This window comes from Colwellia sp. BRX10-1 (assembly GCF_014077545.1).
GTDB lineage: Bacteria > Pseudomonadota > Gammaproteobacteria > Enterobacterales > Alteromonadaceae > Colwellia_A.
This window is the reverse complement of the sequence record NZ_JACGWC010000004.1, coordinates 1-57,671: the sequence shown is the minus strand read 5'-3', so window position 1 is coordinate 57,671 and position 57,671 is coordinate 1. Positions and strand designations below refer to the sequence as shown.

47 protein-coding genes are annotated in these 57,671 nt (G+C 37.9%); 23 read left to right on the top strand and 24 right to left on the bottom strand.

The window, feature by feature from the left end:
• Window positions 1–169: 169 nt before the first annotated feature.
• From H4J75_RS05405 to pabB, 3 genes are all read right to left on the bottom strand, one after another.
• Window positions 170–1,561 carry an L-serine ammonia-lyase gene (locus H4J75_RS05405; protein WP_182215672.1) on the bottom strand — a complete coding sequence of 464 codons (1,392 nt, stop codon included), beginning with the start codon at window positions 1,559–1,561 and terminating at the stop codon, window positions 170–172.
• 132 nt (window positions 1,562–1,693) lie between these two features.
• Window positions 1,694–2,263, bottom strand: a complete 570-nt coding sequence (locus tag H4J75_RS05400) for a CoA pyrophosphatase (protein WP_182215674.1) — start codon at window positions 2,261–2,263, stop codon at window positions 1,694–1,696.
• A gap of 39 nt (window positions 2,264–2,302) precedes the next feature.
• Window positions 2,303–3,724, bottom strand: coding sequence for an aminodeoxychorismate synthase component I (pabB, locus tag H4J75_RS05395; RefSeq protein ID WP_182221565.1), 1,422 nt, complete (start codon window positions 3,722–3,724; stop codon window positions 2,303–2,305).
• Window positions 3,725–3,893: 169 nt separating this feature from the next.
• Here pabB and H4J75_RS05390 point away from each other — a divergent pair, with 169 nt between their 5' ends.
• The 4 genes from H4J75_RS05390 (at window position 3,894) to H4J75_RS05375 (ending at window position 8,593) form a co-directional block, all read left to right on the top strand.
• The gene (locus tag H4J75_RS05390) at window positions 3,894–5,417 is read left to right on the top strand and encodes a fumarate hydratase (RefSeq protein WP_182215677.1); all 1,524 of its coding nucleotides are present in this window, start codon (window positions 3,894–3,896) and stop codon (window positions 5,415–5,417) included.
• A 129-nt stretch (window positions 5,418–5,546) separates the two neighbouring features.
• On the top strand, window positions 5,547–5,765 hold the full coding sequence (locus H4J75_RS05385) for a TIGR02922 family protein (protein WP_070374026.1): 219 nt from the start codon (window positions 5,547–5,549) through the stop codon (window positions 5,763–5,765).
• Between the two features lie 225 nt (window positions 5,766–5,990).
• Complete coding sequence (locus tag H4J75_RS05380; protein ID WP_259366327.1) at window positions 5,991–7,343, top strand: DNA recombination protein RmuC; 1,353 nt, start codon at window positions 5,991–5,993, stop codon at window positions 7,341–7,343.
• Window positions 7,344–7,393: 50 nt separating this feature from the next.
• Window positions 7,394–8,593: a diguanylate cyclase gene (locus H4J75_RS05375; RefSeq protein WP_259366326.1), complete on the top strand. Its 1,200-nt coding sequence runs from the start codon at window positions 7,394–7,396 to the stop codon at window positions 8,591–8,593.
• A 248-nt stretch (window positions 8,594–8,841) separates the two neighbouring features.
• Here H4J75_RS05375 and H4J75_RS05370 read toward each other — a convergent pair whose 3' ends face one another.
• A complete protein-coding gene (locus tag H4J75_RS05370; protein ID WP_182215680.1) occupies window positions 8,842–10,179 on the bottom strand; it encodes a sodium-dependent transporter in 1,338 nt (445 codons plus the stop codon).
• Between the two features lie 338 nt (window positions 10,180–10,517).
• Here H4J75_RS05370 and H4J75_RS05365 point away from each other — a divergent pair, with 338 nt between their 5' ends.
• Together H4J75_RS05365 and H4J75_RS05360 are read left to right on the top strand one after the other, a co-directional pair.
• Window positions 10,518–11,351, top strand: a complete 834-nt coding sequence (locus tag H4J75_RS05365; protein WP_182215682.1) for an ion transporter — start codon at window positions 10,518–10,520, stop codon at window positions 11,349–11,351.
• A gap of 99 nt (window positions 11,352–11,450) precedes the next feature.
• Window positions 11,451–14,318: a response regulator gene (locus H4J75_RS05360; protein WP_182221564.1), complete on the top strand. Its 2,868-nt coding sequence runs from the start codon at window positions 11,451–11,453 to the stop codon at window positions 14,316–14,318.
• A 25-nt stretch (window positions 14,319–14,343) separates the two neighbouring features.
• Here the strand turns inward: H4J75_RS05360 and H4J75_RS05355 are convergent, their stop codons facing one another.
• From H4J75_RS05355 to H4J75_RS05335, 5 genes are all read right to left on the bottom strand, one after another.
• Entirely contained in the window at window positions 14,344–14,559 is a 216-nt protein-coding gene (locus H4J75_RS05355; RefSeq protein ID WP_182221563.1) for a helix-turn-helix transcriptional regulator, read from the bottom strand.
• Between the two features lies 1 nt (window position 14,560).
• A complete protein-coding gene (locus H4J75_RS05350) occupies window positions 14,561–15,019 on the bottom strand; it encodes a hypothetical protein (protein WP_182221562.1) in 459 nt (152 codons plus the stop codon).
• Window positions 15,020–15,426: 407 nt separating this feature from the next.
• Window positions 15,427–15,735 (bottom strand): DUF962 domain-containing protein, encoded by a 309-nt coding sequence (locus tag H4J75_RS05345; RefSeq protein WP_182221561.1) that lies wholly within the window; start codon window positions 15,733–15,735, stop codon window positions 15,427–15,429.
• A 24-nt stretch (window positions 15,736–15,759) separates the two neighbouring features.
• Window positions 15,760–16,395: a LysE family translocator gene (locus H4J75_RS05340; protein ID WP_182221560.1), complete on the bottom strand. Its 636-nt coding sequence runs from the start codon at window positions 16,393–16,395 to the stop codon at window positions 15,760–15,762.
• A 174-nt stretch (window positions 16,396–16,569) separates the two neighbouring features.
• The gene (locus H4J75_RS05335) at window positions 16,570–17,040 is read right to left on the bottom strand and encodes an SCP2 domain-containing protein (RefSeq protein ID WP_182221559.1); all 471 of its coding nucleotides are present in this window, start codon (window positions 17,038–17,040) and stop codon (window positions 16,570–16,572) included.
• 289 nt (window positions 17,041–17,329) lie between these two features.
• On the opposite strand from H4J75_RS05335, the gene H4J75_RS05330 reads away from it, so the two are divergent.
• The 3 genes from H4J75_RS05330 (at window position 17,330) to H4J75_RS05320 (ending at window position 20,280) form a co-directional block, all read left to right on the top strand.
• The gene (locus H4J75_RS05330) at window positions 17,330–18,325 is read left to right on the top strand and encodes a peptidase U32 family protein (RefSeq protein WP_182215694.1); all 996 of its coding nucleotides are present in this window, start codon (window positions 17,330–17,332) and stop codon (window positions 18,323–18,325) included.
• A 134-nt stretch (window positions 18,326–18,459) separates the two neighbouring features.
• Window positions 18,460–19,341 carry a U32 family peptidase gene (locus tag H4J75_RS05325; protein ID WP_182221558.1) on the top strand — a complete coding sequence of 294 codons (882 nt, stop codon included), beginning with the start codon at window positions 18,460–18,462 and terminating at the stop codon, window positions 19,339–19,341.
• A 243-nt stretch (window positions 19,342–19,584) separates the two neighbouring features.
• The gene (locus H4J75_RS05320; RefSeq protein ID WP_182215698.1) at window positions 19,585–20,280 is read left to right on the top strand and encodes a pseudouridine synthase; all 696 of its coding nucleotides are present in this window, start codon (window positions 19,585–19,587) and stop codon (window positions 20,278–20,280) included.
• 369 nt (window positions 20,281–20,649) lie between these two features.
• Here the strand turns inward: H4J75_RS05320 and H4J75_RS05315 are convergent, their stop codons facing one another.
• Window positions 20,650–24,351, bottom strand: a complete 3,702-nt coding sequence (locus tag H4J75_RS05315; RefSeq protein WP_182221557.1) for a response regulator — start codon at window positions 24,349–24,351, stop codon at window positions 20,650–20,652.
• A 524-nt stretch (window positions 24,352–24,875) separates the two neighbouring features.
• Window positions 24,876–25,625: a DUF2189 domain-containing protein gene (locus H4J75_RS05310; RefSeq protein WP_182215702.1), complete on the bottom strand. Its 750-nt coding sequence runs from the start codon at window positions 25,623–25,625 to the stop codon at window positions 24,876–24,878.
• A 180-nt stretch (window positions 25,626–25,805) separates the two neighbouring features.
• On the opposite strand from H4J75_RS05310, the gene H4J75_RS05305 reads away from it, so the two are divergent.
• Entirely contained in the window at window positions 25,806–26,141 is a 336-nt protein-coding gene (locus H4J75_RS05305; protein WP_182215703.1) for a hypothetical protein, read from the top strand.
• Window positions 26,142–26,155: 14 nt separating this feature from the next.
• Here H4J75_RS05305 and H4J75_RS05300 read toward each other — a convergent pair whose 3' ends face one another.
• The 3 genes from H4J75_RS05300 to mfd form a co-directional block, all read right to left on the bottom strand.
• Window positions 26,156–26,443, bottom strand: coding sequence for a DUF1244 domain-containing protein (locus tag H4J75_RS05300; protein WP_182244405.1), 288 nt, complete (start codon window positions 26,441–26,443; stop codon window positions 26,156–26,158).
• 14 nt (window positions 26,444–26,457) lie between these two features.
• Window positions 26,458–27,981 (bottom strand): CsiV family protein, encoded by a 1,524-nt coding sequence (locus H4J75_RS05295; protein ID WP_182221556.1) that lies wholly within the window; start codon window positions 27,979–27,981, stop codon window positions 26,458–26,460.
• Between the two features lie 73 nt (window positions 27,982–28,054).
• Window positions 28,055–31,594 (bottom strand): transcription-repair coupling factor, encoded by a 3,540-nt coding sequence (mfd, locus tag H4J75_RS05290; RefSeq protein WP_182215708.1) that lies wholly within the window; start codon window positions 31,592–31,594, stop codon window positions 28,055–28,057.
• Window positions 31,595–31,771: 177 nt separating this feature from the next.
• Here mfd and H4J75_RS05285 point away from each other — a divergent pair, with 177 nt between their 5' ends.
• The 3 genes from H4J75_RS05285 to glnS all read left to right on the top strand — a co-directional run bounded on the left by H4J75_RS05285 (window position 31,772) and on the right by glnS (window position 36,537).
• Entirely contained in the window at window positions 31,772–32,428 is a 657-nt protein-coding gene (locus H4J75_RS05285; RefSeq protein WP_182215710.1) for a DUF1456 family protein, read from the top strand.
• A gap of 296 nt (window positions 32,429–32,724) precedes the next feature.
• Window positions 32,725–34,575, top strand: a complete 1,851-nt coding sequence (locus H4J75_RS05280; RefSeq protein WP_182221555.1) for a DUF885 family protein — start codon at window positions 32,725–32,727, stop codon at window positions 34,573–34,575.
• A gap of 291 nt (window positions 34,576–34,866) precedes the next feature.
• Window positions 34,867–36,537 (top strand): glutamine--tRNA ligase, encoded by a 1,671-nt coding sequence (glnS, locus tag H4J75_RS05275; protein ID WP_182215714.1) that lies wholly within the window; start codon window positions 34,867–34,869, stop codon window positions 36,535–36,537.
• Window positions 36,538–36,906: 369 nt separating this feature from the next.
• On the opposite strand, the gene trpA is transcribed toward glnS, so the two are convergent.
• From trpA to H4J75_RS05245, 6 genes are all read right to left on the bottom strand, one after another.
• Window positions 36,907–37,761 carry a tryptophan synthase subunit alpha gene (gene trpA / locus H4J75_RS05270; RefSeq protein ID WP_404842392.1) on the bottom strand — a complete coding sequence of 285 codons (855 nt, stop codon included), beginning with the start codon at window positions 37,759–37,761 and terminating at the stop codon, window positions 36,907–36,909.
• A complete protein-coding gene (gene trpB, locus H4J75_RS05265) occupies window positions 37,758–39,005 on the bottom strand; it encodes a tryptophan synthase subunit beta (protein WP_182215716.1) in 1,248 nt (415 codons plus the stop codon). Before trpB ends, trpA begins: the two co-directional genes overlap by 4 nt.
• 93 nt (window positions 39,006–39,098) lie before the next feature.
• The gene (trpCF, locus tag H4J75_RS05260) at window positions 39,099–40,487 is read right to left on the bottom strand and encodes a bifunctional indole-3-glycerol-phosphate synthase TrpC/phosphoribosylanthranilate isomerase TrpF (protein WP_182221554.1); all 1,389 of its coding nucleotides are present in this window, start codon (window positions 40,485–40,487) and stop codon (window positions 39,099–39,101) included.
• Between the two features lies 1 nt (window position 40,488).
• Window positions 40,489–41,520, bottom strand: a complete 1,032-nt coding sequence (gene trpD, locus H4J75_RS05255) for an anthranilate phosphoribosyltransferase (protein ID WP_182215719.1) — start codon at window positions 41,518–41,520, stop codon at window positions 40,489–40,491.
• Window positions 41,513–42,175 carry an aminodeoxychorismate/anthranilate synthase component II gene (locus H4J75_RS05250; protein ID WP_182221553.1) on the bottom strand — a complete coding sequence of 221 codons (663 nt, stop codon included), beginning with the start codon at window positions 42,173–42,175 and terminating at the stop codon, window positions 41,513–41,515. The genes trpD and H4J75_RS05250 overlap by 8 nt, the downstream gene beginning before the upstream one ends.
• Window positions 42,168–43,832, bottom strand: a complete 1,665-nt coding sequence (locus H4J75_RS05245) for an anthranilate synthase component 1 (protein WP_182221552.1) — start codon at window positions 43,830–43,832, stop codon at window positions 42,168–42,170. The genes H4J75_RS05250 and H4J75_RS05245 overlap by 8 nt, the downstream gene beginning before the upstream one ends.
• 328 nt (window positions 43,833–44,160) lie before the next feature.
• Between H4J75_RS05245 and rnm the strand changes: the two genes are divergently transcribed.
• The 10 genes from rnm (at window position 44,161) to folD (ending at window position 52,373) form a co-directional block, all read left to right on the top strand.
• Window positions 44,161–45,045, top strand: a complete 885-nt coding sequence (gene rnm, locus H4J75_RS05240; protein WP_182221551.1) for an RNase RNM — start codon at window positions 44,161–44,163, stop codon at window positions 45,043–45,045.
• Window positions 45,046–45,178: 133 nt separating this feature from the next.
• Complete coding sequence (locus H4J75_RS05235) at window positions 45,179–45,799, top strand: L-threonylcarbamoyladenylate synthase (protein ID WP_070374004.1); 621 nt, start codon at window positions 45,179–45,181, stop codon at window positions 45,797–45,799.
• A gap of 60 nt (window positions 45,800–45,859) precedes the next feature.
• Window positions 45,860–46,669 carry a ScpA family protein gene (locus tag H4J75_RS05230; RefSeq protein WP_182174866.1) on the top strand — a complete coding sequence of 270 codons (810 nt, stop codon included), beginning with the start codon at window positions 45,860–45,862 and terminating at the stop codon, window positions 46,667–46,669.
• On the top strand, window positions 46,666–47,247 hold the full coding sequence (scpB, locus tag H4J75_RS05225; RefSeq protein WP_182221550.1) for an SMC-Scp complex subunit ScpB: 582 nt from the start codon (window positions 46,666–46,668) through the stop codon (window positions 47,245–47,247). Before H4J75_RS05230 ends, scpB begins: the two co-directional genes overlap by 4 nt.
• A 110-nt stretch (window positions 47,248–47,357) precedes the next feature.
• Complete coding sequence (gene rluB, locus H4J75_RS05220) at window positions 47,358–48,218, top strand: 23S rRNA pseudouridine(2605) synthase RluB (protein ID WP_070374002.1); 861 nt, start codon at window positions 47,358–47,360, stop codon at window positions 48,216–48,218.
• 52 nt (window positions 48,219–48,270) lie between these two features.
• Window positions 48,271–49,410 carry a ribonuclease D gene (gene rnd, locus H4J75_RS05215; RefSeq protein ID WP_182221549.1) on the top strand — a complete coding sequence of 380 codons (1,140 nt, stop codon included), beginning with the start codon at window positions 48,271–48,273 and terminating at the stop codon, window positions 49,408–49,410.
• A gap of 52 nt (window positions 49,411–49,462) precedes the next feature.
• Window positions 49,463–49,753: a YcgL domain-containing protein gene (locus H4J75_RS05210; protein WP_182215728.1), complete on the top strand. Its 291-nt coding sequence runs from the start codon at window positions 49,463–49,465 to the stop codon at window positions 49,751–49,753.
• 10 nt (window positions 49,754–49,763) lie between these two features.
• Window positions 49,764–50,819, top strand: a complete 1,056-nt coding sequence (locus tag H4J75_RS05205; protein WP_182221548.1) for a lytic transglycosylase domain-containing protein — start codon at window positions 49,764–49,766, stop codon at window positions 50,817–50,819.
• 42 nt (window positions 50,820–50,861) lie between these two features.
• Entirely contained in the window at window positions 50,862–51,371 is a 510-nt protein-coding gene (locus H4J75_RS05200; RefSeq protein WP_070373998.1) for a YcgN family cysteine cluster protein, read from the top strand.
• Window positions 51,372–51,512: 141 nt separating this feature from the next.
• Window positions 51,513–52,373 (top strand): bifunctional methylenetetrahydrofolate dehydrogenase/methenyltetrahydrofolate cyclohydrolase FolD, encoded by an 861-nt coding sequence (gene folD, locus H4J75_RS05195; protein ID WP_182221547.1) that lies wholly within the window; start codon window positions 51,513–51,515, stop codon window positions 52,371–52,373.
• A 4-nt stretch (window positions 52,374–52,377) separates the two neighbouring features.
• Here folD and H4J75_RS05190 read toward each other — a convergent pair whose 3' ends face one another.
• The 4 genes from H4J75_RS05190 to H4J75_RS05175 all read right to left on the bottom strand — a co-directional run bounded on the left by H4J75_RS05190 (window position 52,378) and on the right by H4J75_RS05175 (window position 57,083).
• On the bottom strand, window positions 52,378–52,818 hold the full coding sequence (locus H4J75_RS05190) for a GNAT family N-acetyltransferase (protein ID WP_182221546.1): 441 nt from the start codon (window positions 52,816–52,818) through the stop codon (window positions 52,378–52,380).
• An 80-nt stretch (window positions 52,819–52,898) separates the two neighbouring features.
• Window positions 52,899–53,396 (bottom strand): acetolactate synthase small subunit, encoded by a 498-nt coding sequence (gene ilvN, locus H4J75_RS05185; RefSeq protein WP_070373995.1) that lies wholly within the window; start codon window positions 53,394–53,396, stop codon window positions 52,899–52,901.
• Window positions 53,396–55,120 carry an acetolactate synthase 3 large subunit gene (locus H4J75_RS05180; RefSeq protein WP_070373994.1) on the bottom strand — a complete coding sequence of 575 codons (1,725 nt, stop codon included), beginning with the start codon at window positions 55,118–55,120 and terminating at the stop codon, window positions 53,396–53,398. The genes ilvN and H4J75_RS05180 overlap by 1 nt, the downstream gene beginning before the upstream one ends.
• Before the next feature lie 682 nt (window positions 55,121–55,802).
• Window positions 55,803–57,083 carry a GGDEF domain-containing protein gene (locus tag H4J75_RS05175; protein ID WP_182221545.1) on the bottom strand — a complete coding sequence of 427 codons (1,281 nt, stop codon included), beginning with the start codon at window positions 57,081–57,083 and terminating at the stop codon, window positions 55,803–55,805.
• Between the last annotated feature and the right edge of the window lie 588 nt (window positions 57,084–57,671).

The window sequence follows — 57,671 nt, the reverse complement described above, 5'->3', positions numbered from 1 at the left end:
TGATGCCAATTATGTAAAGTATGGCAAGGAACAACGAATGTTCAGGATGGCCTTTCTCAGACATCCTGTATTTCAAAGCATAAGTGTTTCGCTGCACGGCGATAGCAAGGAACGACAAATGTTCAGCCATTAACCCTTTGTCCGTTGCAGCTTTGGGATTAAAAACGTCTTAACATTCAGTTATGTTGACCGCTAAGCCGCCACGAGAAGTTTCTTTATATTTGGTTTTCATATCGTTGCCGGTTTCCCACATGGTTTTAATCACTTTATCCAGCGGGACTTTTTGATTACCGGTGCCGCGCAAAGCTAAACGCGATGCGTTGATCGCTTTTACCGAGCCCATAGCGTTACGTTCGATACAAGGAACTTGAACTAAGCCACCAACAGGATCACAGGTTAACCCTAAATTGTGCTCCATACCGATTTCTGCCGCGTTTTCTACTTTACTTGGCGAACCACCCATAATTTCAGTTAATGCGCCAGCTGCCATAGAACAAGCTACGCCAACCTCACCTTGACAGCCCACTTCAGCACCAGAAATTGACGCGTTAGTTTTATATAAAATACCAATGGCTGCGGCAGTTAATAAATAGCGTACACAGGTATCTTCATCAACAGGTCTAACAAACTTATCGTAGTAGCACAATACGGCAGGTATAATACCGGCTGCACCATTGGTTGGCGCCGTTACAACACGACTACCTGCGGCATTTTCTTCATTAACTGCAAGAGCAAATAAGTTAACCCAGTCCATCGCTATAAGCGGATCGTTGTTATTTTCAACTGATAATGCTTTATAAAGGGCAGGGGCTCTGCGCGCAACTTTTAAGCCACCGGGTAAAATACCTTCGGTTTTAATACCACGGTCAACACAATCTTTCATTGCTTGCCAGATATTAACTAGTTTAGCCCTAACAGTGGCTTCATCGGCTAAGCACTTCTCATTATTCATCATGATGGTACTGATCCTGAGATTTTTCTCATTAGCTTCGTTGATAAGCTCAGTCGCTGATGAGAAATAATGAGGACGTTTGATATTGTTGTGCAGAGATAATGCTTTATCTTTTTCTTTTTCAAAGTCGCGGGCGTTAACAATAAAACCGCCACCGATTGAATAATATGTTTGCTCTAGTAATAACGTACTTTCTTTTCCTGGGATATCTTCAAAGGCAAAAATAGTCATGGCATTTGAATGAGCAGGTAACGTTTTACGGCGATGATAAATAATTGCATCATTTTTAGGGAATGATACTAAGTGCTCGCCATTAAGCGAAATTTTTTGGCTAGCCACTACGGCTTCTAGAATTGAATCAATAGCGTCGACGGCAATCGTATCTGGATTTTCGCCAGACAGACCTAAAATTACCGCTTTGCCGGTACCATGGCCAATACCTGTTTGCCCTAACGAACCAAAAAGTTCACATTTCACCCGTGTTGTTTGGGTTAATTTATGCTCATCTTTAAGTTGTTCAACAAACAATTTCGCTGCTTTCATTGGACCTACAGTGTGAGAACTTGACGGGCCAATGCCAATAGAAAACATATCAAATACACTAATCATACTAAAACCTGAATTTATTTTGATAAAATTATCAAAAGATGGAATTATCTTCGGTAATTGTAACTGAAAGCTACCATCATGAAAAACAATAATAGTTTAATTATAGTTGATATTAACTAAAAACTTAAAGGTTCAAGATAATTGAATTGCCAAATCTTTCAGCATTACCGCGGTTGCGCCCCATATATTATGGTGCTCGAAAGGCATAAAGTGAATTGAAAAGGGTTTGCGATGACGCTCAATGGTCACCATGTAGTGATTATTAAAATCTAGAAAATGTTGTAATGGCACCTGAAATATTTCAGCAACTTCATTTTTATCGATCACATAATTTTGTTTTTTATCAATAAAAGCAATGATGGGCGTAACCACATAACCACTGATTGTTTCATAAGGAAGTAATTGGCCAACAATATTAATGTTGTTACTATTTAAACCAATCTCTTCTTCAGCTTCTCTTATGGCGGTGCTAATAAAGCTTGTATCAAAGTCTTCCATTTTTCCACCGGGAAAACTGATTTGCCCAGGATGATGTTTTAAATGACTAGCACGTTTTGTTAACACAACAGAGAGTTGTTTATTCTCTTCTATTAGCGCGATTAACACGGCTGCAGGTTTTAGTGCGCCAAGGTGCTGGTATTGATGGAGGGAAACATCAAGTGTTGAAAATTGAAAGTTTTGTAAAAAATCATGCTTGTTCATTATAAATCCATCAATGGCGAAAGCCAAAACTACAATAAGTTAAAGCGCTGATAACACAGGTAATATTTTGTTTACTTTATCAAAGGTTTCTTGATATTCAGCGTCAACTTTTGAATCAGCTACTACGCCACCACCGGCCCAGCAATAAATGATACTCGCTTTGGTCGCGTTATTTTTTTCGCACAGTAGGGTACGTATAGTAATGCTAGTGTCCATATTGCCACAAGCAGAAATATAACCAATAGAACCACAATAAATACTTCGCTGATGAGGCTCTAATTCATCAATTATTTCCATGGCTCTTATTTTTGGAGCGCCAGTAATTGAACCGCCAGGAAATGAAGCCGCTAATAAATCAGTCGCTTGATAAGGTTGTGCTAACTCACCTTCAACGGTGCTGACTAAGTGATGAACGGCAGGAAAACTTTCAATATTAAACAACTTAGGAACTTTTACCGAGCCAGCAATACAGACTTTACTGATATCATTTCTCAGTAAATCAACAATCATTAAGTTTTCGGCACGGTCTTTTTCTGAGTGCTGTAAATCAACTGAGTTTTGTTGGTCTATGACGGCATCATCACTTCGTGGTTTAGTGCCTTTTATCGGCTTACTTTGTACTTTACGGCCTGATTTTTGTAAAAATCGTTCAGGAGAAATACTGAGAATACTGGCTTTTTCAAAACGTAAAAAAGCAGAAAACGGTGCTTTATTTTTATCACGTAACGCGCAATAAGCTTCGAATTCATCACCTTGATACTGAGCACTAAAGCGTTGTGCTAAATTAATTTGGTAGCAATCTCCAGACAATAAGTAGTCTTGTATGCGCTTAAATTTTTCATCATAACGCGCTTTACTCATATTCGACTGCCAGTCGGTCATTAATGAAAACTTTTCTTTTACTTGTGTGGCTTTCTTTATCAAAGCTAACTGCTGATTTATTGCTTTTGTTAGGCTTTCTCGTTGTGGTTGTGGGCAAACCAACCAAAACTGTTGAGCTTGGTGATCAAAGATTAATGCCTGAAAATAAAGCCCTATCGACATGTCGGCTAAATCTATATCTTGCGTTGTTTGATGAGGCAAGTTCTCAAAACGTCTGCCTAAATCGTAAGAAAAGTAACCGACACTGCCGCCATTAAAAGGTAAGTGGCTGGTGGCAACGGTTATGTTGTTGAAGCATTGTTGTTGAATTTCTTTTAACAGCGTTAATGGATTTTGATGACTGATTTGCTTTTTGTCTTCTTTTAACCAGCGTACTTCAGTTTGATCGCCGCGAGTAGTTAGCGTAATTTCGGGTTGCCAAACCAGAATATCAAAGTTGCTATCAACGTGGGCAGGTGACTGTTGTTCACCACAAGAGTCAAGCCACATCGCCCAAGGTTGATGACTAAAAGCTGAAAATAAAGCTTTTACATCGATAGATTTTTCTACAGTAAAATGCTGGGCAGAAATAGTGAACATGACAGGTTTTACTCGATAATATTGTGGAAGCTCGTTAACAAGAAGGGTATGATATCTGCAAATTTATAACTTTCAACCATTTTCAGCTTCCCTAGTTTATCTATAATTTCAGGTAAGTAAGTAAATGCCGTTGAACTACATCTGTCGATCTGCATAAAAAGAGACCCTCATGACTATCATTAAACAACAAGATTTAATTGAAAGTATTGCCGATGCATTACAGTACATTTCTTATTATCACCCTTTAGACTTTATTCAAGCGCTTGAAAAAGCCTATCATAAAGAAGAAAGTAGCGCAGCTAAAGACGCTATTGCTCAGATCTTAATTAATTCTAGAATGTCAGCCCATGGCCAGCGTCCTATTTGTCAAGATACCGGCATAGTGACTTGCTTTGTTAAAGTGGGTATGGATGTTCAGTGGGACAAAACTGACTTAACAGTTCAGCAAATGGTTGATGAAGGTACTCGCAGAGCTTACTTAAATCCAGACAACCCATTGCGCGCTTCTATTGTAAAAGACCCCGCTGGCGCGCGTATTAATACTAAAGATAATACACCATCTGTTGTTCATATCGATATGGTTGCCGGTGGTGGCGTCGATATCATGATCGCAGCGAAAGGCGGTGGTAGTGAAAACAAATCTAAAATGGTGATGTTAAATCCTAGTGATTCAATCGCTGACTGGGTAGTTAAAACACTACCATCAATGGGCGCAGGTTGGTGTCCACCGGGAATGTTAGGCATAGGTATCGGCGGAACAGCAGAAAAAGCAGGGGTACTTGCCAAAGAAAGTTTAATGGAACCGGTAGATATTCAAGACCTTATTGACCGTGGTGCTGAAACAGCCGAAGAAAAGCTGCGTCTAGAAATTTTCGAGCGTGTTAATAAATTAGGTATTGGCGCACAAGGTCTTGGCGGTTTAACGACGGTTGTAGACATTAAAATTATGTCAGCACCAACCCACGCTGCATCAAAACCTGTGGTGATGATACCCAATTGTGCGGCAACGCGTCATGTTCATTTTCACTTAGATGGTTCTGGTCCGGCTAACTTAACACCACCAAAATTAGAAGATTGGCCAGAAATAACTTGGGAAGTCGGTGAAAACGTACGTCGTGTTAATGTTGATACCTTGAAAAAATCTGATATCAGTAGCTGGAAAACCGGTGAAACTGTATTATTGAGCGGGACTATCTTAACCGGACGTGATGCTGCTCATAAACGTATTCAAGATATGCTAGCCAAGGGCGAAAAGTTACCAGTAGACTTTACTGACAAGTTTATTTACTACGTAGGTCCTGTCGATGCTATTGGCGATGAAGCAGTTGGCCCAGCTGGCCCAACGACAGCAACACGCATGGATAAATTTACAGAAATGATGCTCTCTGAAACAGGGTTACTTGGCACTATCGGCAAGGCTGAACGTGGTGCCGAGACCGTTGAAACCATCAAAAACCATAAGTCAGTTTATCTAATGGCCGTCGGTGGTGCTGCATACTTAGTATCAAAAGCTATTAAAAAAGCAAGAGTTGTTGCTTTTGAAGATATGGGGATGGAAGCTATTTACGAATTCGAAGTTGAAGATATGCCAGTCACTGTAGCTGTTGATAGCCAAGGAGAGTCGGCTCATGTCACGGGTCCTGCTATTTGGAAAGCTAAGATTGAAGTGCAAGATGCCAAATCAAAAAATTAATTGATGCTTGTGTAAGCAAATAATTTTAAAACAAGCGCCTTAGGGCGCTTTTTTATTGACGATAATAAGTTGAAAATTTTGTCTATACTAAAAGAACATTAATAAAATTAAGTTTTGAAAACATTAACTATGACTAACACTAACCTGCGCACTGTTACTATTATTTATTATATTGAAGATTCACTTGAGTTAATGCACTTTGTTGGACAATTTGCAGAAAATGCCAGTGGGCGGGTCATTATTCCGGAAAAATTTAAAGAAGATAAATCGATTGTTGCTGTGTGTGATGGAGAAATAACCATTCTTAATAAAGTTGGCGATCGCATTCATCTTATCAATGATTATTAAATATGGACTTGTTAATGAACAAGCTTAGAATAAACTTAACCTGAGTATATTTCTATGGTTTAATACTGATAATATTTACAGTGTTACTGATGTGACTTTATGCCTATCGATGAACTCCTTGTTTTTTTAGAGAAAATCCCTACCGAAATTTTTATGCTGTTTAGCGTTATTCTATTGGTATTGTGTTTTTTAATCAGTTTTATAGTATTTTTTAAAATAAAAAAAATGTCACTACAGTTGTCTTTGCAACATGAAAAGTTACAGCTATTGTTTGAAAAATTAACCGTTGATAGTGAAGTCTCAAATAAATATCAACAGCAACAACAGCAGCAAACTAGCTTTAATCATCAACAATTGGCAAACCAACAAGTTGAGTTAAAGACTTATTTTGAACAACAAATCTCTGACTTTAAAATTAAGCTGTTGTATCAACATGCTGAGCAAGGTGAGAAGCAGTCATCGAGTTTACATGCAAGTAGTGAAAAGTTACACCGCGCATTACACGAGCACCAAGTCGTTTTTAATCAGAATCAGCTAAAATCGGTTGATCAACTTGTTGAACACCTAAATCGAGTGACGCACATTAGCCGCGAAGAGTTAACGAAGTCATTGCAAGCATCGAGTGAGCAAATGGCTAAACGTATTGATGGATTAACCGTCTCTACCGATAACCGCTTGAAAGAAATTAGCGGGCAAGTAGAGAAACGTTTAGCGGAAGGGTTTGAGAAAACAACAAAAACCTTTAATGATATTTTGCAACGCCTTGCCTTGATTGATGACGCGCAAAAGAAGATAACGGAACTTTCCTCAAACGTCGTCAGCTTACAAGAAGTATTAAGTGATAAGCGTTCGCGGGGGGCTTTTGGCGAAGTTCAGCTTAACAGTTTAATTCGCAACGTGATCCCCGAGCAAAATTTTTCTTTACAGCACACTTTATCAAATGGAAAAATTGCTGATTGTATTTTATTTTTACCTGAGCCAACCGGTAATGTCGTTATTGACTCCAAGTTCCCTTTAGAAAACTATAAGAAAATGCTGGATAACCAATTAGGGGAACATGACCGAAAATCGGCAGAGCGTCAGTTTAAACTCGACATAAAAAAACATATTAACGATATTAGTTCTAAATACTTAATTGAAAAAGAAACCGCCGACGGCGCTATAATGTTTATTCCTGCAGAAGCTATCTTTGCTGAAATTCATGCACATCAAGGTGACTTAGTTGATTACGCCAATAAAAAACGAGTATGGCTGGCATCGCCAACCACGTTAATGGCTATATTAACAACGTCACGCTCGGTACTAAAAGATGAAGCAACCCGTAAGCAAATACATGTTATTCAAGCGCATCTCTCACACTTATCTCAGGACTTTAGTCGTTTTAAATCTCGTTTTGCCAATTTAGCAAAGCACATAGACCAAGCGGCGAGTGACGTAAAACAAATCCATACCTCTGCAGATAAAATATCGTCACGCTTTGATAAAATTGAACAGGTTGAGTTGAAAAATGAAAGTGATGAAAAGCCCACTGGTACAGACAGTAAAATAGATAATGAGCAAGCTCTACCTGTTGTTTAACCTGATTGCTTCTCTACCCTTTAGCGATAACTTAATCTAAGGAGTTAATCTTGTTGCAAAGAATTAAAGGACTAAAAACTCTGTTTATTAGTTTAGGCACAGTTGCCTTAGTTTATTTTTTGATGATGAAAAGCCAAGCTTTTTGGCTAAAGCAAGTAGTGATTGTCGAACAATTATTAGTGGTGTTCTTGGCTGTTGTGATCGTCTTTGCCAGTTATTTTAATCGTAGCAGGTTAGCCTACTTATCATTATTGTGGCTTTTATATTACGCCAGTATTACTTTTTCACCGCCTTGGTCAACTTGGTTACTGCAGCAGGGTGATTGGTTAACGTTATTTGGCTGTAGTGTTTTACTTTTATTGTCTTTGATAAAAGACCGTGGCGTTATCTCAATTCATGGTCTTTATCGATTAGTCGCTATCGCCTTAGTGGCTATCATTAGTTATGCTTGGTTAACGATGAGTGAGCCAATTATTATTTTTGTACAAACCTTTCCCCATATTGCAGGCTTTAGTAAGGTTATTCGTTTAGAGTTACCACTAGCTTTATGCACTATGGTTATTGTTTGGCGAGCAGTGATTAAAGCGGATTTAGTGACTTCAGCGGTTGCGCTTTCTTTACTGTTTTGGCTATGTTATCAATATCAATTAATTGAGCTACCGCTAAGTTTAACGCTGGCATTACTCAGTTTGTATTTCGTGTTAGTCATTGTTGTCGACGCTTATTTTCTTGCCTATCGAGATGACTTAACGGGCTTACCATCGCGTCGGGCGCTCAATCAGTTAGCCTTATCACTTGGACGAAACTACACCCTTGCTATGCTAGACATTGATCATTTTAAAAAGTTTAATGATACCTATGGCCATGATATTGGCGACCAAGTATTAAAACTAGTGGCAAAAAAAATTGGCAACGTTAAAGGGGGAGGGAAAGCATTTCGCTATGGCGGAGAAGAGTTTACCATCGTATTTACTGGTAAAACTATTGAGCAAGCCTTAACTGAGTTAGAAGCGGTACGTCAAGCTATTGAAACCTATAAAATTGTCATTCGTCAGCCACAAAGAAAAACAAAACAACAACGAAACGCTAAAAAAGTAAGCAAAAATAGTGAGTTTAAAACGGTCAATGTCACTATTTCAATTGGCGTTGCAGTACGGGAAAGTAAACAAAGCTTTGAACAAGCGTTAAAGTGCGCGGATCAAGCGTTATACAAAGCTAAGAACAAAGGGCGAAACAACGTTAGTGTTTAAAGCGGGCTAAATATGATGATTGTTTGCAAGTATAAGACTGGACCAGCAAAAATCATCGTTCACAAGCAAGGTGAACCACGCTCATGCAAAGCATCATTATTGAGCAAGCCTTGCATTGTTTATTGACGTTAACGTGACCCGTGATATTATTAATCGCCACCGAGCACAAAGTACCGGCTCCCCTGAACTTGCTTCAGGGGCTGATGTTAAAAGGCTGTAATAATGCTGGGTAAGCCAGTTATTAACGCTTAATTTAATATCGCAACGTTAACAAAAACCACACTTAACAATAGTGGGCAGACAAAACGAAGGTAATTTCCCCAAATGGGTAGCCACTTCCTGCCTTCTTGTAGCGCTTTATCACGTAATTTATTACCTCTATTCCATAACCAACCGACCACAATAAAGTAGAATAAACAACTTAATGGCTGCAATATGGTTGTTAATGCTCGAATCACTAAACCAAATAATTCGTCAAAAAAAGCAATTAACAACATGCTGGCACAAAGCACCACGAAGGAGACTAGCCATGTCGCTTTTGAACGAGTAAAGCTTTTGTCTTCCATTAAATAAGAGACAGGTACTTCAGTTGAAGAAATAGTTGAAGTTAATGCCGCAATGGATAACAACAAGAAGAAACAGCTTGAGACAATCAAGCCGACATTACCCATTGAATTGAACAGCTCAGGTAATATCTTAAAGATTAACTGTCCTTCACCAATCAACTCGTTATTACTGAAAACTTCAACTCCGGCTTCTTGAGCAACAAAAAGTGCCGGTATGATTAACAGACCGGCCATAAAAGCGATAAAAGTATCAAGTGCGGTGATAGAGATGGCTAATTTACCGATATCTTTACCTTTTTGCATGTACGAGCCGTACACCATCATACCGCCTACGCCAATAGACAATGAAAAGAAGGCTTGTCCCATTGCTGATATGATGAGTTTAGGGTTAGTCACCTGTGAAAAGTCAGGAATTAAATATAACGCTAAGCCTTTTTCTGCACCGGGTTGGCGTAAAATATAAATGATTAAACCAATTAGCATCACTAACAATAACGGCATTAAACGCCCTGACCATTTTTCAATACCGGCATTAACGCCCTGATGTATAATGGCGGCGCCGAGTAAGATAAAAAGTGGCGTAAATAATAAATTACGTTCGGTGCTTGATGTGGCTAACCACTGTGAAATATTAGTTAGGCCTAACAGCTCAGTAAATGCTGATAGAGCATGCGCTAACATCCAACCAGCGACGATAGTGTAAAAGCTTAACATCATTATAGCGCCACATAGGCCTATTATGCCGGCATACTTACCTACATTGGGCCAAGTGTCTTTACAGGCCTCTTTTAATGCGGCTACCGGATTTTTTTGCGCCTGGTTACCAATATATATTTCTGCATACAAAGCGGGGAGGGCGAGTAAAAGTGTCACGAGTAAATAGACGAATAAAAAAGCACCACCGCCATTATTAGCGGCTTGGGTTGGAAATCCCCAAATATTGCCTAAACCAATGGCTGATCCTGCAGCGGCCAAGACAAACCCGATACGGGAATGAAAAGAATCTCTAGTGTGTGTCATATAGTATTGAATGCAAATTATTTTTATTTGGTGATGAGCTTACCGAGTTCAGATCATATAGCAACGGTTTTTTAAAAATTTGTTTCTGATAAAATATAAACACTGTAAACCTAGCAACTAATGGCTGATAAACTTGCTTTCAAAAATATTACCCCTATATAGGTTGAAGTTAAATTAATGTCATTATAAATACGTATGAAAAGTGTGGGTGTTGTTAAAGTTATCAAGATAAGCTTGGACATTATCCCCCGAAGCTACGTTTATTTTAATAAGAACGTTGTAATAACCCGTTTGTCGGCGTTAACACGGTTGAATGTTATTTTGAGAGAACTTTATTTATGAATTCCTATGTGGTGCGTGTCCAAGAACGGCTAAAAAAAATTGACGCTAGCCCGTTTTTTCAATGGTCAATTATTGCCGTTATTATTATGTCAGCATTACTTATTGGCGCAAAAACCCATAACTTGCCCCCGCAAGCATTAAGAATATTGGTTTTTTTAGACAGTGTTATCACGGTATTTTTTGTCATCGAATTATCAATACGTTTTATGGCCTTTCAAGATAAAAAGAATTTCTTCAAAAGTGGTTGGAATATTTTTGATACCTTAATTGTTATTGGTAGTTTAATACCAACAGGTGGCTCAGGTGTCTTATTAGCACGGCTGTTGAGAGTGTTTCGGGTGTTACGTCTAGTTTCTATGGTACCTGAATTACGCCTGCTGATTAATTCGCTGCTCAAAGCTATTCCTCGTATGGGCTATATCGCCTTACTCATGTTTGTTATTTTTTATATTTATGCTGCAGTTGGCAGTATGGTTTTTAATAATATTAATAAAGAGCTTTGGGGCGATGTTTCAATATCGATGTTGACCCTTTTTCGTATAGCCACTTTTGAAGATTGGACCGATGTGATGTATGAAACGATGGCGATTTATCCGCTTAGCTGGATTTTTTACCTGACCTTTATTTTCTTAACGGCTTTTATCTTTTTAAACATGATGGTCGGTACTATTCTAGAAGTTATGGGCAAAGAAAATGAAATTTATCGCGCCGAACAACATGGCGAATCAGGTGAAGGTGGAGAGCCGGCGAGCCGAGCACAAATTGAAAACCTTGAGCGTGAGCTTGCCGAAATTAAGACTTTACTCAAAGAAAAACTCAACCATCGCTGAGATTAATTTTTATAGATAACCGAACACTTGTGGGATTTAATTAAATAAGATGGTATAAAATAAAAATCATATTTAATTCAAGTGTTTTGGTTGTTCTTAATGATTGCTTTCAAGCGAATTTTCTACTTTTTTATCGTTATTATTGTTCAAGCTTCATTTTTTTCGTCTGCGGCGCTTGCCGCTGATCAAAATACCCTGCTCAGTGATGAGCAAAAGATATCACAAGAAATTGAAATTCTTAAAAAAATTGAAGATGATCAGGAAGCGGTTGATTACTCAATTTTATTATTAACGCGCTCAGCTTTAATTCCCAAGCAAATTATTGACATCTTAGATATTCAACAAAAACGTTACTATCAGTTAACCGAGCTTCGATTAGGATTAGCTAGCGCTCAACGAATACAATTAATTGCCACTGAAAATAACTTTAAAAAAATAGCCGCTAATGCTAATAAAATGATCGGTATATATCACTATTTAATTGGTGATTATCCAGAGTCTGTAGCCGCTTCTCAAACCGCATTAAGTTATTATATAAACTCACCTGAGCCGCTTACATTGGCTGGGATATACAATAATATTGCCTTGGCTTATATTAATCTGGGTAATTCCAGTAAAACCTTAGTCAATTTTCAACTAGCCGAAAGCATCTACAATAAATTGGGTACTAAGCAAGATAAAATAGATGTGCGTTATAACATTGCCGGTTTATATTTAACTTTAAAAAGATACGATATCGCGATTGAACTCTATCTCGATGTTATTGCACAGCTTGCTTTTGTCGATGACAAGCTCACCTTAGCTAAAGCCAAGGGAGAATTGGGCACTGTTTATAAATATTCAGGAGAGTATCAGCAATCTCTTAAATTTCTGTCACAGGCAATAGCGTATTTTGAACAATCTAAGAACGACTATTATTTAGCGGCTTTTAGTCATAATATTGCCGGTCTTTATAATATGATGAACCAGCCAATAAATGCAATTAAGTATGCAACACAAGCGATAAACTTGGCTAAAGCTTCAAATCATAACACCGCTTATGCGGGTGGCTTGTATAGTCTAGCGCAAGCAGATTTTTCGTTGGGCTATGTTGAAAAAGCCTATGAAAGCTTACAGCTCTCTGATGAAATAGCTAAAAAATCTGGTCATGAAGAACAAATGACGAATAATATGGCGCTGCTGGCGTTGATTTATTCGGCACAAAACAAGCAAAGTGCGGCCTTTGAAACACATCAAAAATATATTAAAAGAACAAGAAAAATAGCGAACAATCAGCTCAATAGTCAATTGTCAGACTTTGAATCTAACAAATTAAGACAAGAAGTTAGCCAGCTCAAGCAAAATGAGCAACTTCAGGCATTAGAGACAGAGCAAGCCGATCAACAACGTAATTTTAGCTTAGTAGCCGCTTGTTTTATCATTGTTTTGGCCTTATTTATTTTCAACCGAAATGTTGAAAGACGCGCCAAATTAAAGTTATCTGAGCGAGTTAAAAACCGTACTCAAGAGCTAGAGCTTCTAACCAGTGAGTTGGTCAAAGCTAATGCCATTAAAAGTCAATTTCTTGCCAATATGAGCCATGAAATAAGGACCCCTTTAACGTCAATTATTGGCCAAGCAGAGGCAATAATAAATGGTGATGTTGATGAAAGTTACCTGCAAAAAGAAGTTAAAATAATTCACGGTAATAGTTTACATTTATTAGAGCTTATTAATAATATTTTAGATTTAAGTCGCGTTGAGGCCAATAAGTTAGAGTTAGAACTTGTCGAGCAAGACTTACACGTTATTTTGCATGACATTGCTAATATTTTTATTAAATCAGCGACAGTCAAAGGATTACAATTTCAGATAGTACACACCTTGCCAAACAAGTTTATGCTGACCATTGATGGCTTTCGCTTAAAACAAATCTTAATTAACTTATGCTCCAATGCCATTAAATTTACCAGTAAGGGCTCAGTTACTCTTGATATATCGGTCAAAAACGCCGCGTTAACTATTGCGGTTAGCGATACCGGTATTGGTATGAGTGAAACACAATTGCAGGAAGTCTTTAGCAGCTTTACTCAAGGCGACAGCAGCATTAGCCGACGATTTGGTGGATCAGGTTTAGGTCTATGTCTATCAGAGCAATTGGCCAAATTAATGTCAGGAAAAATCACCGTTATCAGTACGCTAAATAAGGGCAGTACTTTTACTTTAGTCTTACCTTGCAAGCAACTCGAATCGATTCAATTAGCCGAGTTTCCTCCCACTAAAATTATCGCCTCTGCATTCACTGCAGATGCTAGTGATATTAAGTTTGAAGGGCAAGTATTACTGGCCGATGACCATGATGATAATCGCCGATTAATCGCTCGTTTATTAACATCGCTAGGCTTAGAGGTATTGTCAGCTAAAAATGGTCGAGAAGCAGTTGAGCTTTGTTTAAAAAACAAACCTAAACTCATTCTTATGGATATACAAATGCCAGAAATGGATGGTATTGAGGCTTTTAAAGTATTGCGACAAAAAGGATGCGCTAGCCCCATAGTCGCATTAACTGCCAATGCCATGTCTCATGAAGTCGACAAATATTTAGCGCTTGGTTTCGATGGACATTTAAAAAAGCCTATTGAGCGAAAATTATTTATTGCGACCATAGCTAAATATTTTGGTGAACAAATGGATGAAAGCGCAGCTGAACAAGCCATTTCAAGCGTAGATATGTCCGATTTAGTGACAGAATTTAAATCGAATTTAGTGTTAGAGCAGCAAGATATCATTCTTCATATTAAAAATAATGAATTAGAGAAGCTTGCTGAATTGGCTCATCGTATTGCTGGCGCCGCACAAATGTTTGGTTTTTCACTGGTTTCAATGAGTGCGATAAAATTAGAAAAACATATTAAAACTGGCTCTTCTCAGCTGATCAGTGAAGCGGCGCAAAACCTACTTAATGAAATAGACCAAGTGCTTTGGTAGGATTATTCCACTTAGTCTTCATCCGCTAACGCTGCTCTTGATATATAAACACTTGGTTTATCGGTTGTTCAAATATATCTGCAATTTTAAAAGCAACTTCTAAAGAGGGAGAGTATTTTCCTTTTTCAATGGCTACTATGGTTTGCCTAGAGACTGAAACGCTATCAGCAAGTTTTTGCTGAGTCATTTCTTGATGTTCAAAGCGCAATTTTCTAATGTTATTGGTAATAACTTTAGCCATATTAATAGCCTCGACGATAAGAAACTAATTTAACTGACGAACAAACAATTTCGGCAAGCAAAGAAAAGGCAATAATTAAATGCATAATTTCATACTCTTTAGCTAAACCAGGCATTGAAAAAGTAAATTTGGATAGTGCGGGAAATAGAATATAGAAGGTCACACAGAAAACACCCAAGGACAATATCTTATAAGCATATGAGTTTGCCCGCCTTGAAATTATTTTATCACGCTCATCACTTTTATCATTTGCTTCTCTATACTTAAAAATAGCGAGAATAGTTTGTAAAACAACTTCTAAAAAAATCGTATAAATTACTGCAGTAAACAATAAGCCATACATAGCCTCTACCGAGAATAATTGCCGCTGATATAAATTGACGACACCCAATGCATAATTGCTCCAAATACCGAGGGTAATTAAAAGTGATACTAAAATACTGGTTTCTCTGTAAGACATAAGCTTTCCTAGGTTGATAATTTTGACACTGTGTCTACTATATTTGACATGAGTTAGCATAAGATTTAATACACCCAGTGTCAAATATCTTTTACATCATGATTGGTTTATTTTACATTTTGTTATATACAGAGAAGGGCAGCAGTGATCTTAGCGGATCTTAATTTAATTTTTTGATAATTATAATAGGGTAGTTAGCGATATAATAAAGTGCATTCAAAAAACTTTCTGCCTTCTCGTTCAATATCGATAAAAGGCAGGTTATTAGTGTTATTGGCTATTTCACTCTTGGTTAATATGGAGTAGACATTAAAGTTAAAATAGCTAAGTCGCTGTTTTAACTGATTGTTAAGGTTTTGTTATCGCTTTTTTTGAATGCAAGTGTTTATCGTTATGCCTTAATTCAGTTAAAATTTAATTTTTCTTGTCAACATATCCTTAAACATCACCCAGTCGCCGAGTAAACTATAGAAAGGATAGGTAAATGTGGCAGGTTTGTTTTTTTCAAAGAAAACATGTCCCAGCCAAGCAAATCCATAACCTATCACGGGAATAAACCATAAGCCTTGCCATAGCGCATAGCTAATACAATAAATAATCAGTAATATTATTAACGACGAACCGATAAAATGTAAGCGTCGACAGATAATATTTTGGTGTTGGCTTAAATAAAATGGATAAAACTCGCTAAAGGTCTGGTATTTTTTTACCGACATCAGTTATTCCTCTCGTCAGTGATGTTAATTAATTTTACTGGTCAATATTTTTAAGCCAATAAGTATCATTGCTCCGCCTAAAATTCGGTCTATCCAATGACCCAAACGTTGAAATTTTTCGTTTATTATTGGCTGAGATAGCAAAACGACCACAGACGAAAACCAAGCGAGTTGAATAGCCATCATCCAAAGTCCATAAATAACTAAGTGTAATAACGGTAAATCAGGAGAAAGTACCACGGTAAAAAGCGCGACAAAATAAATCGGTGCTTTTGGGTTTAAAGCATTACATAGAAAACCAACACCAATATTTTTGAGAGATGAACGTTTCATCGAGGGTTTTGAATCCGCTTTGTTACTGATTTGTGTCGAGGCTTTTGCACGGAGTCCCTGAATACCTAAATATAATAAGTAACAGCCCCCCAAGATCTTAATTACCCATAGCGTTGTTGCTGAGTTAGCGATAACAGCAGCTAAGCCTAAAGCAGAATAAATTATGTGTATCGATAAACCGAGTGCAATGCCAATACTGCACATAAAACCGGCTTTTTTGCCATGGCTTAGTGTTTGTTGAGACACCAAAAAAAAATCAGGCCCAGGTGAAGCGGCAGCTAATAAATGAATTGAACTAATTAACAGTAAACCTTGTAAAAGTTCCATAGTGTTTCTCATTGATATGATTAGTGAAACTTTAATGTTCTTTGACGTGTTCAGCAAGTAATGAATTGCCGAGTAACTAAGGTTTATTTAGTTTCTGAAAAAACTTACCCGTATCTTTAAAGTTAATCTTGGATCAGTATTTGAGTATTCGGCATTGACGTGAGGTTTTTGTCTTTATATTAAATCACTTTCTTGCTTTGTCTGTTGGACAATAATAGCAAGGCAATTAACCACGTTATGAACGATACTGGGCAAATGTTCAAGATCAAGCGCATCAATCAAATTTTTTATTTCAAGCCCTAGCTCAGTGTCACCGACAATTTTTAATCGTCGTTGAAAGAATAAGGTATCGGGATCCTCTTTACGCCCAGCAATTAATAGTAAGTCATCACTACTGGCTGAAAAGCTTACGTCAGCTGTTTGTCTTTGGTTATCTTCGGTCATAATTAATTGACCGTTGTTACAGCTGAGTAACCAATTTAATGCCAAGTCGGTTACTGAAATATGTAGCCATTTATCTTCTAAAAACGCGAAGTCATTGTCGGCTAAGGCTTCTTTAAATACCGATTGTAGTGCGGTCAACAATAACTTTTTTTGAAGGCTGTAAGGTACGACACCTAACGTTGGTTTTAATATTTTAGGCACTAAAGTAACTACAGTAGCCCTAAAGGCTAGCGGGATTCTTTTAATATTTACAGCGCTAAGTAAGTTTGAACATTCAGTAATATTAAGCAAAATTGAGGCAACATTTAAAAGGAGTCATAAGAGAAGTTTACCTAATTGTTTATTTATTATTTGGGGGTAGATCAAGTTTAGGGACAAATATTATCAAACAGCATTAAAAACAAAGAAGTTATTTCAGGTCAAAAAAGTACAAATTTTTTAGCGCTACACTTCGCGTACATTTATTCTTATTAATTATATTGTCTACCTTATGGAACTCTTATGCCCAGCAGGTAACCTGCCTGCACTTAAAACTGCCATAGATAATGGCGCTGATGCCGTTTATATTGGGATGAAAGATGATACCAATGCCCGTCATTTTGCTGGATTAAACTTTAATGATGGCAAGCTTGAAAAAGCTGCTGATTATGTACATCGTCATGGTAAAAAATTACACGTTGCCATTAATACTTTTGCTCATGCTGGCGGTGAACATCGATGGCGAAAAGCTGTTGATAACGCCGTGGCTATTGGAACGGATGCTTTGATTATCGCCGATTTGGGCGTGCTTGATTATGCTGCGAATAAGTACCCTGATGTTGAACGTCATGTTTCTGTGCAAGCCTCAACCACTAACATTGAAGCAATAAACTTTTTTGCCAATAACTTCGCCGTTGAACGCGTGGTCTTGCCACGCGTACTCTCGATTGGGCAAGTTAGACAATTAGCAAAAATAAGCCCGGTAAAGCTTGAAGTCTTTGCTTTTGGTAGCTTATGTATTATGTCGGAAGGGCGCTGCTATTTGTCTTCTTATATGACGGGTGAGTCACCAAATACTGCGGGCGCTTGCTCACCAGCAAAATATGTTCGCTGGCAAGAAACAACAAAAGGTTTAGAGAGTCGTTTAAATGGTGTGCTAATAGACCGTTATCAACCCAATGAAAAAGCAGGATATCCAACATTGTGTAAAGGACGTTTTGAGGTTGATAATAATATTTATCATGCGCTTGAAGAGCCAACCAGTTTGAACACTTTAGCGCTTATTCCTGATCTCAGTAAAATGGGGATCGCTTCAGTTAAAATTGAAGGACGACAGCGAAGCCCTGCATATGTTGAACAGGTTACTAAAACATGGCGTAGTGCCATTGACCGATTTAAACAAAACCCAGACAATTTTGCTGTTGAAGGTGCGTGGATGAACACCTTAGCGAACCTTTCAGAAGGCACGCAGACGACACTTGGCGCTTACCATCGTAAATGGCAATAAGGTAAACGCTAAATATTTGTTTATCCATGCTCGTAGCTTGCCATTATTTGCATAGGTATTAATGACGGCAGTTAAACGAACTTACTTTGCACGATAGCCTTATTTTAAACAGCATAATAAAAATTGGAAATACTATGAAATTTTCTCTTGGACCTAGTCAGTTTTTTTGGCCCAAAGCTGAAGTTGAAGCTTATTATCAACAAGCTAAAGATAGCGCAGCGGATATTATTTATTTAGGTGAAACAGTCTGCTCTAAACGCCGCCAGTTGCGTGCCAAAGATTGGATTGGCTTAGCAAAAGACTTGGCGTGTGACCTTGATAAAGAAATCGTTCTATCAACCATGACCCTACTTGAGTCACCTGCTGAAATCCAAACCATGCGAAAACTTTGTGATAATGGCGACCTGCTTATTGAAGCGAATGACCTTAGCGCTGTACAAATTATGCATCAGTTGAAAATGCCATTTGTTGTGGGTCCAGCAATCAATTGTTATAACTTATCAACATTGAAAGTCTTAATTAAGCAAGGGATGAGTCGTTGGGTTATGCCTGTTGAGTTATCAGGTGATTGGCTAAAAACATTATTACTACAGGCAGAGGAAGATAATGTTCGTTCACAATTTGAGTGTGAAGTCTTTGCTTGGGGTTATATGCCATTGGCTTATTCTGCTCGTTGTTTTACCGCTCGTTCTGAAGACAAAGCTAAAGACAATTGCGAGCTCTGTTGTATTAAATACCCATTAGGCAGGAAAATGAACAGTCGTGAAGGTGAACGTGTTTTTGTACTAAATGGCATACAAACAATGTCGGGCTATCAATATAACTTAATTAATGAAGTACCGAATATGGCGGAAATAGGCGTCGATATTGTCCGTATAAGTGCAGACAGTGTGAACGCCTTTACTAAAATATCTACCTTTAGAGAACAGCTTAATCAAGCTAAACATTATCCACTAAATGGTGTTGAAGAATGTAATGGTTACTGGCATAAAATTGCAGGCATGTCGTTAGCATGATATCTGATCTTATGCTGTAAATCGTAACCTTCAATACTGATAAAAAAGGGTAAGTGTTTAATGAGTTGAGCTCACTTTTTAAGCTTATAAAAAAGCAATATTGATTTATTAACCTGACAAGTGCTTTTTAAAATCAGTTAAATTGATTTCGCTTACTGGCTTTTTATTTTTCTTTGTTGATTCTTACTGGCTATGAAGGATAATAGCGATACTTATAATGACTAAACACTGACCTAATTAACCATGCGTATTGATAAATTTATATGTAAGAGCACTGAACTGACCCGAAGTGAAGCGAAGAAACTGCTAAAAATGGGGGATGTTCTAGTTAATGGTGAGGTGATTAAGAACGCAGCAACACAAGTGCATGAAAATAACAGCGTTACTGTTAACGGTGAAGCGCTCACGGCGCGCACCTCTCGTTATATCATGATGCATAAACCCTTAGATACTATTTGCAGTAATATCGATGAAGTTTATCCGTCTTTACTCAATTATATTGAAGTGGATAAAGTGTTTGATCTTCACATTGCTGGACGTTTAGATGCAGATACCACAGGTTTAGTATTAGTTACCGATGATGGCCGTTGGTCGCATAATATTATTTCACCCAAAAAAAACTGCGCCAAGGTTTACCGCGTTAATTTACGTAATGCAATATTATCTGAAAAGTCAGCGGAGCTAATTGAGCGCTTTACAGCTGGCTTACAGTTACAAGGAGAAGATCAACTGACTCTGCCGGCTAAATTAGAAATACTCAATGAAAAAGAAGTATTACTGACCATCACCGAAGGTAAGTACCATCAAGTTAAGCGAATGTTTGCTGCTGTTGGCAATAAAGTGATTGGTTTACATCGCCAGCAAATCGGCGAAATTAACTTAGATGTTGAATTAGGCATGTGGCGCTACTTAACGGATGCCGAGGTAAATAGCTTTTAGTTGGCTACTTTGGTGTTGTGACCCTCACTGACTGTTATCTTTGTCTTTGCCTCGAGTAACAAAGCTATCTCAAATGAAGAAAAAGTCAGCCAAATAGCCATCACCGGAAATTTTACAGTATAAGAATGCAATAAGATATCTAGGCGTTTTTTGAGCGTTGTCCATATTAATTATCTATCAGGGCTGCAACTGATTTTTATATCTTTATGTAAAACAGTGGCTTATCTTGGCTTAATGTTTATTGGGACATAAAAAGCTGATTTAGCCACTACCACTAGTGATACAGAAACTCAGTAATCAATTGTTCTGATTAATAGTCAAGCTGATAAAGTTTTCATGGTGCTTCTCACCAAGTTAAGTGATGAAAATTTAATGCGCTTTTAAGTGGTCAGCAAGTAATGAATTAAACGTTTCCAGTGCAGTATATAATTCACTTATGCTCTCATTCAATGCCGTTATATTCTTTTCTTTTGATAGTATTTCTATCTTAGTGACTAAGTTTTGTACTTGAGATCCACCTAAGTTACCTGCTGCACCTTTAATTGAATGCAGGTTATAATTTATCTTTTGCCAATTTTCTGCCTTTATTGACTCTTGCAGTTCGAGTGTTTTTTCTTCGCTATCCTCTAGGTAACATTTTACCAATAATGTCATTTTTTTAGGGTTTCCACCCAGCCGTTTTAATAAAGAAGCTTTTTGCCAAGGGCTATCATGCTCACTTTTAGATTTTTCAATTGATTGACTACTTAAGGTGAGGTGGTCTGAATTTAAGGTATTAGTATCGAAACGCTCTTCTTTATCAGCCGTTACTCCAAGCCATAACTTTAATTTAGCTTTAACTTTATTTATTTCTATAGGTTTTGTTAAGTAGTCATCCATGCCTGCTATTAAACATTTCTCTTTATCTCCTTGCATTGCATTTGCTGTCATCGCAATGATAGGAATAACTTTATTCTTTTGGCCTGCATCTCCTTTGCGAATAAGTCGTGTTGCTTCATAGCCATCCATTTCTGGCATTTGGCAATCCATTATGACCAAAGAGTAAGGGTGGCTTTTTAATGACTTTTTTAAGCTTATCAGTGCTTCTAAGCCGTTTGCTACTGCGTCAGCTGTTAATCCTAATTCTTCTAAAACACCCAAAGCGACCATTTGGTTTATGCGATTGTCTTCAACAATTAATATTCTTATATTTTTGGCAGATGAAACGAATAATGGTTTTTTATCCTCTGTTGTTACTATTTTCATTGCATTAACATAATCATGAGTAACTAATGGTGACGCTTGCTTTAGTATTTCTCCGCCATGAGCAACTACAGATAAGGCTTTAAATAGATTTGATGTTGTTGTTGGCTTAGGGAAATAAGCACTAAAACCAATATCTGCAAAATGTTTTGCGTCACCTCTTTCACCCATAGAGGTCATCATCACGAGTTTCATTGCTTTAAATTCTTGTTGGTTTTTTAATTTTTTCGCTAAGGTTTCTCCTGACATATTAGGCATTTGCATATCAAGTATGGCAATATCAAAAAAGGGTGTGCCGGTATCTTCATATCGCTTTTTACATAGAGCCAATGCTGCATCACCGCTATCAGCTTCTTCAATATTTGCCCCCCACAGCTGTAACTGCGAGCGAAGGACATCGCGATTGGTTTTATTGTCATCAACAATTAAAATGTGCAATGCCGAAATATCTATTTCGGGTATAACTAGGGTCGAATTTTTACTTTTCTCAACTAATAAGCTAAATTCAAAACAACTACCTTCACCCATTTTATCAACTACATTAATATCGCCGTGCATTAAATTACAGAGTTTTTTCGTTATTGTTAACCCAAGCCCTGTGCCCCCATATTTACGTGTCGTCGATGAGTCTACTTGACTAAATGCTGAAAAAAGCACTTCTTTTTTATCTGCCGGAATGCCGATTCCTGTATCAGATATCCGACAATGTAATATTAATTCATCACCATAATTACTCTTTTTAGTGATGAGTTTTACAGTAATAACTATCTCTCCATGATTTGTGAACTTTATTGCATTGCCGACAAGATTCGTCAGTATTTGTCTAATTCTGCCCGGATCTGATTTGATCATCGATTCTTTTATACCCGTAAGATCTAGGATTATTTCTAAACCTTTATCTTGAGCAGGTAAGGCCATAGCTTCAGCAAAGTCACCTAATAAGTTTCTTAAATTAAAATCTAAGTATTCAAGTTCGAGTTTACCCGCATCAACTTTTGAAAAATCTAGAATGTCATTAATTAAAGTTAATAAGGAGTCAGCACTAGATTTTGCGATATTAACTCGGTGTTTTTGTTCATCATCAAGTTTACTATTAAGTAATAAACCTAGCATGCCTAATACACCGTTCATGGGGGTGCGTATTTCATGGCTCATATTTGCTAAAAACTCTGACTTTAATTTCGCGCCTTCTTCCGCTTTATTAAGTGCAGCAATTCTTTCTTGATATGAGTCATTAATATTTCGGCTAATAACCAATAAAAGTGCAATAACGAAAAGGCTGAGTAAAAGTGCAGTTACTGCGGATATGTAAGAATCATTTCGCTTTTCTACCAACAAATGGGTGAGCGTTTTTTGTATTTGTGCAGAGAGATGATTTTCAATACTTTGTAATATTAGGTTTTTATTTTTAAGCACCCCTAAGGTGTATAAAGGATCATTCTCCCATAAATGGTTTTGCAAATACTCTAATGCTTCATTGGCGGGGTCATCATTAATAATAACCAATTGGTCAATCTCTGATGCCGATTTTCCTTGCTGTCTATATTGAGAAATATCTGACAACGTTTGTTTATATTGATTCAATACAGCTGAAAAACTGTCAAGCTGATACAAGGCTTTACGATTATATTGTTTAAGCGTTCGTAACTTACTGATAAGTTGTTCTACATCACTATGAAGCGTTAAAAAAGCGATTCGATATTTTTCATCATCACGCAGTAGATAATTTTTAAATTGATGTATCAGTCCATTATAGCCTATAGAAGTTTTTAGTTGAGCGACAAGCTCCTCAGTATTCCGTTCGAGCAAAACATTTTGAAGTCTATTAGCTTCACTTATTGTTTTATTATCAAGTAATTGAATTACATGGCTTTCGTTGTCTTTAAATAGTGAAGAGATAAATATATTATTATACAGTCTTTCTTGACTATTTTGTTGGCGGATACTTAGCTTAAGTGGACGTATGTCAATGGTATTATCATTTGTTTCTTCATTTTCAAGGGTCACTGTTAAAATAGTACTATTGAGCAGGTTTAAAGATTTCAACTTCAATAAAATAAGGAAATTACTGTGCATCTTTGCAATATTTTTATTTCTTATTTGATCTGAAAATGATTGTAATTTTGATAAAAAATCATTTTTCCAATCAATATGAAAATCAATGATTTGCTGCCAAGATATATTGTTAGCATCAATCCCTTCTCTAAGAGTTATTAACGCTGACTTTAGCTCAGCAACATATTGTTGATTAAATTCGCCAACAACAATGTCTTCAGATGTCATGCTTTTCTTTATTGACAACAGCAATGTATCAACAGCGATACGGAGTACTTTTAAGTCATCTAGTGATCGAGTATTTGACGAAATTTTTGCTGATTTTTCATCAAGACTAATTAAAAAAAGCGCACTGAGTTCTAATTCTTTGTTGAGGGCATCAATGAGCTTAGCAATATTACTATCCAACGCTATTATGCTTTCAGTATTGTGTAAAATTGAAATATCTTGTTGTTTATTGTGAACAATATTTAGCATTAATGTAATAGCAATAATAAGAGGTAAGCCGGCAGAAATTATAAGCTTTTTACGAATGTTTGATTCGTCAGATGATACATCGATAATATGCTTTCTAATTAATAAATAAATAATCGGTGTAATCGATAGGCTCAGTAATATAGCGTTCAATAACGCTTCAGGTAAAAATGGAAATAAGGTTTGTATCCAAGGCAAGAACTGCATAATTAAAAATTGGGTAAAGCCAATGGCAACGAAGATAAGAATGAGAATAATTAAAATATGAGTTTGATTCTTATTCTTTGATAGGAGACTCAAGTGATATTACCGCGCCGTTAGTTAATGTCCTGAGAAGTATAGACACAATTTTAAGTCTTTCATAATAAACACTTAAAATATTTAATTTTTATGAATTTTTATTTTATATTAAACAATTCTGATGGGGTGTCATATATCCTAGCATCAACAATTAACTGCAGCATCGTTATTTTACTTATTCACTATAAGACAAACAATTTACGTAAGGCCATATGGTCAGACAAGTCAGCTTAGCCAATTAACCACTTTACCCTGAAGCCTCTTGAAAAACATGAGCAACTAACTTAGATGTCGAGCTATAAAGGGGAAATGAAAAATAAGTATTAACGACTATCACCGAAGGTAAACACCATTAGCTTAAACAAATATTTGCCGGTGTTGCTAATAAAGGGGTTGGTTTAGTTCGTCAATTAACAGGTAAAATTAATTGAGTATTGAAGTGGGCAAGTGGCGCTATTTAGCGAATGCTGAGGTAAATAGCTTTACTTGAATTATCAAGGTATTGTTTTCGAGTGTTGACAATATTACGGGCTATTATCCTTGTTGATTAACAAGTCAGCATAAACCGCATAACTTGCATAACCCAACACAGGAAAGACAATAATTAATAGCGGTAGTGCTACCACTAAAGTTAAAGACGTTATCATGACTAAGGTTAGCGCCCATTTAAACATTAATTTTTTATGTTTAAATACGGTTTTAACACTGATACTTACCGCATCAACAAAATTTAACTGTTGGTGAATAATCAAGGGTATAGAAAACACACCGAGTAAAAAGCCAATCACTGCAGTTACCCAGCCGATTAAACCGCTGTAAAGTAAAAACCAAAGTAATGATTCTCTTAACGCTGGATCAGTAATGAAAGTGTGGTCTAAAGGTAAGGGCTCTATGCCAAAATACAGTCCGTAAATCACTAAAGCATCGGTTATCCAAATAAAATAACACAAGGATAGAATAAAGATTAAAAACCAAATGCCTTTATTTTTTTGTCCCTTAATCGCAATTAAGTCTTTAAATGTAGGTATTTTATTTTTTTCTAATAGACCTGCAACTTGCTGAAAACCAATAATAAGAATAGGAGCAACAATGAAAAAACCGGCGATAAAAGGAAAGATAACTAAATCGGCACCAATGCGTAATAATAACCAATAGAGTAGACCGGCGATAATGCAAAAAAAGCTGCTAAATACTATACTGATGGTTTTAGTTTTGATGAAACTTGACCAACCAAATGCTAACCATTTTTTTATTGATGGCGTGGCTTTATCCATAATACTGAGTCTTTACTTATTTATAACGATAACAGCATTTTACCTGAGCATATTTTTAAATGGCTTGCTGAAGAACATCTATTTGATTTGTATCAAAACCATGGCTGAAAATAATCGTCAGTTAGCCTAGCAGTACTATTTATATAAAAGATTAAACTTTTATTCTTAGTTGCCGATTAAATGTACAACAAGACAATTACTGATGAACGGACAAGTAAAGTGGATGTACTGATAGATTTATTGCCTGCGGCCAATCAAGTAAAAATCGCTCAATCAAAAAAAGATAAGCGCCAAGCTAATAAATATAATCGTCAAATGAACTCAGCAGCAAGTCTGCCCGATGTAGCAGATGATGTGAAAAATGGAGTGGGAATAAAAAAAGTGCTTTGGACAGGACCTGAACGCCGCTCATCTGCTGATCGACGTCATTTAAAAAATAAACGCGGACGTTGGTTAGAGTCACGCGACAGAAATGATCGCCGAACGACTCAATATGCAATATCAGTGAAAATTTAATTGCGCTAAATTGTTTACTTCTTTTGTAACTGATTAAATTTTTCCATTTGCTCTGCTGTTGCTGGCAATTGATGTTTTTCTTTCCATTCGCTATAGGGCATACCATAAATTTGCTGACGAGCGGTCTCGATATCTACTTCAACACCTAACTTCTCAGCCTCAGCAACGGTCCATTTAGAAAAACAATTACGACAAAAACTCGCTAAATTCATTAACTCAATATTTTGTACATCTTTTCTACTGTCTAAGTGAGCCAGTAATCGACGAAAAACAGCAGCTTGTATTTCTATTTCTTTGTCCATATTCATCTCTTTATTTAGTTAAGTGGAGTTGACTGTTCAACTTCCTTAGTGGGTTTGTCATAAGGCAGAATACGAATAATCATACCGATATAAGGATGATCAAAATAGTGTATTTCTGTGCTTCTGACTCGTCTGTCTTGTTTAAAGTTTATCGTTTTTAAAATTGCCGATGGCTTTTGTTTATCACCAGGTAATAACTTTTGCGTTGCTTGTTCGGCTAACGACATATTCATTACATTAAGATCAGCGGTAATATGTAAATAAAAGTCAACTTCTACCTTGATAAAACCCTCTACTGTCCAATTTTGAGGAGGCTTTATTGGGGCTGCCTGCATTGTGTTAGTATTCAATATTACCGCTGTGTCGTTTATATCTTGCTCTATTTCAGCGAGTAAACTTTTTGTCTCAGTAGGTAAATTGGGTAGCTTTATCAGCAGCTCTTGTAAACGTTCTGCCATTATTTTTTCTTTTACTGTTTCATCTGACCCTTCTATTTGGGCCGAAGTATCTTTGTATAATACGCTATGCAGGGCCTCTTCTTGCCTTTGTGCTTGTTTGCGTTGCTGTTGAAATTGTTGCAATTCTTTTTGGTATTGTTCAGCAAAATTTTCACCGGCAATAACTTTCAGTGGCACAGCTAATTGTTTAGTTTTTGTCTTTTGACGCCAGCCAAAATGCAGTAATGGTTTGAAATTTCGACTGCGGGCTATTTCTTTAACAATATCGTCAAGTTGTAATGATTCTTTATTAAGTAAGTAGTCTTCATCACTATAGATATTTTCAATATTATTAATAGTAGGCGGTACTTGCTCAAGATTAAAAGCGTTATAACTTTGATAAGCATAAGCATCGGTTGATTGATTAAAGTGCTGAAATTCCTCTACAGAAATAGTACAAATACCGTCGGTAAATGAGGCAGTTTCGTTGGCATAAGTTAAGGGAAAAGTTGAAAATTCAGCCGCTGCTTGCTCAAGTAACATTAAGCGTTGCGTTAATTCTTTTTCACTCATCACTTGTTTTGGTAATGGCATAGCTAAGCTGCTGTTGTCATCCGCTTTTAATGAATTATTTATCGGCGCTGGGCTATCATCGATATTGTCTAAAGTCACTTGTCTATGTGTGCCATCGCTAAATTTTGATATTGATGGATCGGTTAACGACTCGTCTATCGTTTGGGCTGAAAGCGTTTGTAATTCAGCTAAGCTTTTAGCAACATAGTAAGGCTGTTCTTTTATGGCCGTTATAGCTTGCTCAAGGAGTGATTGAGCATAAGTAGGATTATCACAACGGGGTAATTGCTGTTTTAAGCTGGTGATATCAGGGTTAAGGTAGGGGCCTAACAAGTCAATAATATTTCGGTATTGGGGTAAAAGCGTATTATTTGGAAACTTCTCTTTTAATTGCGCTTTATCGCCCAGTTGACTAAACAGGATCACTTCCACTTCAAACCAGCGGTCGTCATTATCTTTATCAGCGGCACTGGTTTGTTGTGAAAATATTAAGGCTGCACAGAGCAGCGCTAAATGTTTTAAATTCATTAATCATCCAAAGAGTTATAACCTGCCTTGTTATTGTAAACTAAGGCATTGAGTCTACTCTGTTATCTTACGGTTATTTTTTTGTTTTTACTAAATCATTTAACATAGATGTCACTAAAATAAAGCGTGATTTACTGTCTTCAGTGGCAATTTTAAATTGGAGTTTATTAGCGCCAACTAATTTATAAACTTTTGGCTGTTGCTGAATAAGACCAATAATAAGCATAGGATCAACTTTTGTCTCATCGCTAAACTCAATAGAGCCACCTGCTGGACCTGCTTCGATACGAGAAACCCCTATTTTTTGGGCCTTTAAACGTAACTTCGCAATATGGACTAGATTTTTAGCAGCCTGCGGTAATAAGCCAAAACGGTCAATTAATTCTACTTGAATTTCGTCAAGTTCATTTTTATTGCCGCAACTGGCGATACGTTTATAAATACTTAACCGTAAGCTGACATCAAAAATATAATCGTCTGGTAGTAACGCCGGTACCCGCAATTCAATTTCAGTTTGCTTAGCGGTCATATTTTCAAGCGAAAGCTGTTTGCCTTGCTTCAAGGCTGAAACAGCTTGATCGAGCATTTCCATATAAAGGGTAAAGCCGATTTGGCTCATCGAACCACTTTGTCCCTCACCTAATAATTCACCTGCGCCACGAATTTCGAGATCGTGTGTGGCCAAGGTAAAACCAGCGCCTAAATCTTCAAGAGACGCAATAGCTTCAAGACGTTTCTTCGCATCTTTAGTAATACGTTTAACATGTGGTGTTAATAAATAAGCATAAGCTTGATGATGTGAACGACCCACTCGGCCTCGTAATTGATGGAGTTGCGCTAGACCTAAATGGTCGGCTCTGTCCATAATAATGGTATTAGCTGTTGGCACATCGATACCTGTTTCTATAATCGTTGTACAAACTAATACATTGTAACGTTGGTGATAAAAGTCGCCCATAATGCGTTCAAGTTCACGTTCGCGCATTTGCCCATGGGCGGTGGTTACTTTTGCTTCTGGCAGCAGTTTTTGAATATCTGCAGCGGTTTTATCGATAGTATCAACGTTGTTATGTAAAAAGTAAACCTGACCACCACGAAGGATTTCACGTAAAATAGATTCACGAATAAGGGCGTCGTCACGTTCGCGAACAAAGGTTTTTACCGCTAAGCGTTTTGCCGGCGGTGTGGCAATAATCGATAAGTCGCGCATGCCGCCCATCGCCATATTCAAGGTCCGTGGAATAGGGGTTGCGGTCAATGTTAAAATATCAACATTGCTGCGTAATTGTTTGATTTTTTCTTTTTGCTTTACACCAAATCTATGTTCTTCATCGACCACTAATAAACCTAGGTCTTTATATTTAATACTATTTTGCAATAACTTATGGGTGCCGATCAGAATGTCTATTTGGCCTGATTCAACATCGGCAATAACAACGTTTTGCTCTTTGGCTGTTTTAAAACGTGATAATACTTCTATAGCAACCGGTAAATTAGCAAAACGGTCGCGAAAGTTTTCATAATGTTGTTGGGCAAGCAAGGTTGTTGGCACTAAGATAGCCACTTGCTTGCCGTCGTTAACGGCAACAAAAGCGGCACGCATCGCAACTTCAGTTTTACCAAAACCGACATCTCCACAAACGAGTCTGTCCATGGCCTTATCACTGAGCATATCAGACACTACTGCTTTAATGGCTTGCTCTTGATCAAAGGTTTCTTCAAACGGGAAACTGTCTGAAAAAGCTTGATACTCAGCTTTGTCACGTTTGAATTGATAACCTTTATTACTGGCTCTGCTGGCGTATATATCGAGTAGTTCAGCCGCCACGTCACGCACTTTTTCAGCGGCCTTTTGTTTTGCTTTACTCCAAGTATCGTTACCTAATTTATGTAACGGTGCACTTTCTGCGTCGGCGCCCGAATAACGGCTAATTAAATGCAATGAGCCAACCGGTACATAAAGCTTTGATTCACCTGCGTAAATTAAAACTAGAAACTCAGTGGTTATGCCACTGTTTTCAATGGTTTGTAAGCCCATGTAGCGACCAATACCATGCTCAAAATGGACAACAGGTTGTCCCATTGAAAGCTCGGCTAAGTTTTTAAAAATAGCATCCGCTTGAATAGTTTGTTGTTTGGTACGGCGGCGACTTTGTTTTATCCGCTCTCCTAAAAGTTCATCTTCGGTGATTAGGGCTATCGCATTTTTCTTAGCGGTGCCTTTACTTTGAAAGATAAAACCACTGTTGAGGGTATTCACTGTGATGCCAAGTTTGTCCGGGCTTGCGACAAAGCTTTCAATATCGTCAAAATATTGTGGCTTGATATGGTTACGCTCTAATAACTCTAAAACGCTTTCTCGACGGCCTTGGCTTTCGGCAACAAATAAAATTTTATCTGGGGTTTCTTTGTCGCGAATAAAATTATTGATTAATTCAAAAGGCTGTTTCAGTTGATGATTAACCGTAACATCAGGTAAGGGAGTGACATCAAAACGGATATGACCGGCTTTTGACTTTTCAATGTCGTCACTGTCAGTTTCTTGTAACGCGTTTATTACCGGCACTTTTTCTATTGAAATTCGGTCAAAAGGTTTTAAGGCACGATAAAACTCTTCACTATTTAAAAAGAGTTTCTTGGGGGGTAATAATGGCCGAGTCAGATCATAACGACGTTCTTCAAATCGGTAATCAATATCAAGCCAGTACTGTTCAATAGCTTTATCAATATCGCCACTGAGCATTATCCGTGTGTTTTCGCCTAAATAGTCACACAAAGTGCTCGTTTCTTCAAAGAACAAGGGGAGGTAATATTCAATACCTGCCGGCAAAATACCATCACTGACCTGATGATATATTGACTCTTTATGAATGGTGTTAGGGAATTCTTCTCGGTATTGACGACGAAATAAATTTATTGCTGCTTCGTCGGTCGGAAATTCGTGTGCGGGTAATAAATTTATTTCATCTATTTTATCACTTGAACGCTGGTTTTCAGGATCGAACAAGCGAATATCATCAATTTCATCATCAAAAAAATCTAAGCGAAACGGAGTTTTACAGCCCATAGGGAATATGTCGAGAATTGCACCACGTGCCGAGAATTCACCATGCTCCATCACTTGTTCTACGCAGCGATAACCACTGGCTTCAAGATTTTGTCGCATTTGATGTAAGTCTTTTTTATCACCTACTTTTACGATCAAACTATTCGTACGCAAATACTGCGTTGGCGCAAGGCGTTGTAATAATGTTGAAACCGGCACAATAATAATGCCACTTTTCATATTTGATAATTGGTAAAGCGTTGCTAGTCGCTGGGAAATAATATCTTGATGCGGTGAAAAGGTATCATAGGGCAATGTTTCCCAATCAGGAAATAAGCAAATAGGCAGTTGCCGCTTTTTATTTAAACTTTTTAATTCTTGCTCGAAACGCAATGCTGACTGGGTGTCATTGGTTAATAACAACATCGGAGCGTCGGCATTGAGGGCGCCATGGTATATAGCTAGCGTGTCACTACTACCTAGTAAATTAGTCCAATGCTTTTTATCAGCATGTTTGCCACGACGTTTAGTTAATACAGGTTCAAATAAGCTAGCAGTTTTACTCATGATTTCTCTATCAAATAATGATTGTTAATAAGGCGTCTAAAACAGCGCATTATCTTAACATGAGTTATGGTTAAATTTTAAGAACGAGTAAATACTTTTTTGTTTAAAAAACTATAGTGATATAATAAGGCCCAGCTTTACATTGGGTAGAGCCTGCTGTGTTTTTTGGAGAGTTTCGTGACCAATAATGATGTTTTACGTCGTTTAAGATATACCTTTAATTTTAATGATCAAAAGATGATCGACCTATTTAATTTAGCAAAGTTAACGGTAAGTCGTGAACAAATCAGTTATTGGTTGAAAAAAGAAGATGATCCACAAGTTGTTAACTGCACCGATGTTCAGCTAGCAACTTTTTTGAACGGTTTAATTATTGACAAACGTGGCGCCCGTGATGGTGAAACACCGCCAGCTGAAAAACGAATGAATAACAATCTTGTGCTCAACAAATTAAAAATAGCATTAGCGCTGCGCGCAGAAGATGTTCTCGATATGATGTCTACCTCAGGTATACGTATGACTAAACCTGAATTAAGTGCATTTTTTCGTAAGCCCGATCACAAACATTACCGCGAGTGTAAAGATCAGTTTTTGAGAAACTTTATTCAAGCCATTGATACCAAATATCATGTTAATCGTCCTGAAAAATTCACCCCAAAGCGTGAAGTTGAAACGGTAAAAAAACCTGAGTTACCAAAAAAAGACTATCAAACAGCTAAGCCTAAAGTGAGCAAAATATACATAAACCCCAATGCCACTAAAGCAACAGATAACGATGATAAACCTAAAAGAACAGTGTTAAAACTTAAGCCTTCAGATATTTATAAAAATTAGGTTTTAGGCGTGGTTATTTATATTCAGTAATTCTTGAGAATAAATTTTTCTTTGTTAATCATAAAAGTATAAATTCTACTCTAATTGAAAAGAGCTTTTACCTCGGTATAAGCTCTTTTTTATGTCTTATAAAAATAGAAAAGGTAAAGTTCCTTTTATCGTAATTACAATGCGATTTGTCGAACAGCTATTGCCAACACTATCATTTTTGATCAAGACTAGATAAAAGCATTTTAAATTCAGAACATTTACAGTTATTGCAATGTAACTATATATTCCTATAAAAAGAGATACTTATGACTTTCAAAAGTACATTACTGGTAGTGGCTATTTCTAGCTCATTACTTGCCGCTTGCACAGAACAAAAAGGTATTGATACACCACAAACAAGCTCAAAGGAAGCTGAGAAAAAGAGTGCAATTAATGCATTGTCTGAATCAGAAAAAGCTAACCAAATATTTGATGCTATTTTTGATGAAGGTGTTGCACGAAGCCCGATGATGCAAACTTATTTAGGTATAAAAACTGATTATGATAAATGGGATGATATTTCAGAAGAAAACACGCTAAAAGAATTAGCGATTACTCATGAAAACCTTAAGCGTGTTAAAGCTATCGATAGTCGCAAACTCGATGAGCAGACAATGATCAGCTATCACTTATTGGTACAAAAATTAGAAAATAAAATTGCTGACCATAAATGGCGTTTTCATAACTATCCTGTAAATCAAATGCGTGGTTTGCATTCGAGTTTACCTGCATTTTTAATTAATCAGCATTCCATTAGTAATACCAAAGAAGCACAAGATTATATTGCTCGAGTGCAGGGTGCTAAAGTACTTTTAGAACAATTAACGACACAACTAAAATTGCGTGAAGACTTAGGTATTATCGCCCCTAAGTTTGTTTTTCCTCACGTTATTCGTGACTCTCAAAATATTCTTGCAGGTGCTCCATTTGAAGACGGAAAAGACAGTACGATTTTAGCTGACTTCACTAAAAAGGTGAATAAGCTTGAGATCAGTGCCGCTGAAAAAAGCACTCTGTTAACAGCGGTTAATACCGCATTAATAAGCAGCATAAAACCTGGCTATCAGCAATTAGTCAGTTATTTAGAAACGCTAGAAAAAAAAGCAGACAATAGAGATGGCGCGTGGAAATTTCCAGAAGGTGAAGCATTCTTTAATATTGCATTACAACGCACCACCACAACAGATTTAACCGCTAACCAAATTCACCAAACTGGGTTAAGTGAGGTGGCTCGAATTCACGGTGAAATGCGCGTAATTATGGATAAAGTTGGCTTTGAAGGCGAACTTGGTGAGTTTTTTGAATTTATGCGTACGGATAAACAATTTTATTACGCAGCTGATGAAGCCGGTAAACAACGTTACTTAGATGAAGCTGTTGCTTTAATTGATGATATGGAAGGACGTTTAGACAGTTTATTTTTAACAAAACCTAAAGCTAAATTAAAGGTTAAAGCGGTTGAGGCTTTCCGTGAACAATCTTCAGGTAAAGCTTTTTATCAACAACCTGCACCTGATGGCTCTCGTCCAGGCGTTTATTATGCCAATCTTTATGACATGGAAGCAATGCCAACTTACCAAATGGCAGCGCTTGCTTATCACGAAGGAATTCCTGGTCATCATATGCAAATAGCGATAAAACAAGAGCTAACAAATATTCCAAAATTTCGTAAATTTGGTGGTTATACCGCACACACCGAAGGTTGGGGTTTGTACTCAGAAATGATCCCGAAGGAAATTGGTTTATACCAAGACCCTTATTCTGATTTTGGTCGTTTAGCTATGGAGTTATGGAGAGCTTGTCGTTTAGTGGTTGACACCGGTATCCATACACAAAAATGGACGCGAGCTCAAGGTATTGAATATTATGTAGCAAATACGCCAAATGCTAAGTCTGACGCTGTAAAAATGGTAGAGCGCCATGTTGTTATGCCGTCACAAGCAACCGCATATAAAATTGGCATGTTAAAAATTATTGAGCTACGTGAACACGCTAAAGTCGAACTTGCTGAGAAATTTGATATTCGTGAGTTTCATGATGTGGTACTTCGTAATGGTCCAGTACCCTTAAATGTTTTAGCGCAATTAGTTGATACCTATATAGCGAATAAAAAATAGCGAATAAAAAAGCTTAAGCTAAAGTCTTATTGCAGTAAAAAATCTTTATAAAAGAGAAGTGCCGTTCGGTACTTCTCTTTTTTATGGGGATTAGGTAAATACCTATTGATGATAATCAGACGTTAATTGATTTTTCTAGGAATAAGCCGATATTTATTTAATTCTTAAGCAACTTTTGCCCTTAATGCGTAAAATTTATAATTTGCCGAGATAAGCGCTATTCCCTTTGATTAACAGTTGTTATAATGCCGAAAAATAACGTAGTTTAAATTCTTTTTAGAGGTTTTGTGGATGTCGGAAGCTGAAAAACGCCCAACAAATTTTATTCGTCAAATTATCGATGCGGATCTTGAAAGTGGTAAACATTCGAGTGTACAAACTCGTTTCCCACCTGAGCCCAATGGTTTTTTACATATTGGCCATGCGAAAGCAATTTGTTTAAATTTTGGCATTGCTCAAGATTACCTAGGCTTATGTAATTTACGTTTCGATGATACCAACCCTGAAAAAGAAGACATTGATTACGTTAACTCAATTCAAGAAGACGTAAAATGGTTAGGGTTTGATTGGGCGGGTAAGGTTCATTACTCCTCTGATTACTTTGATCAATTGCATGGTTTTGCTGTTGAATTAATTGAAAAAGGCTTGGCATACGTTTGTTTCTTAAATGCGGATGAAGCACGCGAACATCGTGGTTCGCTCAAAGCGCCAGGGAAAAATAGCCCGTATCGTGATACGAGTGTTGAAGATAACTTAGCACTTTTTGCCAAAATGAAAGACGGTAAATGTAAAGAAGGCGAATGTGTTCTTCGCGCTAAAATTGATATGACATCAAGCTTTATGTGTTTGCGTGACCCGATTCTTTATCGCGTTCGTTTTGCTCATCATCATCAAACAGCCGACAAATGGTGCATTTACCCGATGTACGATTTTACCCATTGTTTATCTGATGCTATTGAAGGTATTACCCATTCACTTTGTACATTAGAATTTCAAGATAACCGTCGTTTATATGACTGGGTACTTGAAAATGTATCGATTGATGTTGTACCACATCAATATGAATTTTCACGTTTAAACCTTGAATATACGGTGATGAGTAAACGTAAACTTCATACGTTAGTTGATGAAAAGCTTGTAAATGGTTGGGACGATCCGCGTATGCCAACGATTGCTGCTTTTCGTCGTCGCGGTTACACTCCGAGCTCATTACGTGAGTTTGCTAAACGTATTGGCGTTACTAAAATGGACAATACCGTTGAAATTGGAGTTTTAGAAGCTTGTATTCGTGAAGACCTCAATGACAATGCACCTCGTGCTATGGCGGTACTTGACCCGATTAAATTGGTAATAGAAAACTATCCAGCAGATCAAGTAGAAGAATTAACAGTAAAAAATCATCCAAGTGATGATGAACAAGGTACTCGCATTGTTCCTTTCGCCGCAGAACTTTATATTGAAGCGGAAGACTTTCGTGAAGAAGCTAATAAAAAATATAAACGTTTAGTACTTGATAAAGCCGTGCGTTTACGTGGAGCTTATGTTGTTACCGCCACACGTTGTGACAAAGACAGCGAAGGCAATGTTACGACCGTTTATTGTAATTATAATGCCGATACCTTAGGTAAAAACCCTGAAGATGGTACTAAACCAAAAGGTGTAATTCATTGGGTTGCTGCTCAGCAATCTATTGATGCAGAAATTCGTTTATACGACCGTTTATTTAATGTACCAAATCCTGCTGCTGCAGAAAATTTTCAGAGTGTGATGAATGAAGATTCGTTAATTACCATTAGTCACGCTAAAGTAGAACCATCATTGGTCAATGCTAAACCTGAACAAGCCTTTCAATTTGAACGCCAAGGTTATTTTTGTCGTGATAATAAAGACTCACAAGGTGATAAGTTAGTATTTAACCGTACGGTAGGTTTGCGCGATACTTGGGCTAAAATGGGTAACTAATTACCCTACTATTACGTTTAAAACCTTTATTTACTGGAATCTCACCGGTATATAAAGGTTTTTTTTTATCTAAATTTATACTTTAATTTTTTCATCATATAGCTTGTTTTGAATGGTATCGTAATTCTTAATATATTTAGGTGTGTGATTTTAAAGTTTAGATAACAGACGAGCTATTTTTGAAAAACTAACGAAGTTAAACGTCCGCTAGTGATAAATAATGCAATAGCGTTATATTTATTATTTAAACGTGATAGTTAATAAGATTTTATTAGCAAGTTAACAAAACATAGTGATAAAAATAAAGCCAGCTTATGTTAATTCAGCTGGCTTTATTTAATTTTATAGGTAATAAACAGGCGTTTTTTATTAACGCGTTGCTGCTTTCATTTCTTGAACAAAACGTGTTAATGCCGCCAACATTGCTTGGTTATCATCAAGATTATTTTCAATGATTTTAACCACGGCAGAACCACTTATTGCGCCAGCGGCACCCGTTGCAAGTGCTGCTTTAACTTGTTCTGGGTTAGAAATACCAAACCCTATCACGCCAGGTGAGGCATTATTTGCCTTTAGCTTTTCAATTAAGTGAATAGCAGGATTAGTGGCTTCTACCGATGCACTTTTAGGCGTATCCACACCCGTTACACCCGCACGACTTAATACGTAGGTATAGCCGTAGCTATATTTTGCAACCTGCTTTAATGTTTCTTCGCTGCCGTTAGGCGGAGCAATAAATATTGGCGCAACACCATACTTTAGTGCAGCAGCACGGAACGGGGCACTTTCACGCAAAGGTAAGTCAGCAATTAACACTGAATCAACACCAGCAGCAGCCATATCTTTATAAAAATCATCAATACCACGAGCAAAAACTAAATTTCCATAAAGTAGTAAACCGATTGGGATTTCAGGCGCGTAAGCACGAACTTTTGCTAAAATAGTTAAGCAAACATCAGTGTCTACCCCAGCGTTGAGTGCACGCAATGCCGCCATTTGAATAGTAATACCATCAGCACTTGGGTCTGAAAATGGAATACCTAATTCTAATGCATCTGCGCCAGCATCGATTAAAGCTTTGATTATTTCAAATGACTGCTCAATACTTGGATCGCCTACGGTCACAAACGGAATAAAAGCGCCTTGATTCTTTTTTGCTAATTCAGCAAAAGTTTGCTGATAACGTGTAGTCATCTGCTTGTTTGACGTTGTGTCTAAGCTCATTTTGCTTCTCCTTGAATTTTTGCTTCATTTTCAGCTTGTAACACTGTTTGCACATGCGCTAAATCTTTGTCACCGCGCCCTGATAAATTAACAAGAAATACTGTTTCCTCAGTAACCGCTTCCGCCATTTTAATCGTATGAGCAAGGGCATGTGATGGTTCAAGTGCTGGAATAATACCTTCATTCATTGCTAACAGTTTAAAAGCTGATAACGCTTCGTCGTCATTAATAGGCACATATTGAGCTCGACCCGTATCTTTTAAAAAGGCATGTTGCGGACCAACAGCTGGGTAGTCTAGACCGGCTGAAACCGAGTACGACTCCTCTATTTGTCCTGATTTATCTTGCATAATATAAGTGTAGTTACCGTGTAACATACCTTTTGTACCGGCAACTAAAGTTGCACCATGTTGGTTGGTATTAACACCTTTGCCACCCGCTTCCACACCAATTAATTTTACACTGCTCTCTTTAATAAAATCATGGAATATACCAATGGCGTTTGAACCACCACCCACACAAGCAATGACATAATCTGGTAAGCGACCTTCTTGTTTAAGGATTTGCTGTTTAGCTTCTTCGCCAATCATTTTTTGAAATTCACGAACGATAGTTGGAAACGGGTGAGGACCTGCGGCTGTGCCTAACAAGTAATGAGCGTTTTCATAGTTTGCAGACCAGTCACGCAAAGCTTCATTTACGGCATCTTTTAAGGTGCCGGAGCCTGCAGTAACAGGGATAACTTCTGCTCCCATTAATTTCATGCGAAATACATTGGGTTGTTGACGTTCACAGTCTAATGCGCCCATATAAACTCGACATTTCAAACCTAATAGTGAACAAGCGATAGCTGTAGCTACGCCGTGTTGCCCAGCACCTGTTTCGGCAATAATTTCTGTTTTACCCATACGTTTAGCGAGTAATGCTTGGCCAAGGACTTGATTGGTTTTATGCGCGCCACCGTGTAATAAGTCTTCGCGCTTTAAATATATTTTAGCTAATGGATTTTTACATAAATTCCGGGTTAAGGTCAGGGGGGTCGGACGTCCCGCGTAATTTGTTAGTAGGTCATTAAACTCAGTTAAAAAGCTCTCGTCTTGTTGTGAGTCAATAAATGCTTGCTCTAACTGCTCAAGGGCAGGGACTAATAATTCACCAACAAACATACCACCAAATTCGCCAAAATAGGCTGGTAAAGTTGCTTTTACTTGGGTTGTCTCTTGTTTAATTGTTTGATCTGTCATTTTCTTTATTCCTAATGCTTTATACGAGTTACATGAATTAAGTGAGTTATTTATAGCGTATAAATATTCACTTAATTTGTGTGTTCGGTCTTATTAATAGTGTCTAATGGCGGCGAAAACTTGTTGAAGTTTTTCGCGGCTTTTAACGCCTGGGCTTGTTTCAACGCCTGAGTTGAGATCCAAACCAAATAAATCTAGTGTTGTTTTCTGGCTAACCGCCTGCGCTATATTATCGATAGACAACCCGCCCGCTAGAAAACAATGACTTAAGTCTTGCCCAGAATCGGCTAACGCTCGCCAATTAAAGGTTTCACCACTGCCGGCATTTTTGCCGTCTAAGACATAAAACTGCGCATTACTCATTAACTCAGGTACTTCGTCTTCGACCGGCAAAGCTTTCCAACTTTGGCAGCCTTTTGGAAGTAATGGCTGCAATGAAGCGATATATTGTGAAGTTTCATTACCATGAAGTTGCACCGCAAATAAGTTTAGCTTGTGTGCAAGTTTCGCCACTTCTTCAATGGCATGATTAACAAACACGCCAACGTAACGTAAAGAGGGAACCTGCTCGACAATCATTTTTGCTTGTTGTTCGTTAACATACCTTGGCGACTTTTCAGCGAAAATTAAGCCACCAAATTGTGCGCCGGCATCAACAGCACTTTGGGCATAGTCAACTTGTGTTAAGCCGCAGACTTTATTATTGCCATAAATGAGTTTACGACAAGCTAAATCAATATCATCTTCTGCCATGATTGAACTACCCACTAAGAAGCCATCAACTGCTGGCGCTAACTCGCGAACTTGTTCGTTGGTATAAATACCCGATTCAGATATAACGATGCGATCAGCAGGCAGTGTCGGCGCATAGTCAAAGGTTCGAGCGATATCGGTGGATAAGTCGCGTAAATCTCGGTTGTTAATGCCAATAAGTTTAGCGCCTAAATCAATGGCTCGATCGCGCTCTTCATCATTAGATATTTCAGTCAAGACCGCTAAGTTATATTGCTCAGCGATAGCAGATAAGTCTTTATATTCTTGGTCTGATAAAACGCTTAGCATCAATAAAATCGCATCAGCACCGTAATATCGCGCCAAATAAACTTGATAGGCATCAACAAAGAAATCTTTATTAAGTACTGGACAATTTACCGAGTCAGTCACTATTTTTAAATATTCAAAAGTGCCTTGAAAGTATTTTTCATCGGTTAAAACAGAAATAGCGGCAGCATATTTATCGTAAATCTGGCAAATAGCCTTAGGGTCAAAATTTTCGCGTATTAAACCTTTCGATGGCGAAGCCTTTTTACACTCTAAAATAAAGCCAGCATGCGCGTGACCTTTTTTTCTATCAAGTGCACCGTACATATCTTTTTGAGTGGGTACTAAAGTGTCAATAAATTCACTTAATGGAAAATCAATTTTACGTTGCGCTATTTCGATACGTTTATCAGCAACAATTTTTTCTAATACATTTGCCATGTTATGCCATTGCCTTTGAGTCTAAATTTGAGTTTGAAATCACGACCATATTTTCTAAAGTCGTTAATGCTTTACCTGAAGCTAATACTTCTCTTGCCATGTTAGCGGCTATTTTTAAATCAGTTGCTTTATCATGTAGGTACAATAATGCGGCACAATTAATAATGACAGCGGCATTATGAGCAGCCTTGCCATTACCACTAAGAATTGCGCGAATATAGTCAGCATTTTCTTGTGGCGTACCGCCCTTAATATCTTCTAATGTGTAACTGGGTAAGCCAAAATCAGCGGGAGAAATGGTTCGGCTTGTACACTGACCATTGGCTATCTCGCTAATTTGCGTTTCGCCGTGTAAGGCAATTTCATCTAAACCGCTACCGTGAACGACCCAACCACGTTTAACCCCAGTTAACAGTAAACTTTTTGCCATTACATCGATAAGCGCTGGTGTATAAACACCGAGTAACATGGTGCTCGGTGAAGCAGGATTTACTAATGGCCCTAATATATTAAATAAAGTGCGCACACCCATAGATTTTCTAACCGGAGCTGCATGTTTAAAACCCGGGTGATAAGCCGGAGCATATAAGAAACATAAATTTGTTTGCGCTAAACACGCACTTGCTGTCGTTGGCGACATCATTAAATTGACGCCAAAGGCTTCCAATAAATCTGCGGAGCCAGACATGCTAGAAACACTTCGGTTACCGTGTTTCGCCATTTTTAAGCCACATGCCGCGGCTAAAATTGCCGCGGTAGTTGATATATTAATGGTATTCGCGCCATCGCCACCGGTACCTACACAGTCAGCAACGTTATGCTCTTGCTGTGGAAATGGTGTTGCTGAGCCTCTTACTGCTAGGGCAGCACCTGAAATTTCGTTAGCCGTTTCGCCTTTTATTTTTAAGGCAGTTAATACACTTGCTAACAGTACGGGCTCAACTTCACCTTTGATCATATTTTTAAAAAAATCTTCAGCTTCAGTCTGACTAATATCATTTCCATCAACAAGTTGTTGTAAAATTTTACTCATAAGAACCTTCCGCTGCTTTGTGTGGTGAAGCCAGTAAATAATCAATAGTTTGCGCTAATAACGTGCCGCCATAAGTCGTTAGGATTGACTCTGGATGAAATTGAAATCCTAAGGCTACGTCCGTCTTATGCTCAATGGCCATTGGTAAACTGATTTGTTCAGATGTTATATATTCAGCAATAATATCAATGGTATTAGGGACTTCACTTGCTATCAGTGAATGATAGCGCGCCACAGGTAAGGGGTGATTTATCTGGTCAAAAACACCGGTTTGACGATGAGTAATACTCGACGCTTTACCATGGACAATTTCAGGTGCACGGATAACTTTACCGCCATAGTGTTCAACTAAGGCTTGATGGCCTAAACAAATGCCTAAGATTGGATATTTACCGGCACATTTGGCTATTAATGCCATTAAACAGCCGGCTTTATTGGGCTCTCCTGGGCCGGGCGATAATACGAGTAATACTCGATCGGTGGATTTTTGCATTTGTTCAAAGATAAAATCTGCCGATAGAGTGTTTCGATAAATGGTCGGTTCAAATCCTAAACATTGAAATTCATCGACCAAGTTGTAAGTAAAAGAATCGAGGTTGTCGAGCATGAAGATTCTAACATTGCCATTAATAGGGGGTTCTTGATGACTATGCATGATTACTCTCCTTGCACGGGGTGTTTAGGTTAGCGCTGTCGCTACTCGGTGCGGCGGTGATCTCAACAGTAAACCGTTCTGCATGTTGAATGGCATTAATGACCGCTTGTGCTTTTTGCTTGGTTTCATTGGCTTCTGACTGGGGATCTGAGTCGTAAACAACACCGGCACCCGCTTGAACATGCGCGATACCGTGTTTAACAAAAGCAGAGCGGATAACAATACAGGTATCCATTTCACCGTCACCGGTTAAATAGCCAACCGCGCCGCCATAACTCCCTCGACGTTTGCCTTCTACTTCTCGAATTAATTGTGTCGCTTTTACTTTGGGGGCTCCCGATAAAGTGCCCATATTCATACAAGCCTGATAAGCGTGCAGAGCATCAAGATCAAGCGCTAAGGTGCCACAAACTCTAGAGACCAAATGCATAACATGAGAGTAACGGTCAACTTTTAATAAGTCAGCAACATAGCGAGTACCTGCTTGACTAACGCGGGCAATATCGTTGCGGGCTAAATCAACCAGCATAGTGTGCTCGGCTAATTCTTTTTTATCTAATCGTAATTCAAGTTCAATACGACTGTCTAAATCAAGTGAAATTGAACCGTCTTTATTAAGTCCGCGCGGACGAGTTCCGGCAATGGGATAAATTTCTACTTGACGATTTTTATGTTGATATTTTAATGCAGATTCTGGAGAAGCACCAAAAATACAAAATTCGCTGTCTTTTAGGTAAAACATATAAGGGCTAGGGTTGCTTTGCTTTAACGCTTTGTAAGCATTTAAGGTATTTGAGCACTTTAGCGTAAAGGTACGAGAAGGTACCACTTGAAAAATATCACCGGCGCGAATATTTTCTTTTAACTGATTAACCGTGTCACAAAACTGTTGATCTGAGATGTCGCTACTAACTTCACTTTTTTCAATCGGCTTGTCATAAGGTCTTTCTTGAGCAATATATTGTTGGGCCAAAATATTTTTTATATCGACTAACCGTTGACGAATTGTCACTAGATTATGATTGGCCGCTTCTCCTGAAAAAATATTACCAATAACTTCAGTTGATTGCGCTTCATGATCGATAACCACAACAGTTTCAGCCAAATAATAGACGAAGTCTGGGCAGGTATTATCACCTTGGCTTACTGTCGGTAATTGCTCGGTCATCGACATCATATCAAAGGCGAAGACTCCACCTAAAAATATCGCAAAAGGGTGATTGTTGCTATTTTTAAGCTTATTAAATAAGCGTAAACTTTGAAAAGGATTAATAGCGAGTAAGCGCGATTTTTCATCCAGTTGTTGAGTCAGTTCAGGGAAAATGGCGCTAAGTGTTTTATCTTTAACGCTTAACGTAGCGTGTTCAGCTAAATGCTGTTGCGCAAACTCAAGGGCCGATTGACCATTGTTTGTTAATGCTTCAAACGTAACAAGATTACCATGACAGGTTATTTTTAATGCCGCATCGGTAAGTAATAAGCTTTTTAATTGATGTTTTTTATCAATTTCAGCCGATTCTAATAATAAGTTATTGTCGCTGTTTTGGCTTAACTGGTGAAATATCGCCAGGGGATCGGTCTGATATTTAACGGTTTCTGATAGTGTGGTAACACTGCCAGTTTGCTTATCTATGGTAAGCGTATTCTGATGATTCATATTCTTTCCTAGCTTTTAACGTCTAATTTAAATTAATGGTCAACCTGCATAAATAGGCAATAGCCACCATATAAACCAACTTTTAACGCGCGTAATAATCATGTTTTTTCGCCATAGTACTTTAGCTTTGAGCTAAAAAGTAAAAAGCCCACTCATTATGAAATAAGCAGGCTTTTTGAATTTTTACGTACAAGTAAACATCACAACCCACTTATGCAGATTTATGCCACCAACAATTCATCGAAATAGTTTGTTTTACTTGTATCATTATTGTCTTCATCTCAGTAAAATTGCCTTAGCAATTAATTCCCCTATAGAAGAACCGATTATGACTGTATTGTCAACCTCTGATTTAGCTGATTATTATAGCCTACGGGTCGATTTGCACAGTCATACCAAATGTTCTGATGGAACACTGACGCCGCAAGAGCTTGTTGAACGGGCGGTTAACTTCCAATTGAATGTTTTAGCTATTACCGATCACGATACGCTTAAAGGTTTATCTATAGCTAAAGATTATATTCTAGAAAAAAATCATCCATTAACCATCATCAATGGCATCGAAATATCAACCAGCTGGCATGGTTTTGAAATTCATATTGTTGGCTTAAACATCGATGAAAATAATGAACAATTACAAACGTTAATTGCCAGCCAGCAAGCAGCAAGAGAATTACGTGCCACCACCATGGGTGAAAAACTCACCAAATGTGGCTTCCCTGGCATCTACGAGCAAGCGAAAGAGCTTGCAGGGCAAGGCTCTATAACGCGGGCACACTTTGCTAAAATATTATTGCAAGAAGGCCATGTTGATCATATGCAAAAAGCCTTTGATAAATACATTGGCAAAGGCCAACGCGCGTTTGTAAAGCCAAACTGGTGTTCTATTGAAGAAGCGATTGCCGCGATTCATCACGCCGGTGGTAATGCGGTGATTGCCCATCCGGTTAGATATGACTTATCAACCAAATGGTTACGCCGCTTAGTGGTGCAGTTTAAAGCGGCAAAAGGTGATGGTTTAGAAATAGTATTACCGCAAATGGCTAACGAACAACGAAAATTAATGCTAAGCTTTTGTTTAGAATATGATTTACATGCATCTATGGGCTCAGACTTTCATTATCCAACGCGATGGAGTGATTTAGGTCGTAATTTACGTATGCCCGATCAGGTGAAACCCATTTGGGACCTTTGGCCTAAGGCCGTTAAGTGAGTTACTAAGTGAGCAACAGAGGTATACCTGAGGTATACGTAAGTGAGTAGTAAGCTTAACAACTGTATTAATACTTAAAGTCGTACCTAAAGTAATACTGAAATTAACATCAACATCTTAGTGGAGAAAATTTATGAGTCAGTTTTTTTATGTACACCCAGATAATCCGCAAGGTCGTTTGATGAAGCAAGCGGCGGCCATTATCCAACAAGGTGGTGTTATCGTTTACCCTACCGATTCAGGTTATGCTTTAGGTTGTCATATCGGCGACAAAAAAGCGCTTGAACGTATTTGTAATATCCGAAATATCGATAAAGATCATAATTTCACCTTAGTGTGTCGTGATTTATCTGAATTATCCGAGTATACCCGTGTTGATAACAGCGCCTATCGGTTATTAAAAAGTAATACCCCAGGTCCTTATACCTTTATCTTTAAAGGGTCAAAAGAAGTACCTAAACGGTTATTAAATCCGAAAAGAAAAACCATAGGTATTCGGGTGCCTGATAATGCCATAGTGCAAGCCTTACTGGCTGAACTACAAGAACCTATTATGTCGACAACGCTAATCATGCCGGGTGAAGAACGAGCAGAGTATGACCCTGAGCACATTCGCGATATTTTAGAGCACCAAGTTGATTTAATCATTAATGGCGGGCACTTGGGTGAGCACCCAACCACCGTCATTGATTTTTCTGATGATGAAGTGAAAGTTATTCGAGTCGGTGAAGGCGACCCAAGTCCTTTTGAATAACTACAACTTATTATGGATTAATAACGAGTGAGTCAGCCCGCTAATTCAAAAGAAAAAACTATGCCGCGAGAGATGGTTCAGCAAGTATTACCGCTGGCATTGATCCGTGGTGAAGTGGTGGTTAATAAGCCAAAAGATTTATTTATTCCGCCTGATGCCTTAGAGGTTATTTTAGAGTCATTTGAAGGACCACTTGATTTATTGCTTTACCTTATTCGTAAGCAAAAATTTGATATTCTTGATATGCCTATTGCGCCGATCACTACACAATATATGCAATACATTGAATTAATGAAAGAAATTAAAATGGAATTAGCGGCCGAATACCTAGTAATGGCTGCCATTTTAATGGAAATAAAGTCACGTTTATTATTACCAAAACAAGCGGTAGCTGATGAGGACGAAGACCCACGTGCCGAATTAGTACGGCGTTTGCAAGAATATGAAGTGATCAAAAGTGCCGCGCAACAACTTGATCAAATTCCTCGTCTTGAACGTGATTTTTTTCAAGGGAATGTTGAATTATCTGAAGATTTTCAAGCCGCCGTTTTTCAGGCTGATGTCGACTTAAGTGAACTTGTCAGTGCTTTACAAGGAGTACTTAAACGTACCAAAGCACTCGAACATCATCATATCGAAAAAGAATCTTTATCAACCAGAGAGCGGATGTCATCAATATTAGCGCAGTTAAAGTGTGCTGCAGAAAATAGCTCAGCTTTTGTTGAATTTAGCGCTTTGTTTGCAGTCGTTGAGGGCAGACAAGGTGTTGTGGTAACTTTTTTAGCTATTTTAGAGTTGATCAAAGAAAGTTTGATAGAATGTGTACAAACCACCATTTTTGGTCAATTAAGAGTGCGTTTACCAGTATGACAACGGTTGAAAAAATAAAAATAGCTAAACTTATTGAAGCGGCTTTTTTTGTCAGCGATGGACCTTTGAGTGTTAAGCAAATAAAAACAGAATTATTAGTTAATTATCAGCTAAATCACCAGCAAATTCGTGATGTCATTGGTGAATTGGTGATAAAATATAAAAATTCAGGGGTTAATTTGGTGCAGGTTGCTTCAGGTTACCGATTTGAAACGATTAGTGAGCTTAATGAAGACTTAGCTATTTTTGTTGCTAAGCTCACCAAAGAAAAAGCGCCTAAGTATTCGCGAGCACTTTTAGAAACGCTTGCCCTTATTGCTTATAAACAGCCAATAACCCGCGGCGAAATTGAAGAGATTCGCGGAGTAGCAGTAAGTAGTTATATAATAAAAACATTATTAGAAAGAAACTGGGTGAAAGTGGTTGGTAATAAAGAAGTGCCTGGGCGGCCATCGTTATATGCGACCACAAAAGCATTTTTAGATTATTTTTCATTAACTTCATTAAGCCAGTTACCCGAATTATTGCCTATGGCTGATTTAGGCGCTATAGATAAACCTTTGCAAGCATCGGTTTAGTTATAGCAACAGCACCCGTATTAATAAAAATATACAAACACTATTTATTTTAGAGACAGCAACGTAGCGGAAAACACCGTGAAGTTACTGACGTAAAGAGAGTTAAAGCCATGTCTGAAAAATTACAAAAAGTCCTTGCCCGTGCCGGTAAAGGTTCACGCCGTGAAATGGAAACTTTCATTAGTGCTGGTCGTATCAGTGTTGATGGAAAAACCGCTTTTTTAGGGGACCGCATCGAAGGAAGTGAGCAAATTCGTCTTGATGGTCACATCGTTAAGTTAAAACCTAAAGAAGACGATTTATGTCGTGTCATTATGTACAACAAGCCCGAAGGCGAAATGTGTACCCGGAAAGATCCTGAAGGGCGCCCAACGGTTTTTGATCGTTTACCGCCACTAGAGAATAGTCGCTGGGTTGCTGTTGGTCGATTAGATATTAACACTTCGGGTATGTTGTTATTTACTACTGATGGCGAGCTTGCTAATCGCTTAATGCATCCTTCACAAAAAGTTGAACGTGAATATGCAGTACGTGTTTTTGGAGAAGTTAATGAAGCCATGCTGCAAACATTGCGTGCGGGTGTTAAATTGGAAGATGGACCGGCGAAATTTCAAAAGATCACTTACAAAGGTGGTGAAGGACGTAATCATTGGTTCCATGTGGTACTTTCTGAAGGGCGTAACCGTGAAGTTCGCCGTTTATGGGAAAGCCAAGAAGTTCAAGTCAGCCGTTTAATTCGTGTGCGCTATGGCGATATGGAAATGAAACGACAACTACCTAATGGTGGTTGGACTGAGTTAGCTTTACCTGAAGTCAATTACTACCGTAAATTAGTGGGCTTGCCAGTTGAAACACAAAGCAAAGTAAAAGTGGACGAAAAAGTGATGGATAATGCCAAAAGCCGTCGTATTCGCCGCTCAGTGAAAAAACATCAACAAAGAAGCCAACAAGCAACGCGTCGCCGCCGTTAGTCTTTTGTTGATATTGTTGCATAAGCTGTCATTAATTTTTTAAGGGATAAACTTGAATAAAACTTACGTAGAAGATCATGCCTCATTGGTTGTGCTTTGTCAGAAACTTGCGCAAGCAGACTTTTTGGCAATAGATACCGAATTTGTTCGTACTCGTACCTTGTATCCTAAATTAGGTCTTATTCAAGTGAACGACGGGGAAAACTTAGCGTTAATTGACCCCGTTGCGATAGATGATTTATCACCCTTTTGGCAGCTACTAACCGATGAAAAAATTTGTAAGGTACTACATGCTTGCTCAGAAGACTTAGAAGTTTTTCTGACTGCGGCAAATTGTCGTCCGGTTAACTTAATTGACAGTCAAATAATGATGTCGTTTCTCGGCCATGGTTTATCAATGGGCTATGCCGCAATGGTCAACCATTATCTTGAGATAGAAGTTGATAAGTCAGAGTCTAGAACCGATTGGATGAAGCGTCCTTTAAGTGCTAAACAGCTTGATTATGCGCAAGCAGACGTCGAGTATCTATTTCAACTTTACCCGCGTATTCGTGATGAACTTGAGCAAAAAGGCTGGCTCGATGCTGCGCAGGAAGAAAGTGATTTACTGATAGAGAAAAAATTTACGCCTATCGATGAAAGTAAATTATATCGTAATATCAAGTTAAGCTGGAAACTCAGCGCCAAGCAACTGTACATCTTGCAACACTTAGCCAGTTGGCGTTTTCAGCAAGCGAAGAGTCGTGATATGCCGATAGGCTTTATTGCTAAAGATCACACCTTATTTGCTTTAGCGGTTCATAACCCTGATAACGTTGCGGTTATGGCCAACCTTGAAGGCGTCGAAATGCTTGATGTTCGCCACAAGGGCAAAACAATGTTGATGGTCTTAAAAAAGGCTGAGCAAGAAGATTGTGGTCAATACCCCGAGAAAATTTTTCGTCTTGATGAATACCCAGGTTATAAGCAAATCTTTAAGAAAGTGAAAAACTTTGTTGCTGAACAAGCGTTAAACGCTGAACTTACCGCTGAAAATTTAGCTTCGAAAAAACAAATCAATCAATTTTTGTCATGGCATTTTAAATTACATAATGCGCCCGAGTATAGTGAATCAATTGATATATTGTCGGGCTGGCGTAAAACCTTGTTCGGTGAGCAATTAAATTTATTCGCCAAAAATGATTTTAAATAAACTGTCTATTAGGCATTTTAAAACACTACAACTAAAAACATAGGTCTTCTTAATGCTGTGTACCATTTATAAAAGTACTAAAAAAGCGCAAACATATCTTTTTGTTAAACAACGTAATGATTTCTCATCAGTACCGGCACCCTTGATGTCGATTTTTGGTACGCCAACACTTGTTACTGTGATGAATCTAGCAAAAAAAGAAAAGCTGGCACTAGCAGACATTGAAAAAGTAAAAGCAAATTTAAATGAGCAAGGCTTTTACTTACAGCTTCCACCCCCCGTAGAAAACTTACTTGACCAACATAAAACGGAAATGAAAATAAAAAATAACAATGATGATTAAGGAGTGTTGCATGTTGTTTTACTTTGATATTAAAAAATATAGTGTGCTACTGAGTTGTTGTATTTTGCTTTGTTTAACTAGCTCTGCTCAAGCGGCAAAAAAAAATCTAAGTGCAGCGGGTTTTGAAATATATGTTACCGCACTCAAAGTAGAAGCGTTGGGCAAGGGCTATGACACGGCACTTGTTAATAACGCCTTTTCAAAGGTCAAATTTCATCAGCGTGCGGTAAAAGCCGATCGTTCTCAGCCAGAAACTGTTGAAACTTTAGATACTTATTTACCAAAACGTGTTCCTGACTGGAAAGTTAATAAAGCGCGTGCATTGTATAAAGAACATTTACCCTTACTGACAAAAATCGGTAAAGAATATAACGTTCAACCTCGTTTTATCGTGGCGTTATGGGGGTTAGAAACAAACTTCGGTAAAATCATGGGTAATTATAATGTTATTTCGGCATTGACCACGCTTGCGTATGAAGGCCGCCGTGAAGTGTTTTTTAAGAAACAACTTTGGGCTGCGTTAACTATTGTTCAACAGGGACATATCAGTGTTAAACAGATGAAAGGCTCTTGGGCGGGTGCTATGGGGCAAAATCAGTTTATGCCAACCTCGTTTGTTGCTTTTGCGGTCGACGGAGATGGCGATGGCAAGAAAGATATCTGGGGCAATTTAGACGATGTGTTTTCGTCTATGGCTAACTATCTTAAAAAAGAAGGTTGGAGCGACGAATTAACTTGGGGTAGACAGGTTAAATTACCAGCAGATTTCGATAAGTCGTTGGCTATCCCTAAAAATACGGGTAGTCGAGCAAACTGGTTAAAAGCTTGGGAAAAAACAGAAAAAACCTTAGCACAGTGGCAAGCTTTAGGTGTTAGGCGTGCCGATGGTACTCACTTACCTAAAGTCGACATTAAGGCTGCACTAGTATTTCCTGATGACGAGAATGGCCGTGTTTATTTAGCTTATAATAATTATAAGAGTCTAATGCATTGGAATCTATCTTATTATTTTGTTAGCTCGGTCGGTCATTTATCAGACAGAATAAAATTTCCACCTATTCAGTAAAATTCATTCGATTCACCAGAGAAAATAAAAGAGAAGATATTTATGAGCGAACAAGCTCCTTTTTGGCAAACCAAAAAATTAGAAGAAATGAGTCGACCTGAGTGGGAGTCTCTTTGCGATGGTTGTGCTAAATGCTGTCTAAACAAGTTTATTGATGATGATGAAACAACCCAGGAAACTGAGTTACTGCCAACCACTTATATCAACGAAGGTGAGCAGATTCATTACACCAATATTGCTTGCCATTTACTGAATGAAAAAAGTTGTCAATGTTCAAAATACGAACAACGTACCACTTTAGTGCCTGATTGTGTGCGCTTAACACAAGAAAATTTAGACGGTGTTTTTTTCATGCCGCCTAGTTGTACCTATCGTCGTCTAAAAGAGGGACGTGGCATGCCTTCGTGGCATCCACTGCTTAACAACGGCAAAAAGACAGCCATGCATAAAGCGGGGATGTCGGTTCGAGGAAAAATAGTTAAAGATGATGATGTTGCGATAGAATATTTTGAAGATTTCATTGTTTCATGGCCGCTAAATGATATCGATTAATTTTATGCTTTGCTTTCCTCTATCTAAAAGGTAAGTGCAAAGAGTGATAGCAACAAGGATTGACGGCTAACGCTTAATTGAGTCGTGACTCGTTGCCCATGGTTCCAACGCTAATTCTAATTCTAATAAAGTGAAATATAGATGATCATTGATGGTAAGCAGGCAGCTGCTGATTTACGAAAAACACTAACGCTTCAAGTCGCCCACCTTAAAAAAGATAAGGGAATTGTACCAGGCTTAACTGTGGTACTCGTTGGGGAAGACCCAGCAAGTGAAGTTTACGTGCGTAATAAAATAAAGCAGACACGTGATGTCGGCATGATTTCTAACGAAATTAAATTGCCTCATGACACTAGCCAAATACAATTATTAGCCGAGCTGCAACAGTTAAATAGTGATGATGCGGTGCACGGTATTTTAGTACAATTACCCTTGCCAAAACACATTGATGAAAGCGTTATTATTGCGGCTATTGCTCCACATAAAGATGTTGATGGTTTTCATGCGATGAACTCGGGGCGCTTGTTAAATGGCGAGCCAGGCGCATTAGTACCTTGTACGCCGCAAGGCTGCATTATATTGGCTAAACAACATTTAGGCGAAGACTTATCAGGATTGCATGCGGTTGTCATTGGTCGCTCTAATATCGTTGGTAAGCCTGTTGCTTTGTTACTTCTACAAGAAAATTGCACAGTAACCATTGCTCATTCCCGCACTAAAAACCTCGCAGGTATTTGTCAGCAAGCCGATATTTTAATTGCGGCGGTTGGCCGAGCTAATTTTGTTCAAGCCAGTTGGGTAAAACCAGGCGCAACTGTTATTGATGTCGGTATTAACCATATAGAAGATGAGAACGGCAAAGCTAAACTCGTTGGTGATGTCGACTTTGCTAATGTTGCACCGGTTTGTGGTGCGATAACACCGGTACCGGGTGGCGTTGGCCCAATGACCATTGCCTGCTTATTGAAAAACACCCTTATAGCCGCAAGCACTAATGGTTAATTTTTTATAAAATAAGCGGCTTACAAGTGAAAGCTAATAAATTTCTTTTAGCTTTCTTTACTCTTAGAAATCTTCCTAGCAGTGGCTCAGGTAATTGTTGTTCAGATATTTTTTCAAAGCCATTTTGCAGATAAAAGTGATTTAGCGTTTCATCAGCAAAACAGAAGATTTCTTGGTGTTGATGTTGAGTGAAGGCAGAGGTTAATAGCTGTGAGGCTAACGTTTGTTGTCGAAAGGCCCGTTCAATAACCAATGCATGTAAAAACGATTGTTGGCTATTTTCTGGCAGCGTTGAAATTATAACCGCGCCAATAATCTCTGATGAGCACTTAAGCAAGTAAGCGTTGTCTAAACCCATTAGGCCTGCGCTGTAACTTTGCTGTTTATAAAAACGCATCAGTGATTTTTTATCACTTTTAGTTGCGAGAGAAAAAGTCGTTTTCATTATCTGTCTTTTGATGATTGGCTGCTCATTATAAAACAAAAAACCAAGCAGGTTGCTTGGTTTTTAAACTTCAGTGTTCGTTATATCCTAAGCGCTTTTTCACCACGGGCAATACCGACACAGCCAGAACGCACCGATTCAATTATCTCTGTTTCATTGGCGAGTGTCGTGATAAAAGCATTAAGCTTTTCAGCATCGCCGGTTAATTGAATGGTATAAACTTGCTTACCAATATCGATAATTGAACCCCTGAAAATATCGGTAATACGCTTAACTTCAGTGCGTGATTTATCATTCATCGCCAAAACTTTGATCAGCAGTAGTTCACGTTCAACATGGCTACGCTCGGTTAAGTCGGTAATTTTGATGACATCAATGAGTTTATTAACTTGTTTGACGATCTGCTCTAGTACTCTATCGTCGCCTCGTGTTGCTATAGTAATACGCGACAAACTTGGATCTTCAGTGGGAGCCACTGTCAAACTTTCAATATTAAAGGCTCGTTGAGAAAATAAGCCAACAATACGTGATAAAGAGCCCGGTTCGTTTTCTAATAAAACAGCTAAAATTCTGCGCATTATGCTTTTACTCCTTTTTTTATCCACATATCATCAATTGCGCCCAATCTTATCTGCATTGGGTAAACATGTTCGTTTTCGTCAACTAATACATCTACAAAAACTAAACGATTTTTAATTGCAAAGGCTTCGGTTAGCTTATCTTCTAATTCATCTAAATGGTTTATCTGCATACCTACATGACCATATGATTCAGCAAGTTTTACAAAGTCAGGAAGCGACTCCATATAGGAAGATGAATGACGACCGCCATAAACCATATCCTGCCATTGGCGAACCATGCCTAATGATCGGTTGTTTAATGAAATAATAACCACAGGTAAGTTGTACTGTAGGCAAGTTGAAAGCTCTTGAATATTCATTTGAATAGAGCCATCACCCGTTATGCAAATAACATGACTTTCAGGGAAGGCTAATTTAACCCCCATAGCAGCAGGTAAGCCAAAGCCCATTGTGCCTAGACCACCAGAGTTTATCCATTGACGAGGTTTAGCAAACGGGTAGTATTGTGCGGCAAACATCTGATGTTGACCGACATCGGAGCAAACATATGCTTCACCTTGGGTAATTTTATACATAGCTTCGATAACACGCTGGGGTTTTATTTGGTCTCCTTCTTGGACATAAGCTACGCGGTTAATGTCGCGCCAGTTATTAACTTCTTGCCACCACTGCATTCTTTCTTCTTTATTAGGCTCGAAGTCTGTTGCCGCTAATTCATCTAATAACTGTTGTAACACGACCTCAAGTTGGCCAACAACCGGGATATGAGCATTAATGGTTTTCGAAATAGAAGTCGGATCAATATCAACATGAATTATCTTGGCATCGGGACAAAATTTCTTAACATTATTTGTGACACGATCATCAAAGCGAGCACCAAGTGCAAGAATGACATCAGCATTTGCCATCGTTTTGTTGGCTTCAACTGAACCATGCATGCCTAACATACCAATATAGTTTTTATGAGTGCCTGAAATGCCACCTAAACCCATTAAGGTATTGGTAATTGGGGCATCTAACTTTTCAACAAGTTTTGTTAACAAGCCTGATGCATTGGCGATAATGACACCACCCCCCGAATAAACAACCAGCTTTTTAGCTGTAGTCATCGCTTTAACGGCTTTTCTTATTTGTTTAGGGTGACCCTTAATGCTTGGATTGTATGAACGCATCTTAACATCAGTTTCAATATGAAATTCGCCCATGCTGGTTGGCATTAATAAGTCTTTGGGCAGCTCAATAACCACAGGTCCTGGTCTTCCAGTGCTGGCAATATAAAAAGCTTTAGCAATAATATTAGGGATATCTTCAACCACCCGACAGTTAAAACTGTGCTTAACGATGGGACGAGAGCAGCCAACGATATCAGTTTCTTGGAAGGCATCATCGCCAATAAGTGTGGTGGGTACTTGTCCTGAAAGCACCACCATAGGAATTGAATCCATGTAAGCGGTCGCAATACCCGTTATACAGTTTGTTGCCCCAGGACCTGATGTGGCAAGCACGACACCTACCTCGCCGGTGGCCCGAGCAAACCCATCAGCCATATGGGTTGCCGCTTGTTCATGACGTACTAAGATATGCTCAACGTCTGTTTGCTGAAATAAGGCATCGTAAATATCTAAAACAGTACCACCGGGGTAGCCGAAAATGTACTTCACGTCGAGTGCCGCTAATGCTTTTACTACCATCTGTGCACCAGTGAATTGCTTCTTTGTCATGAGCTTGCCTTCTATAAAGTATGGTTAAACTAAGTTTCAACAATAAAAAAACCCTCGGTCTTGTGCAGAGCGAGGGTTTATTGTATTTGTTATTTAATAACTTTTCTTACACACAACACCAACTCCGCAATGGTTTAATAACCACGACGACAGAGAGGAGTGTAATGAGTAAAAATGTAACATTCATTGTAAATTGAATCCGAAGAAAAGTTATTTATGCCTCTATTTTTAAGATGTTTTGCTCTATCTGTCAATAAATTATTACGATTTAAATGAATATACTCATAACATTTTAATTCTATCTTAATGATTTAGGTATAAGTCCATGCTAGCAACGTTGCTTTTTTATCATTAATTAGCGGTGTTTGGCCTGCAACGATTTAATTTTATGAGTATCTAAATAAGCTAAATAAAGATCGAAACAAATGGGGCAGTAAGTTTTTATTAATAAAGTACCAGAGACACTCTAAATAAAGTTGGAACCTGACTTCAACTGGCATAAGTGAACCTTAATAATCATTCGAAACACATCCTGAAATGACGGTGTTAACGTCTTCTGCGTGTGCATTGTTTGCGTTAGCAACTGGTTGTTTTTTAGGCCTACTGATAGTAAATTGCTGACATTAGTTTATGAGCTACTAACAGCAAATCAGAGCCTATTGCAGTCGATAGAGTTTTACATTTAGCCTACAATGCTTGGCACAAATTCTTTATCTGTAATAAATTGGTTTCTTCCGTTATTTTTAGCTGTATAAAGGTGCTCGTCAGCTCGTTTAAGTGCTGATTTAAACAACTCATTTTGGTTAACTTTGGTGTAGCCGATACTGACAGTAACCTTTTTATTTTCCCCTAAAAATGAAAATTTTTGTAATTCTATAGAAGCTTGAAGACGCTTTGCTAACCTGTGCATACCAACTTTATCTGTACCGGGAACTATAACTGCAAACTCTTCTCCACCTATACGACCCAATGTATCCTGCTTACGTAGGCAATCATTCATTGCTTTTGAAATGACTTTCAACACTTCATCACCAGCATCATGGCCATAGTTGTCATTAATGGATTTAAAATTATCAAGGTCTAGCATCATTAAACCTAGCTCGTAAGACAAACGTCTAGCTCGACCCAGCTCTTCATCAGCTTGCTTAAAAAAAGCATTTCGATTGGCGATACCAGTTAAATGGTCGGTGAATGCTAGTTTTTCAAGTTCGCTTTTAGATTTTTCTAATTCTTCAGTTCGTTGAGCAACTATATTTTCTAGTGAACTTGCATGTTGATATATTTGTTTTCCCATTTCATTAACAGATATTTTTAAGTTATCTAATTCATTATTCTTTTTGCTCTTAGGATTGATTTTTAAGGGAGTGAATGGGGATGTTGGATCATAAAGAGCAAACCAATTAGATATTTCTTGTATGTGCCTAATTACTAACTGATGAATAAAAAGTAAGATAAACAACGATACAATAAAAGTTTTAATTCCTTGAGAAAAGACGATAAGAAAAAGTTTATCTACAACTTTATTTTCTGCAATTGACAAATTTGCAACTAATTCAAGTAAAATAGGATTTCCAAAATTATTATACCCATCGGAGATGATTAAACCAAAACCAAATGTTTCACTATTTATCGGGTGCTCACCTGATTCCATTTTTATGGCATTTTCCACACCATCTATCTTTGTCTTGATTCTTGCTCTAGAAATACTTTCAAAATTTACGATGCTATCTAAGGTTTCTTGAAGAGCAGGATCATTAAAATCATATATTTGTAAATTTAATACATCTTTATATGAGTGAGCCACTTCTTCAATGTTAATATCAAGTATTCTTTTTTCATATTCATACTCGATAATTAATTGTATGGATATTGATATGACAGAACATATTCCACTAATTAATAAAATACGATATAGAAGGTCTTTGGATAATTTGCCTTTTAAAAAACTAGAGGTAATTGCCAATCTCCTAAAAAAATGAAAACTAATGGATTTATAATTACATTATGTATTTAAAAAAGCTAGTACAAATTAGACTCAATAAAGTTATGTGTATTAACAATTATAATGTGTTTTTTATGCAAAAGTTACTATGCCACCCATGATAATGCTACACAATAATAATGCTCTGAAACGCTGCTATCCATTGGTCAACAACAAGGCATGTACTTCATCTTATAAGCCTTTGCATATCGATTTTCATAGATGTTGATTAAATGAGTGAAATTATTATGCCAGCCATGATAATTCTACGCAGTAATAATGCTCTGAAAAACAGCTATCCATTGGTCAGCAACAATGCATTTACTTCATATTATAAGCCTTTGCATATCGATTTTTATAGATGTTGATTAAATGAGTGAATTTCAGGCAAGCTTTACTTCTCCCCCAAGGTAGCTGTATTTTTCTTGCTGTTTTTGAATGTAGCTATGTTTACGCGCTATTCAAACAAGCTTGGGCATTTGCTTTACCGTGTGCGCGCTTTAACCCCACGTGCTCAGTAAATTCACACAAATGCTCTGCGGTGCCGACTGCGCCAGTGAATATACCTTC

Excerpts from the sequence above, each read along its gene's own strand:
- H4J75_RS05405 (WP_182215672.1), bottom strand. The coding sequence starts at position 1,561 with ATGATTAGTGTATTTGATATGTTTTCTATTGGCATTGGCCCGTCAAGT.
- H4J75_RS05400 (WP_182215674.1), bottom strand. The coding sequence starts at position 2,263 with ATGAACAAGCATGATTTTTTACAAAACTTTCAATTTTCAACACTTGAT.
- pabB (WP_182221565.1), bottom strand. The coding sequence starts at position 3,724 with ATGTTCACTATTTCTGCCCAGCATTTTACTGTAGAAAAATCTATCGAT.
- H4J75_RS05390 (WP_182215677.1), top strand. The coding sequence starts at position 3,894 with ATGACTATCATTAAACAACAAGATTTAATTGAAAGTATTGCCGATGCA.
- H4J75_RS05385 (WP_070374026.1), top strand. The coding sequence starts at position 5,547 with ATGACTAACACTAACCTGCGCACTGTTACTATTATTTATTATATTGAA.
- H4J75_RS05380 (WP_259366327.1), top strand. The coding sequence starts at position 5,991 with ATGTCACTACAGTTGTCTTTGCAACATGAAAAGTTACAGCTATTGTTT.
- H4J75_RS05370 (WP_182215680.1), bottom strand. The coding sequence starts at position 10,179 with ATGACACACACTAGAGATTCTTTTCATTCCCGTATCGGGTTTGTCTTG.
- H4J75_RS05365 (WP_182215682.1), top strand. The coding sequence starts at position 10,518 with ATGAATTCCTATGTGGTGCGTGTCCAAGAACGGCTAAAAAAAATTGAC.
- H4J75_RS05360 (WP_182221564.1), top strand. The coding sequence starts at position 11,451 with ATGATTGCTTTCAAGCGAATTTTCTACTTTTTTATCGTTATTATTGTT.
- H4J75_RS05355 (WP_182221563.1), bottom strand. The coding sequence starts at position 14,559 with ATGGCTAAAGTTATTACCAATAACATTAGAAAATTGCGCTTTGAACAT.
- H4J75_RS05350 (WP_182221562.1), bottom strand. The coding sequence starts at position 15,019 with ATGTCTTACAGAGAAACCAGTATTTTAGTATCACTTTTAATTACCCTC.
- H4J75_RS05345 (WP_182221561.1), bottom strand. The coding sequence starts at position 15,735 with ATGTCGGTAAAAAAATACCAGACCTTTAGCGAGTTTTATCCATTTTAT.
- H4J75_RS05340 (WP_182221560.1), bottom strand. The coding sequence starts at position 16,395 with ATGGAACTTTTACAAGGTTTACTGTTAATTAGTTCAATTCATTTATTA.
- H4J75_RS05330 (WP_182215694.1), top strand. The coding sequence starts at position 17,330 with ATGGAACTCTTATGCCCAGCAGGTAACCTGCCTGCACTTAAAACTGCC.
- H4J75_RS05325 (WP_182221558.1), top strand. The coding sequence starts at position 18,460 with ATGAAATTTTCTCTTGGACCTAGTCAGTTTTTTTGGCCCAAAGCTGAA.
- H4J75_RS05320 (WP_182215698.1), top strand. The coding sequence starts at position 19,585 with ATGCGTATTGATAAATTTATATGTAAGAGCACTGAACTGACCCGAAGT.
- H4J75_RS05310 (WP_182215702.1), bottom strand. The coding sequence starts at position 25,625 with ATGGATAAAGCCACGCCATCAATAAAAAAATGGTTAGCATTTGGTTGG.
- H4J75_RS05305 (WP_182215703.1), top strand. The coding sequence starts at position 25,806 with ATGTACAACAAGACAATTACTGATGAACGGACAAGTAAAGTGGATGTA.
- H4J75_RS05300 (WP_182244405.1), bottom strand. The coding sequence starts at position 26,443 with ATGGACAAAGAAATAGAAATACAAGCTGCTGTTTTTCGTCGATTACTG.
- H4J75_RS05295 (WP_182221556.1), bottom strand. The coding sequence starts at position 27,981 with ATGAATTTAAAACATTTAGCGCTGCTCTGTGCAGCCTTAATATTTTCA.
- mfd (WP_182215708.1), bottom strand. The coding sequence starts at position 31,594 with ATGAGTAAAACTGCTAGCTTATTTGAACCTGTATTAACTAAACGTCGT.
- H4J75_RS05280 (WP_182221555.1), top strand. The coding sequence starts at position 32,725 with ATGACTTTCAAAAGTACATTACTGGTAGTGGCTATTTCTAGCTCATTA.
- glnS (WP_182215714.1), top strand. The coding sequence starts at position 34,867 with ATGTCGGAAGCTGAAAAACGCCCAACAAATTTTATTCGTCAAATTATC.
- trpA (WP_404842392.1), bottom strand. The coding sequence starts at position 37,761 with ATGAGCTTAGACACAACGTCAAACAAGCAGATGACTACACGTTATCAG.
- trpB (WP_182215716.1), bottom strand. The coding sequence starts at position 39,005 with ATGACAGATCAAACAATTAAACAAGAGACAACCCAAGTAAAAGCAACT.
- trpCF (WP_182221554.1), bottom strand. The coding sequence starts at position 40,487 with ATGGCAAATGTATTAGAAAAAATTGTTGCTGATAAACGTATCGAAATA.
- trpD (WP_182215719.1), bottom strand. The coding sequence starts at position 41,520 with ATGAGTAAAATTTTACAACAACTTGTTGATGGAAATGATATTAGTCAG.
- H4J75_RS05250 (WP_182221553.1), bottom strand. The coding sequence starts at position 42,175 with ATGCATAGTCATCAAGAACCCCCTATTAATGGCAATGTTAGAATCTTC.
- H4J75_RS05245 (WP_182221552.1), bottom strand. The coding sequence starts at position 43,832 with ATGAATCATCAGAATACGCTTACCATAGATAAGCAAACTGGCAGTGTT.
- rnm (WP_182221551.1), top strand. The coding sequence starts at position 44,161 with ATGACTGTATTGTCAACCTCTGATTTAGCTGATTATTATAGCCTACGG.
- H4J75_RS05235 (WP_070374004.1), top strand. The coding sequence starts at position 45,179 with ATGAGTCAGTTTTTTTATGTACACCCAGATAATCCGCAAGGTCGTTTG.
- H4J75_RS05230 (WP_182174866.1), top strand. The coding sequence starts at position 45,860 with ATGCCGCGAGAGATGGTTCAGCAAGTATTACCGCTGGCATTGATCCGT.
- scpB (WP_182221550.1), top strand. The coding sequence starts at position 46,666 with ATGACAACGGTTGAAAAAATAAAAATAGCTAAACTTATTGAAGCGGCT.
- rluB (WP_070374002.1), top strand. The coding sequence starts at position 47,358 with ATGTCTGAAAAATTACAAAAAGTCCTTGCCCGTGCCGGTAAAGGTTCA.
- H4J75_RS05210 (WP_182215728.1), top strand. The coding sequence starts at position 49,463 with ATGCTGTGTACCATTTATAAAAGTACTAAAAAAGCGCAAACATATCTT.
- H4J75_RS05205 (WP_182221548.1), top strand. The coding sequence starts at position 49,764 with ATGTTGTTTTACTTTGATATTAAAAAATATAGTGTGCTACTGAGTTGT.
- H4J75_RS05200 (WP_070373998.1), top strand. The coding sequence starts at position 50,862 with ATGAGCGAACAAGCTCCTTTTTGGCAAACCAAAAAATTAGAAGAAATG.
- folD (WP_182221547.1), top strand. The coding sequence starts at position 51,513 with ATGATCATTGATGGTAAGCAGGCAGCTGCTGATTTACGAAAAACACTA.
- H4J75_RS05190 (WP_182221546.1), bottom strand. The coding sequence starts at position 52,818 with ATGAAAACGACTTTTTCTCTCGCAACTAAAAGTGATAAAAAATCACTG.
- ilvN (WP_070373995.1), bottom strand. The coding sequence starts at position 53,396 with ATGCGCAGAATTTTAGCTGTTTTATTAGAAAACGAACCGGGCTCTTTA.
- H4J75_RS05180 (WP_070373994.1), bottom strand. The coding sequence starts at position 55,120 with ATGACAAAGAAGCAATTCACTGGTGCACAGATGGTAGTAAAAGCATTA.